Source organism: Vibrio sp. S17_S38 (genome assembly GCF_014694375.1).
Classification (GTDB): Bacteria; Pseudomonadota; Gammaproteobacteria; order Enterobacterales; family Vibrionaceae; genus Vibrio.
Map to the genome: position 1 here is coordinate 1 of NZ_JAAUWW010000019.1, position 57,671 is coordinate 57,671.

Below are 57,671 nucleotides of genomic sequence, written 5' to 3' on the forward strand. Positions count from 1 at the left end.
CACGAGCTGTTTGGGAACTCCAACAACATGTTGAAATTCAAACTAGCAGTAGGTGCTCCTGAGCTGCATTCTTCGTCACTTTTCAGGATGACGGGAATTTAACGCTGTCATCCCAAAATCGAGGCTCGAGCTGTTTGGGAACTCCAACAACATGTTGAAATCTTACTTGATGGTAGAAGATCCTGAACTACGTTCGTACCTCACTATTCAGGATGAAGGGGATTTAGCTCTGTCATCCCAAAAGTGAGGTACGAGCTGTTTTGGGAACTCCAACAACATGTTTAAATTCAAACTAGCAGTAGGTGCTCCTGAGCTGCATCCTTCGTCACTTTTCAGGATGACGGGAATTTAACTCCGTCATCCCAAAATCGAGGCACGAGCTGTTTGGGAACCCCAACAACATGTTGAAATCTTACTTGATGGTAGAAGATCCTGAACTACGTTCGTACCTCACTATTCAGGATGACGGGGATTTAGCTCTGTCATCCCAAAAGTGAGGTACGAGCTGTTTGGGAACTCCAACAACATGTTGAAATTCAAACTAGCAGTAGGTGATCTTGAGCTGCATCCTTCGTCACTTTTCAGGATGACGGGAATTTAACTCCGTCATCCAAAAAGTAGGGTACGAGCTGTTTAGGAACTCCAACAACATGTTGAAATTCAAACTAGCAGTAGGTGCTCCTGAACTGCATCCTTCGTCACTTTTCAGGATGACGGGAATTTAACTCCGTCATCCCAAAATCGAGGCACGAGCTGTTTGGGAACTCCAACAACATGTTGAAATTCAAACTAGCAGTAGGTGATCCTGAGCTGCATCCTTCGTCACTTTTCAGGATGACGGGAATTTAACTCCGTCATCCAAAAAGTAGGGTACGAGCTGTTTAGGATCGCCAAAAAATACTGATATTTTATGTGATGGTAGAAGATCCTGAACTACATTCGTGCCTCACTATTCAGGATGACGGGGATTTAGCTCTGTCATCCCAAAAGTGAGGTACGAGCTGTTTGGGATCTCCAACAACATGTTGAAATCTTACTTGATGGTAGAAGATCCTGAACTACGTTCGTACCTCACTATTCAGGATGACGAAAGTTAGTTCTGTCATCCCAAATCTAGGGTACGATCAATTTGGGATGACAATATTTTCATATCTCGCTTTTTAATAACGAGTCAGATCTACTTCTTCGCTTTGGCAAATGCCGCTGCAAACGCACCGCCCATCGCCGCATTTTCAGCGGGTGCTGATGAGCGATTATTACGTTGTGCTGTATTTTTAGATGGTTGATGACGAGTGGTTGAACTACGGTTATCCGCTTTCGCACCACGTTGACTATTCTGCTCACCCGGTTCATCAGTTAAACGCATCGTTAGTGCTATACGTTTGCGTTGGATATCCACTTCCATCACTTTCACTTTTACGATATCGCCGGCTTTCACCACTTCACGCGGATCTGCTACATAACGATCGGTTAAAGCTGAAATATGAACCAAACCATCTTGATGCACACCAATATCCACAAATGCACCGAAGTTCGCCACATTCGACACAACACCTTCTAATATCATCCCTATTTCGAGATCTTTTACTTCCGTAACACCGTCAGCAAAGGTAGCAGTTTTAAACTCAGGGCGTGGATCTCGTCCGGGTTTATCTAACTCTTTAATGATGTCAGTAACGGTTGGTAGTCCAAAGGTATCATCGGTGTAATCCGTGGCGTGTAAGTTACGCAAGAAATCACTGTCGCCCATAATATTTTTCGCGGTTTTGCCATTTTTTTCTGCTATCGCTTTAACCAAAGGATAAGCCTCTGGGTGAACCGACGAAGCATCCAATGGATTTTTACCATTCATGATCCGAAGGAAACCAGCACATTGTTCAAATGCTTTTGGCCCTAAACGTGGGACTTTTTTAAGTGCTGTTCGCGCTTCAAATCGCCCTTGCTCATCACGATAATCAACAATGTTTTGCGCCATCGCGGTTGAAAGTCCAGCCACGCGAGTCAGTAATGCTGCTGAGGCCATATTCACATCCACACCAACCGCATTTACACAGTCTTCCACCACTGCGTCCAAACGCTTAGCCAGCATACTTTGGCTAACATCATGTTGATATTGACCGACACCAATCGCTTTGGGATCTATTTTCACAAGCTCAGCCAATGGATCTTGCAGACGACGTGCAATCGAGACTGCGCCACGAATCGACACGTCCATATTAGGAAATTCTTTGGCTGCCAATTCAGATGCAGAATACACCGAGGCCCCCGCTTCACTGACAATAATTTTTTGTACTTTTAAATTGCCGCGCTTAATAATATCCGCTACAAAAGTGTCAGTTTCACGCGAAGCGGTGCCATTACCAATTGCAATCAAATCAACGTTATGTTGCTTCACTAATTGCTCAATCACACGAGCAGATTGCTCAATTTTATTGTGCGGTTGATGAGGGTAAATCGTATCGGTCGCCAGCACTTTACCTGTTGCATCGACTACCGCAATTTTTGAACCGGTGCGTAAACCAGGATCTAAACCTAGCGTGGCACGAGGGCCAGCAGGAGCAGCCATCAATAAATCTTTCAAGTTAGTGGCAAAGACTTCAATCGCATCAATCTCGCCACGTTCTTTCATTGCGCCCATTAATTCGGTTTCAAGGTGCATGGAAATTTTGATCCGCCATGCCCAACTGATCACTTGCTTGCGCCACATGTCTGCGGGGGATTGATTGAAGTGAACTCGATAATGATCCGCGATAATGGTTTCACAATACGATCCACGAACGCTATCTTCTTGCGCAGGATCAGCATTAAGATTTAACTGTAAAAAGCCTTCATTACGACCACGCAACATTGCCAACGCACGATGAGATGGCACTCGGCTAATTAGCTCATTATGCTCAAAATAATCTTTAAACTTCTCACCTTCACGTTCCTTACCGGTGATCACGCGCGACTGTAGCTCAGCATTTTTTTGCAAGTAAGTACGCACTTTGTCTAACAAGTTGGCATCTTCTGCCATGCGTTCCATGATGATCGCACGCGCACCATCGAGTGCGGTTTTGGTATCGGCAATGGAATCTTTAATATATTTAGCCGCTTCAATTTCAGGATCAAGCTGTGGGTTCGACCAAAGTGCATCTGCTAAAGGTTCAAGCCCTGCTTCAATCGCAATTTGGCCTTTCGTTCGACGCTTTGGCTTATACGGCAAATAAAGATCTTCAAGGCGAGTTTTACTGTCAGTAGCTAGGATTTCTTTTTCAAGCTCAGGAGTCAGCTTTTCTTGCTCGCGAATCGATTTAAGAATGGTTTGACGACGGTCGTCTAATTCACGCAGGTAACTTAAGCGGCTATCCAGATTACGCAGTTGGGTATCATCTAACCCACCCGTCACTTCTTTACGGTAACGCGCAATAAATGGCACAGTATTTCCATCGTCAATCAAGGTTACGGTAGCCAGTACTTGTTCAAGTCGAACGTTAAGTTCTTGGGCGATAATCTTACAAATTTGATTCTGTTGGCTCATGGGCATCTCTTCTTACATTCATATTTCATGGGCATTGCCACCGATTCTGCAAGCTAATCCACACAGGGGCAAGTGATTAATCCCAATAGGCTTAGGAATTAACTGAATAATGACGCTTTTAGTAACAGAGCATTGATTGTGATGCCAAAAAGCTTTAATTTCTAAACTTTGGCTTCTAAATTTTTAGTTTCTAAGCTTTAATTTATATACTCAAAGTAATTGAAGTTGCAGTAAGGCGGCAAGTAAACGAAGCCCCATGAGCTTAGCTAGTCTAAGTGATTGGGATGAGTGAACGTAGCCAACAAAACTGCAGCTTCAAGTAAGATGGGTATAAGCAAAGCAAACCATTTGGATACTTGCGTGAAAACCAAACTGATCACCCGCGAGGGTTACAATAAGCTAAAAGCTGAACATGACCATTTATGGCATGAAGAGCGACCGAAAATCACTAAGATCGTCACTTGGGCGGCAAGCTTAGGCGATCGTAGCGAAAATGCAGATTACCAATACAACAAGCGTTTACTGCGCCAGATCGATCGTCGGGTGCGGTTTTTACGCAAGTTTTTACCCGAAGTCACGATTGTTGATTATTCCCCTCAACAAGATGGAAAAGTCTTTTTTGGTGCTTGGGTGGAGATTGAAAATGAAGTAGGAGAAGTAAAAAAATTTAGGATAGTTGGCCCTGAAGAAATTTATGGTGATGCGAAAGAATACATATCAATAGATTCACCAATGGCACGCGCTTTATTAAAGAAAGAAGTGGACGATGAAGTGGTCGTAAAAACACCAGAAGGTGACAAAGAATGGTTTGTGAACAACATTCGCTATCAATAAAAAAACCGAGCATACACTCTGCTCGGTTACATCAACCTAATCACTACAAACGGCTATTTTATTTTGCAAAGTTAATGATAGGGAAACACGGTAAGAAACCATTCTCCGCACAATTGATTAGACCAATCTGAACACCATCAATTTTTTTAGTCATATTAAAAAGACCAACTTGTACTGTTGAGTTATCAGAAATACTCGCCGCACCGACATCAACCATGGTTTTACCTTCAGAATAGTTAACCAGCGATACGTTCGCACCTTTAACATTATTGGTGACGTTCACCCAACCAAGGTTAGCACCAACATCATCACCTTCATGCCAGTTGAAGAAACCAAAAGATGCACCGGTCATGCTTGATTTGACACGGTTAGCGCCTAGCAAACCAATGTTCACACCAACGGTATCGCTGGTTTCAGACATACCGACTAATGATAAATCTAAGCCAGTGACTTTATCCACTTGGCCGTGCAGTGCACTGACCCTTACACCTTTCACTTCATTTTTTGCAGGAGCATTGAAATGATTCACACTAGAAAACATAACCGGTGTAGTCTCCGCTTGAGCGCCTGTAACTGCAAATGCACCCGCTAAAATTGTCGCTAAGATTAACTTTTTCATCAAATACCCTTACTATTAATACGCTCAGAATCATGTGACAAAGAGCACGAAAAATCCATTCGCACCAATAATACTCCCAGCAAAAATAATTCACTTGTTCAATATCAACTAAGGTTATCTATATTGTCTTTATTTTGGACAGTGTTTAAATAAAAGTATTGTAGGCAACTTTTTTAATATTAGACTATTTTCAATGTATAAAACGATGATAAAAAGAAGATGTTCCGTTACATTTGCTTTATATTAAAACTCAGATTCTATTTTATTCTTTACCTATGTTTTGCCATGATGGAAAACTCATTCGGTAAGCCTTTAAACTTCGGTAAGCCTTTAAAAAATGCGAGACAGATAAAATGCAAGAGAACTATAAAATATTAGTGGTCGATGACGATGCTCGCCTGCGCTCATTACTAGAGCGTTATTTAACAGAACAAGGCTTTCAAGTTCGCAGTGTTGCCAACGCTGAGCAAATGGATCGTTTGCTAACCCGCGAAAACTTCCATTTAATGGTACTTGATCTCATGTTGCCGGGTGAAGACGGATTATCGATTTGCCGTCGTCTACGTCACGATAATAATCAACTACCTATCGTAATGCTAACCGCAAAAGGCGATGAAATTGATCGTATTGTGGGGCTTGAAGTTGGGGCTGATGATTATCTCCCTAAGCCATTCAACCCTCGGGAATTACTGGCTCGTTTACGCGCGGTTTTACGCCGTCAATCGACCGAAGCACCTGGTGCACCAAGCTCTGATGAAGAAATTGTTGAGTTTGGTGAGTTCACGCTAAATCTTGGTACACGAGAAATGTTCCGTGGTGAAGAACCGATGCCACTTACTTCAGGTGAATTTGCAGTACTAAAGATCCTTGTGAATCATGCACGAACGCCAATGTCGCGCGATAAACTAATGAACATGGCGCGTGGCCGTGAATATTCAGCGATGGAACGTTCTATCGATGTTCAAATCTCACGCTTACGTCGTATGTTAGAAGAAGATCCAAGTCACCCTCGTTACATTCAAACCGTCTGGGGCTTAGGGTATGTATTTGTGCCTGACGGTAAAAAAGAATAACGACAAGTCTACCTTTACTAGCCCTAGAAATTAGGTGCTAGTAAAATATACATTAGTAAATATGAACTAAAATTTTGGCGCTAAGGATGGCTCCAGAAATCGAGAATACCCCCTTCTTCACCGAATCGGCCATTCACACTTTATCAACCTTGGATATTTGTCATGCTTCGTCTTCGTAGCTCTCGTACTCAAACCGTTTTCTTTTTAATCGTCCTGTTGATTGCTAGCCAAGTATTATCTTACTTAATCATGTTTAACTACGCCTTATTACCTAGTTTAAAACAGTTCAACCGCATCCTATCCCATGAAGTTAAACTCATGCTTGATGAAGATAAGATGCAACAAGATAACAACGAGAGTGACCGCCCTTTTCGCCGAGAGTTATTATCCGAATTAGGGGTCTCCATTTATGCAAATAATTCCCCTGAAGCTGCCGAATTTAACCACGCGGCACCGATTGATTTTTTAAGTGAAGACATGACGCAACAAGTAAACTCCCCAACTGAAGCAAGACTCGTTCTGGGTGGTAAAAATTATGTTCTATGGCTTAAAATTGATGCCCTGCCTAATAAACTCGTTCGGATTCCCCTAACTGAATTACAAGAAAAAGATTTCGCCCCTCTTTTCCGTAATAGTTTACTGATCGCTTTACTATTAATTGCTGGGATGTGGTTCTTTATTCGATTGCAAAATAGACCATTGGTGGCATTAGAAAAAGCCGCCATCACAGTTGGGCATGGTGATATTCCACCTCTACTGCCTGAACGTGGATCATCGGAAATATTAGCGGTAACCAAAGCTTTTAATCAGATGTCAAAAGGGATTAAGGCATTAGAAGAAGACCGAGCCTTATTGATGTCTGGCATTAGCCACGATCTGAGAACGCCGCTTACCCGAATTCGACTTGCGACCGAAATGATGTCACAACAAGATGATTATTTAGCCGAGAGCATGATCAAAGATACCGAAGAGTGTAACGATATTATTAGTCAATTTATGGCTTATTTAAAACCCGCTCAAATTGATGACCATAATGATGTCGATATCAATCAGATCGTGACAGAAGTGGTTAATGCTGAGCGTGATAAACATGGGGTTGATTTTGAATTGGTAACAGGCAATTCACTGCGTCATGCATTAGGTGAGGCAATTGCACTCAAGCGCGTGGTGTCTAATTTAATCGTCAACGCTATCCGCTACGGTAATGGTTGGATAAAAGTATCCACCGGAATAACCGCCGACAGTAAATTAGTGTGGGTTTGCGTTGAAGATAATGGGCCGGGAATAGATAAACAACAGCTTGAATCCCTATTCGAACCGTTTACACGAGGTGATGCAGCACGTGGCAGCAGTGAAGGTGCGGGACTGGGACTGGCAATTATTAAACGTATTGTTAGCCAGCATCAAGGAGCGATTTTAGTAACGAATAGAACCGAAGGTGGGTTAAAAGTTCAGATTAATATTCCGGTGTACAGGAAGAAAAGATAACTGTTAATACTACTTAAAAGTGAACCTAGATGCGCTGACGGTAAATCTCAATCTGCCACTCTTCACTTGTTAGGGCAGATTGAGATACAAAACCATATTCGTCTCTCAGTTTAAGTAAGTGTAGATGCGCCTACAGAACTTAACGATTTACGAACGCAACGGCTTTATCTGGGAAATCTGTAAACACGCCATCGACCTTAGCCTTGTTGTAGAAGATATCCAACATGTCATTGAAATCTTTGGCGTAGCTTGGAATGCGACCTTCATCGGCGCGGAAAGTATAAGGATGGATTTTCAACCCAGCTTTTTTGGCCTGTGCCACCAGCGGCATTACCATAATATTAGAAGGCGTTGATTTTTCATCTATCACCATTGGTTTCCATGGCCCAATACCATCGGCATATTGCGCGACTTTTTGCATACCATCGTCTTCAAACATCCAATCATAATTATAAGGCGTTGATTTGTCGTCTTGATACACCATGGTTTCATTCCAATCGGTATAAGCCATCAACTGCACCAGTTTGAGATCCATGCCCATTTCTGGCATCAACTCTTTATCAATGCGTTTAAGTTCAATGGGATCAAAAGACTGTAAATAAACCTTATCGTTTTTACTGATGTATCCATAGTGTTTCAGCATGGTTAGCACCGCTTTGCTGATGTCTTTTCCTTCATGGCGGTGAAAAGCAGGCGCTTTGATTTCAGGATACAGCCCCACGTTATAGCCTAAGGTTTTATTTAAACCTTGAATCATTTCAATTTCTTCAGCAAAGGTAGGAACAGAAAAATTAGATTGCCAAATAGGAAAACGATCTTGGAATGCGGCTTTTGGCTTGCCGGAATCATCCAACACAAACCCTTCGGTTACTTTTAACTGTTTAATTTCCGCCAAGGTGAAATCAATGGCGTAATAACGCCCGTCTTTTCGAGTGCGATTTGGAAAGACTTCTGCCACATTGGTAACACGATCCAAATAATGATCATGTAACACCACTAACTGATCATCTTTAGTCATGACAACATCTTGTTCGATGTAATCGGGTTTCATCCCATAGGCTAACGCTTTTGCAGGCAAGGTGTGTTCTGGTAAATACCCAGAAGCACCACGATGTGCAATCACGATTTGAGCGGGATCGCTGGCCCAACTAACACCCAGCACACAAACATTTGATACCATGGCTAAACCCAATAAACAGGCTCTTTTTTGTATTTTTTTCAGTAAAGGTTGAGTAGAAAACATATAGATTCCTTAAAAACTGATTTCATAAAAACAGGTTATTTAAAGAAAAACACTATGCATATTCAAAGTGATACATTAAATAATACACAGTGAATTTTTCATGACAAATTGACTAAATTTATAAAAAAGGAAGCTTATAAAAAAGGAAGCTTATAAAAATAAGCTTCCTTTTATGAACGGTCTTTAATTAGTTCAATTTAGATTTAGGAGTATTTTCACCACGGTATTTACTTTCACCAAAATGCGCCACGATAAAGCAAATAATCGAAATCACACAGGCTGCTGTAAGTACCATGAAACCACCATCCCAGCCGAAACTATCAACGGTGTAACCTAAAATTGCGTTTGCCGCGACAGCACCACCCAAGTAGCCAAATAAACCGGTTAAGCCTGCCGCAGTACCAGCTGCTTTCTTAGGCACAAGCTCTAGTGCATACAAACCTATCAGCATGACGGGGCCATAGATTAAGAAACCAATGGTGATCAAGGCCAGCATATCGATGGTAGGTTGTCCCGGTGGGTTAAACCAGTACACAAGCACGGCAATGGTGACAAGTACCATAAATAAAATACCAGCAGGAGCACGTTTTCCTTTAAATAGTTTATCGGAAATCCAACCACACAATAATGTCCCTGGAATACCAGCCCACTCATAAAGGAAATAAGCCCACGAAGATTTATCAACCGTAAAATGTTTTACCTCACCAAGATAAACCGGTGCCCAATCAAGTACGCCATAACGGATCAGATACACAAAGGCATTAGCCACCGCAATGATCCATAGCACTGGATTGTTAAACACAAACTTGAAGAAAATCTCTTTGGCTGACAGCTCTTTTTCATGATCTTTACTGTAATCTTCAGGGTAATCTTCTTTGTACTCTTCAATTGGTGGCAAACCACAAGATTGAGGCGTATCACGCACCGTCATCCAAATATAAAAGGCAACCAATAGCGCCGCAAAGGCAGGAACATAGAAAGCCGAACGCCAGTCATCATTAAATGCCCACAAACCAAGCAAGAACAATGGGCCAATTAAGCCACCACCCACGTTATGCGCGACGTTCCAAACTGAAACAATCTCACCACGCTCTTTTTTCGACCACCAATGCACCATGGTTCTACCGCAACCTGGCCAACCCATTCCTTGAAACCAACCGTTCAAGAAAAGCAGAATGAACATAGCGGTCACACTGCCTGTTGCCCATGGCATAAAACCAAAGCACAACATGATTAATGACGACATAACCAGCCCGACAGTTAAGAAATATCTGGGATTAGAACGGTCTGATACACTACCCATTAAAAATTTAGATAAGCCATAAGCGATAGATACTGCAGAAAGCGCTACACCTAATTGCCCACGAGTAAAGCCCTCCTCAATCAGATATGGCATCGCCAAACTGAAGTTTTTACGTACTAAATAATAACCCGCATAGCCAAAAAATATGCCTAAAAAAAGTTGCCAGCGTAAACGGGTGTAAGTAGTACTTATTTTATCATCAGCCAAACGCTCTATATGCGCTTTAGGCTTAAAAATATGGATCATAATGACCTCGATTATTAAGGTGAAAATGAACATAGAAACAAGGCTATTATCTTCTATGCTCGTCGTTTATATTTCTGTTTTAAGGATTTTTAACTGTTATTCCTCTCTATTCAACTGCCCAACCTTTCGCACACTCAACTGCACGCTTCCAGCCACTATGACGGCGTTCACGCTTGCCATCATCGGCGCACGGTTGGAACGAACGATCCAATACTGATTTGTGTTTTAACTCATCAATACTTCCCCAGAACCCAACGGCTAGACCTGCCAAGTAAGCCGCGCCTAAAGCGGTTACTTCGGTTACAACAGGACGTTGCACCTCGGTATTTAAAACATCTGACTGGAATTGCATTAAGAAGTTATTGGCTACCGCGCCGCCATCTACTTTTAAGAAATCAAGTTTGATACCTGAATCTGCCTGCATGGCTGAAATCACATCCAAAGATTGATAGGCAATACTTTCAAGCGTTGCACGGATGATGTGGTTACGGTTTACACCACGTGTTAATCCAACAATCGCGCCGCGTGCATACGGGTCCCAGTGTGGCGCACCTAAGCCTGTAAATGCTGGTACAACGTAAGCACCATTTGAGGTCTCTACTTTAGTGGCAAAATATTCAGTGTCCGCCGCGTCACTGATCAGTTGCAACTCATCACGCAACCATTGCACCGAAGCACCACCAATAAAGACGGCACCTTCCAATGCATAACTCACCTCACCTTTAGGACCACAAGCCAAAGTAGTTAATAAGCCATTTTTTGAAGTGACTTTTTTGTCGCCAGTGTTCATCAATAAGAAACAACCAGTGCCATAAGTGTTTTTCGCTTGCCCTGCTTCAACACACATTTGACCAAATAATGCCGCTTGCTGATCCCCTGCAATACCGGCAATAGGAATACGAGTACCGCCTTTACCACCGATGTTGGTTTGTGCGTATACTTCTGATGACGACTTCACTTCTGGCATCATGGATTTTGGAATGCCCATCGCATCAAGTAACTTTTCATCCCATTCAAGAGTATTGATGTTAAATAACATGGTGCGGCTGGCGTTAGTTGGATCGGTAACATGAGTACGACCTTGGGTCATATTCCAAATCAACCATGAATCCACCGTCCCAAACGCAAGTTCACCTTTTTCAGCTTGCTCACGAGCGCCTTCAACGTTATCTAAAATCCACTTAACCTTAGTTCCCGAAAAGTAAGGGTCGACAACTAAGCCTGTATTTTCAAGGATATATTCCTCAAGACCTGCTTTTTTCAATTCTTCACAAATACTGGCGGTACGACGACATTGCCACACAATCGCGTTATAAACGGGTTTGCCAGTATTACGGTTCCACACAATAGTAGTTTCACGTTGATTGGTGATCCCAATGCCTGCGATTTCATCAGAATGCAAACCACCTTTTGCTAACGCTTCCACTAACGTTGAGCTTTGAGACGCCCAGATTTCAAGTGGATCATGTTCCACCCAACCCGCTTGAGGATAAATTTGCGTAAATTCACGTTGCGCACTACAAACAATGTTGGCATCACGATCCAGTACGACAGCGCGAGAGCTAGTTGTACCTTGGTCTAAAGCGACGATATATTTCTTTTCCATGATGATTCCTTATCTCTTAATTTTTATTTAATCGTGATGTTTATACGTTCGTTGACACTTGAGGTGCATTCTCTGCTGGCTCATTCGGCTGCTCATTTTTAGCGGCTAAATAAGGAGCGATCACTTTCGGATATAACCACCCACCAAAAGAGGCCCCCATAATTGGAGCTAAAATTGGTACGATGAAGTAAGGAATATCCTTGCCTCCGGTTAATGCCATGTCACCCCACCCAGCTAAGTAAGCAAAGAATTTAGGTCCAAAATCACGCGCAGGATTCATAGCAAAGCCAGTCAATGGCCCCAATGAACCACCAATAATCGCGATCAATAAACCAATTAATAAAGGCGTCATTGCTTTATTAGGCGCGCCGTTACGATCATCACCTAACGCTAAGATAGCGAACATCAATACTGCGGTGATCACGAACTCTACCGCAAATGCCCCGCCAAAGCTGAGGAGTGAATTAGGGTAAGTGGAAAAAATTCCAGCCAACGCTAAACTGTCTTGAGAGCCACGTACCATGTCATGTGTGAGTTCATAATTGGTAAATAAATTACTGTATAAGCCATATACCAACGCTGCAGAACAAAATGCGCCCAATACTTGCGACACAATATAAGGCAGCACTTTACCTTTATCAAAGCCGTGGAATAACGTTAATGCAATTGTCACTGCTGGGTTTAAGTGCGCGCCAGACACTCCTCCAGTGCAATAAATGGCAATCGCAACACCAAGTCCCCAAATGATACTAATTTCCCATTGACCGAAGCTCGCTCCAGTCAATACCAAAGCAGCAACACACCCGACACCGAAAAAGATTAGCAAACCTGTGCCAATAAATTCCGAAATACATTCTCCGAGTAATTGATTTTTTTTATTTGTTTGTAGAGAAGCCATAGTTAACGTCCATTCTTTTGTTATTGGAAGAATTCGAACGTAAAACTACAAGATGTTTATAATATGTAAACAAACAAACACCATAAATGTGCGTACGCTCATACTTTTAATCACTCGAGCAAAAAATAAACATATTTACATTTGTACCTTTAGTAATGAAGGACTAATAAAAGCAAGATCAAAAAATAAAAAACCACATCCAAATACAGTTAACAACTTATAAATCATAAGGATAAATAAAAACATAGCACTTAACATGAAAATTTAACTGGACAGTTATTTTATTTTAGGTAAATTAAACCAAAATGCTCGAACGAACATTTATTTTATAAATTCGACCAGAGGTTAAAGATGAACAAGCAAGAAAATGTAAATGAAGTGTTAGATCTCATCATCGTTGGTGGTGGAATCAATGGTGCAGGCATTGCAGCAGACGCCTCTGGAAGAAATTTGACAGTGGGTTTATATGAATCAAGCGATTTTGCTTCCGCTACTTCTTCTGCCAGTTCAAAATTAATCCATGGCGGCCTACGCTACCTGGAACATTATGAATTTCGTTTAGTCGCAGAATCGCTAGCTGAGCGAGAAGTGTTACTGAAAAAAGCCCCTCACATTGCAAAACCAATGCGTTTTCGTTTACCTCATCGACCATTTCTGCGTCCTGCATGGATGATCCGTGCCGGCCTTTTCCTTTATGACCATTTAGGTAAACCGTCTTTCTTTTCTAATCCTTTCATCACGAAAAGTGAAGGGTTATTGAAAGGCAGCCATGGCGTCGATTTTCGTCAAACTAAGGTATTAAAAGAAGACATCGTCAAAGGCTTTGAATATTCAGATTGCTGGGTTGATGACGCACGCTTAGTGCTACTAAATATATTACAAGCACAGCAACAAGGCGCAGAAATCAAAAACTATTGCCATGTAGAAAAAGCAGAGCGCATTGGCGACATTTGGAAAGTGACGTTATTGGATAAACGTACTAACACTCGTTTTGAACGTCACGCTCATGCATTAGTGAACGCTGCTGGTCCTTGGGTACGTAGTTTTATAACCGATAACATCGAAGCAGAATCGCCTTATGGGATCCGCTTGATTAAAGGCTCACACATCATTGTTCCTAAAGTTCACAACGAAGAACAAGCTTATATTCTACAAAATGATGATCACCGTATTGTGTTCGTAACGCCCTATTTAGATGATTATTCTTTGATTGGTACCACCGATGTTGAATACAAAGGCGATCCTCGCAATGTAGCGATTGAACAATCAGAAATTGATTATCTCATTGACGTGGTTAACAAACATTTCATTCATCAAATTAAAGCCGATGATGTGGTATCAAGCTATAGCGGTGTTCGACCATTATGTGATGATGAATCCGATTCACCACAAGCGATCACGCGAGATTACACCTTGTCACTCGAACAAGAAGGTGAACAAGCGCCCCTTCTGTCTATTTTTGGTGGCAAGTTAACAACCTATCGAAAATTAGCCGAATCGGCGATGAAGCAATTGGCTCCTTTTTTTCCTGAGATGGGAAGAAGCTGGACCGCCGACTCTATTTTACCTGGTGGAGAAGGATACGATGAAAACCTACAAAGTATGCAACTTCGCCAGCAATATCCTTGGCTAAATAATAAAACCATCCGACGCTACTGTCGCCAGTATGGAACTCAAGCAAAGGTGATGTTGAAAGAGGTGACTCAGGAATCTCAAATGGGACAGAATTTTGGCGAAGGCGTGTATCAATGTGAAATTGATTACTTAATCAGCCATGAATTTGCTTGCAGCGCACCAGATATTTTATGGCGTAGAACAAAACTTGGCATTATGTTATCACCTGAAATCCAAGCGCAAGTGAGCTTGTATATTGAAAACAAAGTGGCAAATAGCACAGTAACATCTGACGCCATGTTCGATTGCGCTCAAAAGGTGGGATAAATATAACGGTTTGAGCATTATTTGATGGTATTGAATGATGCTAAATTGCCTTTCATTACGCTTATCACGTACACTGCTTTCGCAATCAGAGCACGTCGTAAAAGGAACATTATGTGAAAGCGAGTGAAAGGCACCAACAAATTATTGAGTTAGTAAAATCTCAAGGCTATGTCAGTACCGATGATTTAGTCTCTATGTTTGAAGTTAGCCCTCAAACCATTCGTCGAGATCTTAATGAGCTAGCCGATGCTAATAAAATTCGTCGGAATCATGGTGGCGCGATCCTCACTAACAGCTCAGAAAACTCCCCTTATAATGATCGAAAGGTTATGAATCAGAATGAAAAAAACCGCATTGCAGAAGCTCTGGTAAAACACATTCCCGATGGTTCTACTTTATTTATCGACATTGGAACTACACCTGAAGCCGTTGCTAGAGCGTTATTAAAAGATCACCACCAATTACGCATCGTCACCAACAATATCAATGCCGCCATCATTTTGATGAGTAAGCCTGATTTCAAAGTGATTTTAGCCGGTGGAGAAGTGCGCAATAAAGATGGTGGCGTAACCGGTGAAGCGACCTTAGATTTCATTTCTCAATTTCGTCTAGATTTTGGCGTATTAGGTATAAGTGGTGTCGATTTTGATGGTTCATTATTGGATTTCGATTACCACGAGGTTCGAGTGAAACGCGCGATTATCGAAAATAGTCGCGCCGTATTTTTACCGATCGATCACTCCAAATTTGGTCGCAATGCAATGGTCAACTTAGGAACCATTAAAGATATTGACCTAATTGTGACCAATCAAGCCCCACCCAAAGAAATTAATAATTTAATCAAAGAGCTAGGAATTACATTGCAAATTCAAGATTAGTATTCGCTCATTTTATTGCACGAGAAAGGTTTCAATTTTTTCACAAAATAATTCATGCTCAGTCATAAACGGTGCATGAGATGAAGAATGAAAAGTATAACACTCACTGGTGGGTGCTAACTCTGACACCATAGCAGCAATTTTATTTGGCACTAAACCATCTAAGCGACCGTATAAACGCAGCATAGGGACGGTGATATCCGATAATGCAGGGCGAAGATCGGTGTCAGATAAAATTTTCAAGCCAATCTTTAGGGCTTCAGGATCCGGCATAGGACGAGAGAACACTTGTTTTTTGATTGCCTTCACATCATGGCGAGCCGAAGGGCTTCCGAGTGCTTGCAACATCATAAAACCTTCAATCGTCAGCTTAAAATTGCTGGTTAATTGGCTGGTAAAATCGGTTAACACTTTAGGCAAAATGCCGCGCCAACCTTTTTCCGCTGCAAACTTAGGTGAGCTCGCCACGGTAATGAGTTTATGGACGCGATCAGGATGGTGCAAAGCAATATGAGTGGCGACTAATCCGCCTAATGACCAACCTAAATACACCGATTTTTCCGGCGCTTGAGCTAACACTTGCTGGCAAATATCCTCTAAATCCAGAGCGGTTTGAGAGTGGCTTAACCCATAACCCGGCAAATCGATACTATGAACCCTAAACTTAACCGACAACGCATCAACCGTAGGTTGCCAAACTGCGCCGTTCATTCCCCATCCATGGATCAGTACAATATCCAGACCTTCACCTTGACTCTGCCAGTGCAATCCACTCATCCCTACTCCTACTACTAAATTCATACATTAATCAAACATGATTCTGGCACGATTATACCCCTTAATGTTCAGATCAAAAACGACTCTCAATGATTACTCTTTTTCGTGCATGGTTTTCCGTAATTACGCGCCATCTACCCCATTTATTTCCGAGACAATGTGCACTATGCCACTTAACGATACCGGCAGATAAAGACACTCATGCACTTTCTCATTTATGGTGCTCCACTTGCATCAAAGCCTTCATTAATACAGAACCTCGCTGCCAACGTTGTGGGTTAACAACACTGCATACCGTACAACAATGCGGACGATGTCTTTCCGATCCTCCATCATGGGATCGCCTTTATTGCATTAATAGTTACCAGTATCCAATCAGTAAAGTCGCACAAGATTTTAAATATCATGGACAATATTGGCTGGCTTATGATCTGGCAGCTTTACTTAAAAGCCAAATCCCCAATCCAGCTCCCGAGTGCATTCCAGTCCCGATGCATTGGAAGCGATTACTGTTTCGAGGTTTTAATCAAAGTCATTCATTGGCTTTCCAGTTGGTAAAACAATATCAATCTCAGAACAAAAAAATCACGTTAAATAATCATGTCTTTCGTCGTAAGCACGCCACCATTCAACAAAAAGGGTTAGATAAAAAACAACGCCAACGAAATTTACGTGGTGTATTTTTTTTAATGCAGGCTCCCAAAAATAAACACGTTGCCCTAATTGATGATGTCGTGACAACAGGCAGTACACTTGAACCACTTTGTCGAACATTACGTAAAGCAGGGGTCGAAAAAATTGATGTGTATTGTTTATGCCGAACGCCTGAACCTAAATAATTAAAACGCCTAAAATCACCGACTCCAATTAATTGAAATCAAATTTCTAACAAATAGTAAGAAAAGAGGCTGGATCATCACAATAAGAAGAGTAAAATAACCACAAAATCCCACTAAAATAGTCAGGTATTAGCCGTGTCAGATACAAACACTATTACAATTACAGATACTGCCCAATCTCATTTTGGTAAATTACTTGAGCAGCAGCCGAATGAAACTCATATTCGTGTGTTCGTAGTCAACCCTGGAACACCTAATGCAGAATGTGGCGTTTCTTATTGTCCACCAGAAGCCGTTGAGTCTTCTGATTTAGTACTTAACTTCAGTAGCTTTAATGCTTATGTTGATGAAATTAGCCTACCTTTCTTAGAAGATGCAGAGATTGACTTTGTAACCGATAAGATGGGATCTCAACTCACGCTAAAAGCGCCTAATGCGAAAATGCGTAAACTCGATGACGATGCACCATTAATGGCTCGTGTTGAATACGCAATTCAAACTCAAGTGAATCCACAACTGGCAAGCCATGGTGGCCATGTTAGCCTGATCAGCATTTCAGATTCTGGTGTTGCTTTAGTGCAGTTTGGCGGTGGTTGTAACGGTTGTTCAATGGTTGATGTGACCCTAAAAGAAGGCATTGAAAAACAACTTATTGAGCAATTCCCAGGTGAATTAACCGCGGTTCGAGATTCAACAGACCATGAATCGGGTGAGCACTCTTATATGTAACGACATGTTCTTGTTTTAAGACAAAGCATTTACGGTCCAAAAACAAAGCCGAGTTTAATTACTCGGCTTTGTTGTTTCCATAGGTATTAAAAGCATCACACATCCCAAAATAAATATAACGAGATCAACGTAAACTTGCGTAAAAATAACACTATCCCCACATTATATAGTCCATAATCCACACACTAAAATAGGGATATGACCTCATGCGTTACTCTAAACCTCAGATCGTACTACACTGGTTAATATTATTATTAGTCACCATTACTTATTCCGCAATTGAGCTGAAAGGCTTTATTCCGAAACCTAACCCTTGGCATGATTACGTCAAAATCATCCACTTCAATACGGGCATATGGGTATTGATATTAATGCTAGTACGGGTTTATCTAAAAAAGAAACACACCTCCCCTGCTATTTCACCGACACCACCCGCATGGCAAACTGGACTATCACACCTAGCGCATAGCTTGTTATATCTCGGGTTTATTGCTTTACCTATTTTGGGGATAAGTTTGTTGTTCATTGCAGGCAAGTCTTGGCCATTGCTAGGGATGTCAATGCCGACAATTGCAATACCCGATAAAGATATGGCAGGCTCGATTAAAAACATTCATGAGTTGATTGCCAATACTGGCTACTTTGTGATTGGTATTCACGCTATCGCGGCTTTGTATCATCATTATGTGGTGAAAGATGACACCTTAATACGGATGATGCCAAAGAAATAACAACACTCATTTTATTTTATATATTATAAATTTAAGCATGCCGTAAACCACGCGCCATATGAAGGTGCTTTACACTATTTTCGATGCTCAATATTGATAGCCTCAAAATATACTTCGAACTAGTATCAATATCATTGATGTTTATCGATAAAACCGAAAGCCCACTTCAAAATGAAGTGGGCTTTTTATTGAATACGAGAAAGAAAGTTTAAGTCACATGTTCAAGATTTCTTGCCAATCCATGCTTTCATCGCCTAGTACGATAAAGTTTGGATTTTCTAATGTTTCGCGCTCGTTATAGGACAAAGGTTCAAGCTCGGTACTCAAAATACGACCACCAGCTTCTTCAACTATGCATTGCGTCGCAGCAGTATCCCACTCGCCAGTTGGCCCTAAACGAATATAACAATCCACCGAACCTTCTGCGACTAAGCACGCTTTAAGCGCTGCCGATCCTAATGGAACAAGCTCATAATTTCGGGCAGGAGACAATTTTTTGGTAATGTTGTTGATATTCTGACGACGGCTAATCGCAATTGAAATCGATTGATCTACCGTTTCATGTTTATGGGTATGGATCCGAATATGCTCATCCATTTCAGGAATTTTCCATGAGCCTTTTCCGTCATAAGCAAAATACGTCACGCCAGAAACAGGGGCATATACGACTCCCATGATAGGACGGTTATTTTCAATTAATGCAATCACAGTGGCAAAGTCGCCACTACGAGCAATAAATTCTTGAGTGCCATCTAATGGATCCACCAACCAGTATCGATCCCATTGTGCCCGATCTTTTAAACTGATATCAGCGGCTTCTTCTGATAAAACAGGGATGTCGGGTGTCAGTTCAGGCAACCTCTGAGTAATGATCTTATGGGCCGCGAAATCAGCGCTGGTAACCGGCGTATCATCTTCTTTTACAAAGGATTGATAATCTTTACTGTGATAAATTTCTAAAATTCGTTGGCCTGCTTCACGCGCGATTTGAATAACATCAGGAAGCAAATGTGATAAATCTTTTGGCGATATTGTCTGAGACATATCAAGCCTCCTTAGCTAAGACGCGGAGCGCTAACATTAATGCAGTAATACATCTCGCTTCGCTAAAATCCAAATGAGTCAGTAGTTCTTCTGCTTGCTGCAACGGCCAGCGCACAACTTCTAATTCCTCGGGCTCATCACCAGCGAGGCGTTCAGCATACAAATCTTGCGCTAAAAATAGTGTCATGGTGCTTGAAAAATAGGAAGGTGCTAACACGACTTGTTTGAGCGGTGTCCAGTGATTTGCCCCCATACCAATTTCTTCTTTTAACTCACGATTTCCCGCTTGTTGTGGATTTTCGCCCGGATCAATTAAACCTTTAGGAAAGCCTAACTCATAACGTTCAGTGCCCGCGCAATATTCACGGATCAATAATAGATCCCCTTGAGTCGTTACCGGGACAATCATCACGCCGCCGCGGTTACTCGGCTTCATGCGCTCATAGATTCGTTCCTCACCATTAGAAAAACGCAAATCCAATGATTCAATGGTAAATAGGCGAGATTTTGCCACCACTGATGTTGCTAAAATTTCAGGGGGTTGTTGTTTTGCCATCTCACTACTCCTTTACTTAACCATTTCAGCCAATGATTTCAAATAATCGATATACACAGCACTCAGCTCATTAGCGTTACGTGGATGAATGAAGCATACACGCTAAAATAATAACTATAGTTTGCCTGAGAAGGTAAACGGATATTGCCCTTCAGCATTAGGATTGCCTAACCAGCGCAATTGTTTCCCCATTGATTCTGGAAACTCTACGCCCGGTTTAAACCACGCTGTTAACTTATATTGAGCTTGTTTGTTTAAGTTGATATTAAACTGGCTGCTGACTTGATTGCTATTTTGTGTGCCATTCACATCAATCGTTTGTTTGGCACATTTTAAACTTGCAATCACCGGCCCTGGCGCAATCGACCCTATAGGGGAATCTATCATGCCTTGATTCCAAACAAGATCACCATCAGCGAAATCACACCATGGTTGAGCATAGCTAAAGTGACGTAAAGACAACTCTAGCTGACCAGAAAGATCAACCGGCACTTGCTGCTTAAATTTGCTCACGAGATCAAGTTGGCTTACAAGCTTATCAATAGGAACCGAAGCCACAAAATTTTTCGCATAAGCACCAGAAAAGCTAATGCCAACCTCACCTTTTCCGGCTAATTTTAACTCACTATTTTGACCGAAACGAACTTTGAATTGTGCCTTCCCTGTCAATAATTGGCTTGGTTGAAAATCCCAATACAACGAACCTAATTGCTGACGTTCAACGTTTAACTGTTGTACCGAACCTTTCCAAATTGTTCCGCTAATACCTTGTAGTTCCACATTCGTTTGCGATGAAGCTTGTGAGACATGAGCGTACAACCAACTCGCAGGAAGGTGGGCAATCACGCTCCAGGTAAAAACAAGAATGAAAACGATAAAATACCACTTCTTTTGTTTCACACTATCATCCTCGGCTAAATTGCAGGCGATTGACTTCTACGACGCCAGATTTATCTGCACGGTTAATATCAAGGAACTGCACTTTCAGACCATATTTATCGCGTAACTCGGCTATCCAGTTAATTAGGTTATTAAATGCTAAAGGTTGAACCCAAACTTGCAACATATCGTCACGAGGTTGCATACGAATAAGTTCGACTTTAAAGCGCGGAGCAGTACTTGCAATCACTTGATTGAGCGGCTGCCCCCTATCAAAAGATTGAGTTCCAGTTTTCGATCTCAGTTCAACGATGCTATCTGCAGAATGAGTTACCCAAGACAATAATTGTTTCTCACTGCTTAAACGTAATTGAGCGTCTTCGCTGCGTTGTGATAACGGCTGAAATATTCCCCAATATAAAAACCCAAGCACCAATAATCCCGCGCATGCTAAGACTAATCGGCGCTCACGTAAGGAAATACTGTTCCACCAAGTCGACAGAGGCGTAATATAAGCCACTATTTTTTCATTCATGAGTACGCCTTTTTATGATTTAGCTCTTATAACAAAACTACCTTGTACAACCGAACCATTCTTATTTAACTGACCTTGTTCAACCGAAAAATCTTTTGCTAGTTCAGTCCGTAGAATCTCGAAAGGTTGAAAATCATTACTCTGTGCTTGCAGACGAATCTCTTGTCTGGTGCCATCAAATTGGACACTTTGCACGGAAATAGATTTTGCTTGTTGCAGCGCCCTTGGAAGCTTTGCCATCCAACCCAGCGCCGATGCTCCGCCGCCGCCGCCAGATAACGCTTGTTCTTCATCTTGCATAGAGCGCTTTAAATAACTCACGGTTGGTATACGCTGCTTATCAGGAAATACAGCTCGAAAAATACGTTCACTTTCAATTCGATAAGCTTGTGTTTGAGCTTCTAATTGCTGTACTTGCCAACTTTTATTCACGAGTAAAACAACGATAAGAACGCAAGCCGCAACAGCCAATTTCTGCCATACTTTCCAATGTTTTAGCCATGAAGATTGAGATTTGAACTCCCCAGTCAACAAGTTCACTTTATTTGAAATCGCGCCTTGTGCCAAAACTGACATGATTAATTCATCAGGTAAGGCTTGCCATTGTCCGGGTAAACTTTCGTGTCCAATTGGTAACGGGCTATAGCTGTAAATAGTGGTATTGTCTTCTGCCTTTGGTACAGAAGGTGGTTTTGACACAGAAGATCCTAATTTGTCTTTATTTCCAACAGGGGTTTGATCTGTAACTAGCGTGTCATTTGATGCATTTGCCAGCTCTTCTACCGACTCTTGAATCGACTGGATCTCACTAAGATCGGAATCTTCACCCTGTTCAGAGTTTTCACCTGGATCCACAAGATCTGGCTCTTCAGCATCTTGTAACAGATCTTCAAAATGTAATGCATCGCCTTCAGGATCAAGCCAGCCTGAATGTAAGAATATATCTAACCAAGAGTCATCAACGGCAGCGCCTTTTACCTCACCTTGATAAAATAACCATTGCCCATCAAGATGCACAGCGCTAATGCCCGTGTCTCGTTTTGGTAGTGCTAAACAATCTGGTAAAACTCGCTTGAGCAATATCCCCGCTTGCTTAAAGTCGAGCACCCATTGTGCCAATAAATCGCGATCAACCGTCGCAACCGTCGCTTGATCGCTTTCTTTATGCAATACGCTAAAATGCATGGTTTCAATATCTTGTGTCAGCGTATCTTCCATTAAGAATGGCAACATATTATTGAGTTGACGCGCAGCACCAGAAGGCACAGTGATTGGAGTCAATAACACATGACTGCTCGGTAATAATGCAATCGTAGTACGTTGCTGGCTGTATTCAAACAGCTGCGCCAAATGTTGACGATCTGCAATTTCGCCCGAGGCTATCACATCATTTAACTGGGTCGACCACACTAACCATGCGATAGTATCGCTAGGGTTATTGCTCAGCCTGATTGTCAGAAACTCGTTCACTGATCCCTCCGAAACGACGACGTATGATTTGGGTGGTTTTATTATCGGCACTATACAACAGGCTTCTTAACCGCACTCTCGACTCATCCACTTTAATTTGCGCATCTAATTCAAAATATTTGCTCGTCACCACTAAGTATGGTTTGGCTTGCGATTGAATATTAGGTGACACTCGACTAATTTCAGGCTCGGCCAAAAAATCTTGTACGCTTGACCAACCGTCATAAGGTCGACCATCGATGATTTTTTTTGCATCATCGAGGCTCAAGCTCGGCTGAAATAAACCGGCTAATAGCAAGGCCTGTTCGGATTTAATAGTATTCACATTAACCGCCAAAGTAGAGGTTGGAATGGCACAAATAATGCCCTCAACAGCATTCATCGCCTGAGCGCTCACTTGATTCATCGCTCTAAATTCAGTGCCATCTGCAATCATTCCATTGGGCGCACTGTACGCCGGCTTAAAACCTTCATAAGTACTGTTCTCAACACCTGATGGCGTATTAACCGTATCATCACTATCGACAAATTCTTTGGCTGAGTCAGCAATCACTTCGGCTTGATAGCTTTCTATTCCAGCATCTTCTAACATATACGCCAGCACTTTAACTAAATAAGGTCGCTCACTTGGATTACTCGAAACAGGTAATCCTGAAAGCGCATTAAGATTAAAACACGCCTGCATATCACGGATACTGCCAATCGCTTCACCATTATCAAGTGGGTAATGTGCATCCTTCATTGCCCACGCTTGGCTCAAATTGACCACATCGCTGTTTTCTTTATAGGTTTCTTCAATCGCCACTTGCGCGAGCGCTTCTACGCCCATGCTGTACCAATAGGCTTGTTGGTGATTCAATAAGTTACTAGCACGATAAAATTGAGTCGACATACGTTCGGTCATGGTTGCCGCTAATGCCACTAATACTGCGACAATCAACAATACAAAAATGAGCGCCACACCTTGCTGCTTTTGCTTGGTTTTATATTTGTGACGATGCTTCATTGTCATTTTATAAGCAGTCTTTTGTTTATGAAGCGGCATTATTATCCCCTTCAGCAACGTTTGTTGATTCACTTTGTGGGATCACATAAACCCGACGAATATCACCATAATCTTTTAAATGTAATGTTACTTCAATCGCTTGAGGTAACTGAATGTCTTTTGTCCATGCTTGTTGCCAAGTGGTTCCATCATAAAAACGAAATTCTAGCTTTTCGACTTGAGATAACACAACTTTATGTAACGGCTCTTGGTCAATTGGAGTATCAGGATAGCGCCACCAGACTCGTTCTAATTTATCTTGCACCACTCGGTAGCCAACCTTGACGATTTCACCACGCGGAAAAGCCTGTTGTGGATTCAGCCAACCTAAACGCGTAAAAACGATGCCATTACTGTCAGAATCAAGAATATATTCTCCGGCATAGAGCACCTTGGCTTTATCATTTCCACCATTATCGTTACCAAAGCGAAATTGCCGCTGAGCCATTTGCCGGAAATCGTTATCCATCACGATCATTGCTCGTTGCAACTCTTGCAGCCGCTCGGTTTTGTCCAGTGAGACTTGATTGCTACGCTGTACTTGATTCACGACTTGATACGCACCAAGGCTTAAACTCGCAAACACCATAATCGCTACTAAGACTTCAATTAAAGTAAAGCCTCGGTCCTGCTTGAACGATATTTTTTTCCTGCAATAACGGCTGAAACTATGGTTTAACATAAGTGCGCACCGTTAAAATACTATTCTTTTGATCGCTATCGGTTGAAACACTGACATCGATGGCTTTAATTAAATCCATACCAGTTTTTACTGGCTTAGCCGTCCAATACCACGTTTTGTCGGCAAACTCTTCTTTGCCTTTTTTAGCTGACGTTAATGGTTTATCTAAATGCAGTAATGCCAATTGATTGTCGACCACCATACTGGCAAAGGTTTTCTCTTCTAAATACGTCAACGTATTAATATGCTGGGTGACTGCGCGGATCACACTAATCGCTGCAGTAGCAAAAATAGCCAGTGCGATCAAAACTTCAAGTAACGTCATGCCGGCCTGATTTTTTCGGCCCGATGTCGGTGAACTCGAACATATTGATGATTTAATGTGCTTTAGCATCATCATTTTCATCCGATTCCCCTGGAGACAATAGCGTAACCTCGCCCGTTTCTAACACTTTAACTCGCCAATTTTGTTCATTTTCTTTATTCTGCTCAGAGTTAAACGTTATTTCAAATGGCGTATTTTCACCACTTGAGAGTACAAATACTTGCGGAGGTTTGGGCTTCTTATCATCCTCATCAAAATGATCTTCATAAAAGTCTTCCGCTTTAAATAGACGATCGTCATCGGCCCAAGCGCCAGAACCTAAATGAAATTGAAACTGAGTGCCTTCCGGTAATTGTGTTGCGGTGAAGTGCTTATCATCTTTTACTTCTTGCCAGCCATCTTCAGTTAAGATCATGTATTTATAACTGAATTTTTTATCATCAATATAAATACCATAATCTTGTCCATTCAAAATGGCATCATCACTGAGTAATTGCAGACGCTGAAAAAAACGTAAGGCTTGATCTTTTAGCTGATCATCTTGTCTCTCCGGCATGGTTTGCACCACGGCTAATGCCGATAGTGACATCAATACCACAACCAATAAGATCTCAAGTAAAGTAAAGCCAGCCTTACGCTGCATATATTTCCTTAAAACAACAAACGACTTCTATCTCGAATAATGACCAACAACAGAACTCAGAACCAACTCAGACTTAAAATCTCGAGCGAAAGGTCCTCGAATTTCGGTTCTAATCTTTATTGGAAGTCTTGAATATTCCAATTACCAATATCTTTTTTAGCGCCATCATCGCCACCTTCTTGGCCGTCTGAACCTAAACTAAATACATCGATATTGCCTTTATCACCAGGGCTTAAGTATTGGTAATCACCACCCCAAGGGTCTTTTGGTAAGCGACGAATATAACCATCATTACGGTAATTACGAGGCTCAGGACTGCCCGTTGGTTTACTCACCAATGCTTCCAATCCTTGATCTGTAGTCGGATAAACACTGTTATCTAATTTATACATATCCAATGCGTTTTCTAACGCCACAATATCCGTGACCGTTTTTTGTTGGTCGGCCTTTTCTTTGTTACCTAAAAGATTAGGTACAACAAAACTGGCTAAGATACCCAAAATAACCACCACCACCATAACTTCAAGCAAGGTAAAACCTTTTTGCTTGCGAGTTAGTGGGTTCTTTGTTGATTTGAATCTCATTTTTTCTCTCCTATAATAAATCTTTCTTTTGCCCGCTTATTTTTGTGTGACCAAGTTATTTAATTCTAATATCGGCATTAAGGTCGCGGTAACAATAAACAACACAATCCCTGCCATAAACACGATCAACAGTGGCTCAAAAACGCCCAGCGCCATATTGACCAAAGATTCAAAATCACGATCTTGGTTATCGGCAGAGCGTATCAACATCGGTTCTAGCTCACCACTTTGCTCACCACTGGCAATCATATGCAGCATCATAGGTGGAAATAGTTGTGTTTGTTCTAATGATTTGCGCAAACTGGTTCCTTCACGAACGCGTTCTGATGCTTCCATGACTTGTGATTTAAAGTATTGGTTACTCATGACGTCGGCCGCCACTTTCATCCCATCTAATAATGGAATAGCGCTAGATGAACAAATAGCTAAAGTGCGAGCAAAGCGCGAAGTATTTAATCCTTTCGCCACCTTGCCAATTACGGGTAATTTGAGAACTTTTCTATCCCAAGCCATACGAAAATTCGGCTTTTTCAGCGCCACTTTCAAACCAAAAATTCCCACAATAATGAGGACTAATAACTCTAGCCCCCAGTTCTGAACAAAATTACTGGCATTCAATAGTATTTGTGTAGAAGTAGGCAGCCCTTGTCCCATTTGCACAAATTGGTCGACAATTTTAGGCACCACTGCGGCTAATAAAAAAGCCACCACACTTAACGCAATCAAGGTCAGCATGATCGGATAAATCATTGCCTGTTGCAGTTTAGAACGCATCTTTTGACGATTTTCCGCGTAGTCGGCTAAACGATCCAAAATAGCATCAAGATGACCAGATTTTTCACCTGCCGCCACCATGGCGCAAAACAGATCATCAAATACTGCAGGGAAGTCTGCCATGCTGTCAGATAAGGTATAGCCTTCCACCACACGTGAGCGAATACTTACTAATATATTACGAATATGGGGTTTTTCAGATTGTTCCGCTACTGCGCGTAAGCATTCTTCAAGCGGCATTCCTGATTGCACTAAGGTAGATAATTGACGTGTTACCAAGGCCAATTCATTGGTGCTAATACCACGCTGAAAGCTAAAACCATTCGATTTAGCTCGCTGGCTTTTAGCTTTAGTTTCAATCACCTCAGTTGGCATTAAGCCTTTTTCTTTTAAGCGTTGACGAACTTGGCGGGCATTATCACCTTCCAGTATGCCTTTTTTCTGTTTACCTTTTGCGTCGAGCGCTTTGTACTCAAAGGCTGCCATGATTAGACTTCCTTCGTCACACGAAGAACTTCTTCTAACGTCGTGATCCCTTGCCTTACCTTAGCTAGGCCATCATCACGAATACTTGGGGTTTTAGCTCGAATCGCTTTTTCGATCACTTGCTCACCTGCTTCAGCATGGATCAATTCTTGTGTTGTATCATCAATCACCAGCATTTCGTGAATACCCGTTCGACCACGGTAACCTTTATTGTTGCAATGCTCACAGCCTACCGCTTTATAAAGTATGAGTTCTTCTGGTGATTGAAGATTAAACAGTTTTTTTTGTTCATTATCGGCTTGATAAGGCGTTTTGCAGCTTTTGCATAATGTTCTGACCAAGCGCTGCGCTAATACGCCCAATAAAGAAGACGAAATTAAGAATGGTTCAATTCCCATATCCCGCAAACGAGTGATCGCACCAATAGCGGTATTGGTATGCAGAGTAGACATGACCAAGTGACCGGTTAACGAGGCTTGCACACCAATTTGCGCGGTTTCAAGATCGCGAATTTCCCCTACCATCACCACATCAGGATCTTGACGTAAAATAGCGCGCAGGCCACGAGCAAAGGTCATATCCACTTTGGTATTGACTTGAGTTTGACCAATACCATCGATATCAAATTCAATTGGGTCTTCGACGGTGAGAATATTACGTTCGGTGCTATTAAGCTCTTGCAAACCGGCATACAAGGTAGTGGATTTACCTGAGCCAGTTGGCCCTGTCACCAAGATAATGCCATGTGGGCGAGCAATTAAACGACGGAAAGTGGCATGGTTTTCAGCGGTCATACCAAGGCTATGCAAATCCAAACGAGTGGCATTTTTATCCAACAAACGCATTACAATTCGCTCGCCATGAGAAGATGGCATGGTAGAAACCCGTACATCCACCGCTCGTCCACCAATACGCAGAGATATTCGCCCATCTTGTGGTACTCGTTTTTCGGCAATATCCAATTTGGACATAACCTTAACGCGTGACACTAAAATAGGGGCAAGCTTGCGACTTGGCGTTAAAACCTCTCGTAGTACGCCATCGACACGAAAACGAATCGATAGCACTTTCTCAAAGGTTTCGATGTGTATATCCGACGCACCTTCTTTGATTGCTTCGCCCAACATGGCGTTAATCAATTTAATGATTGGTGCATCATCTTCTGATTCTAATAAATCTTCATTCTCTGGCAGTTCTTCAGCCAACGAAAAGAAATCATCATCAGCGCCAATGTCTTCCATTAATTGACGCGCCTCCGAAGAATCTCGTTGATAGGATTCCGTCAGTTTATTTTCAAACTCTTGCTTGGTTAATTGCTTTGGAATAAAGCTATTACCAAGCGCTCGACGAATTTCCAACAATACTTGCGGTGATGGTTGATCAACAAAATACAAAGTCGTTTGTAAGTTTTCACATTCCAACACCACTTGATGCCGCCGAGCAAAAGCAAACGGCAAACGCAATACGGTGTGCTGAGTGTCTTCACTTGGCAACTCAACCATTATTGCTCACCTTGCGCTTTGAGTTCAGCTTGCTTAGGCTCTGCATTTTTTAGCTGATCAAGAAACGCTTGAATCTCGGCTGGCTGACGAGCTTCTTTACCTAATTTAGCTACCACAGGAACCTCTGCATTTGGCATCAAGCGAATACCTTTTTGGGCACGATATAATTGCTCGGCGCGAATATAATTATATTTACGACTAGAAAGACCATCGGCGGCCATACCATTACGAATAATGGTTGGTTTAATGAATACCATCAAATTACGTTTTTGTTTGGTGCTGTTGGTATAAGAAAACAACACTCCTAAATAAGGAATGTCACCCAACCATGGAATTTTAGATTTACTCTCTTGGGCTTCTTCAGAAATCAAACCACCTAAAACGATCATTTGGCCATCTTCAACCATAACAGTGGTACTAATTTGGCGCTTAGCAAAACGCACATCGACTGCACCATTGGCTCCCAATACGTTCGATACTTCTTGCTCGATCTTCATTTGAATCGAGTCGCCTTCGTTAATTTGCGGCGTAACTTTAAGTTTAATCCCGACTTCTTTTCGATCAACCGTTTGGAATGGATTATCATTATCCGCCCCAGCTGTTGAACCAGTAATCACAGGTACTTCCTCACCCACAATAAAAGAAGCTTCGGTATTATCCATCACCGTAATGCTTGGAGAAGATAGAATATTGGAATTCGAGTCCGTGGCCACCGCGCTTACTAACGCTGCCCAATCCCCTTTTACAATACTTAATGCCGCACCATTTACGCCGGATAAAGCGGATGCTAACGAGGAATAATCACCTGATTCCGTTGTTGTTTCATTACGTAAAAAATTCCCATTATCATCATATACAGCTGTTGTTGTATTTGTATCTTCAGCTTCTTTTTGCCCTAACGCGACCGCGCCAATTTTGGCATTAGCATTACCGTATTGCACCATGCTGCCAGTTTCAGTATTGGCATATTGCACACCAAGATCGATGCCTTCACCTTCAGCTAATTCAACAATCAAGGCTTCAACTTGAACTTGGGCACGGCGAATATCCAACTGAGAAATCACATCTTCTAACGCTCTCATAATATCGGGCGGCGCCGTTAATACCAGTGAGTTGGTTCCCGGATCGGCGGTGATCATTACGCTACTCTTTGACGACGATTGACCCGTAGGAGATTTGGTTTGCTTTTCCGCTTGCAGATTTTCAGAGACGCCATCAAGCACTTTAACCAAGTCTTCAGCTTTGGCATAACGTAGGTAAACCACTCGGTTATTGCCTTTTGTCGCCATCTCAACATCAAGCTGCTTAATCAGTTTTTTCAAACGCTCTCGAACTTTTGGCTCACCAGAGAGAAGAATAGAATTAGTGCGCTCATCGGCCACTAATTTAGGCTGCAGTAATTCGGGAGTATTTTTGGCATCACCGCTTTTATTTAAGGCATCAACAATGCGCACCATTTCAGTGGCTGATGCATTATTTAATTCAATTACTTCGACTTCTTTATCACCCGCCTGATCGACACGTTTAATGATATCTGCTAAGCGATTTACGACTGATGCTCGGCCTGTTAGCAAAATAATATTAGCGGGATCATAATGCACCACGTTGCCTGCTCCGGCATTATCATTAAGCTGACGCAAAATAGGCGAAAGGTCACGTACCGAAACATTCTTGACCGCCACTACGCGAGTAATAACCGCATCACCTGTAATCTTAGAATTATCACCTACGACTGGAATTGCCGATGTTTTTGCATCTTTCGCTTTAATCACTTTTAAGATGTTATTGTCCATCTCAACCACAGCAAAACCATACACTTCGAGCACATTTAAGAAGAATTTATAATATTGCTCTTCAGTCAAAACATCGTAGCTGCGCACATCAATTTTCCCTCGAATAGAAGGATCTACAATAATGGTCTTATTTAGATTCCGACCCACGATATTGATAAACTCTTGAATATCAGTGCCCTTAAAGCTGGCACTAAACTCTTCTGCCGAAGCCGAACACCAAACTAGACTGGCGACTAAAACAAGCGCGGCTTTTTTTATCGATTTTTTTATTCCGTTCACGTTCTTCACGCAATGCTCCTGCCCACCAAAACGGTGACTATAATTATCCTGAAACGATCGTCATCGCTTAAAATTTTCTATCTACTTAAAACTTACTGTCTTTTTAAAACCACGACCCATTAAAAAAACACAGTTTATTTAACAGTCATAGCCTCTTTAAAATTAGTAACTTATCAAAACTCAATGTATATATCGTGCAATTGCCCATCACGTTCAACAGTTAAATTCCATTGTTGCGCACTTAAAGCATCTTTCCATAGCGCTGTTATTTGTGATGGATCAGTTAAATCACGTCCATTCAATACGGTAGCAATATCGCCATCTTGTAGCCCAACCGAGTCAAATAATTCACGTTGTTGCCCGGGGCGAACTCGATAACCTTTTAATTTTCCTTCATCCATCACTTGTGACAAACGAATGTATTGGAATATTTTTTGCGGATCTTGTGAAATTTCTTCACGTATTTTAACCAAATCAGCACTTGATGATTTAGGGGGATCTGCTGTTTTAGGCACTGAGTTTTGATTGAGTTTGCTGTAATCAATTCCCTCTAACATCAACGTTTCATCACGCCCCTGATTATCAATAATCGCTCGATCAGCCAACACGGACTTTAACGTCACTCGAGTACCATCAATCGTCTCACCTAAACCATAAGTGGACTGTTTTCCTTGATTAGCGATAACCGCCAAACTTAATTTCGGGTTATTACTGGCAACGGCCCCCACTAAGGTGAGATTTAATCGTGTTTGTGGCGCATCTTTAATCACAGGCTCACTTGTTACCGATTCCTGACTATAGCTACCGAACAAATCACTATTTGTCAGTTCTGAGATACGATCACCATTGTTACGAACAATATGAGTTGAAGCCACACTTGGTGCAACCCAATGGCTAACACTAGGAGCTGGTGTCAGAATTGACCAAAATAAGATCCCAACAAACCATGCAATTAAGGCTAACAGCACCAATGTACAAGCGTAAGAAATCGATGCCTGATACGACATAAATCGTGCTGTAATTTGAGATATTTGACCTCTGTAATCCATTTTTGAAGTCATCGAGGGTGGCATGTGAATTAAGACTCCATTCTTATTGTGCGCATGAGCTAATATTTATTGTTATATTAATCTGTAACCTTACCGTTTAAATGGCATCCAACCAAATAAAAACACCTTAAAACTTAACTAAAGCAGGTAAATCTGACATCATTTTAGCTTAGGTTATATAAATTCTTATATAAACACATCGTTATCGCGACATTGACAACAAAATAAATAACTCTATGCCTATTTTTGTGATTCAGAAACCTTGAAATATTAATCTCGCACCACCATTCTTTATCTACTTTTGACTGTAAACCCTTTAAGGCAATATCTCAGAATGAGTTCACAAACTTTATCGGTACGTTTAGACAAATGGCTTTGGGCTGCGCGATTTTATAAAACTCGCTCAATCGCACGTAGCATGGTTGATGGTGGTAAAGTTCACTATAATGACCAACGTAGTAAACCTAGTAAAATGGTTGAACTTGGCGCTAAACTGCGCGTACGCCAAGGTAATGAAGAAAAAACCATCATTATCGAAAAAATATCCGAACACCGACGTGGTGCACCAGAAGCACAAACCTTGTATAGCGAAACACCAGAAAGCATGACTAAGCGTGAAGAAGATGCAAAGAAACATAAACTTAACGCGCTGCACAGTCCAAGCCCTGATAAACGTCCAGATAAAAAACAGCGTCGAAGTATCATTCGCTTTAAACAGCAGTAATTCGATACTCGGCTTGAACCGCAATATCTATTATTGATCTATATCTACTCTTTATCTTTTAGTCGAACACGACTATTAAACATCAATAACCTCAGGGAGTTCCCTAACTGATGGCAAATAATCTTTTACATCGCTATTTATTTGAAAATTTATCGGTACGCGGCGAGTTGGTTCAACTTGATAGCGCTTACCAACTCATTCTTGCCAGTAAGGATTACCCGCAACCTATCCGTGATTTATTAGGTGAACTGCAAGTTGCCACCAGCCTACTGACTGCGACGTTAAAATTTGAAGGTTCAATCACTCTGCAACTGCAAGGTGATGGACCTGTTTCTCTTGCTGTTATCAACGGTGACCATGAACAAAAACTTCGAGGTGTTGCGCGTTGGGAAGGTCACATTGACTCGAATGCAACTTTACATCAACTTATCGGAAAAGGTCATCTTGTGATCACGATTTCACCAAAGCAAGGTGAGCGCTATCAAGGTGTTGTGGGATTAGAAGGTGATACGTTAGCCGAAATACTCGAAGGTTATTTTGAGCGTTCTGAACAATTAAAAACTCGCTTATGGTTACGTACAGGTACTCATGAAGGTCAAGCTCACGCAGCTGGAATGTTGTTGCAAATCATGCCCGACGGAACAGGCTCCGCTGATGATTTTGAGCATTTAGAGAAGCTAACTGAAACCATTAAAGATGAAGAACTTTTCTCTTTAGATGCGCATGATTTGTTATATCGTTTATATAACCAAGAAGAAGTTAAGGTATTTGATCCTCAAGCAATTGAGTTTTTTTGCGGTTGTTCTCGTGAGCGCAGCGCAGGTGCGATTGCCACTTTAGCGAAAGATGAGCTGGACGATATTTTACTCACTGAAGGTGAAGTTGCGCTGCATTGTGATTATTGCGGCACCAGTTATTCTTTTGATTCTGCGCAAGTTGAACATATCCTCGCGGAAGCAAAAAAAACGTTGCATTAAAAATACCGTTAATTCACTGGTTACTGTAAGTTATCATTCCCCCTTTAAAAGCCGACATTATGTTGGCTTTTTTTCATTTCATACTCGTTTATTCTGTATTTTATCGATAAATATCATCACTTATTTTTATTTAAATAATAATCATAGTGGTTTCAGATCGCGGTTTTTACTTATCATTATTTGATAGAGTCATTTTGTGACGATAACGATAAAACCATACATATAAAGTGGTTAAAATAACGTCATTGCTTATGAACGACTAGGCACAACATGAGCCCCAAACTTAAATTCCCTACAATTTGAAACTAAGGATCATCTATGACGGCTATGGAACATAACGCGGCGCAACAAATAGATCTCACCCAATATGGCATTAATCAGGTAACTGACGTACTCCATAACCCGAGCTATGACTTGTTGTTTACAGAAGAAACTCAAACTAATTTATCCGGTTATGAAAAAGGTATCGTAACGGAATTAGGCGCAATCTCTGTTGATACTGGTATTTTTACTGGTCGTTCACCAAAAGATAAATACATCGTCAAAGATGATACGACTCGAGATACTTTATGGTGGTCCGATCAAGGTAAAAACGACAACAAACCGATCACTCAAGCAGTATGGCAAGATTTAAAATCTTTAGTCACCAAACAACTCTCTGGTAAACGTCTATTTGTGGTGGATTGCTTTTGCGGCGCAAACCCAGAATCCCGCTTACAAGTTCGAGTTATTACCGAAGTCGCATGGCAAGCTCACTTTGTAAAAAATATGTTTATTCGTCCAACGGATGAAGAATTAAAAACCTTCAAACCTGATTTTATCGTCATGAATGGCGCAAAAACCAATAATCCAAACTGGCAAGAGCAAGGTCTGAACTCTGAAAACTTTGTGGCTTTTAACCTAACCGAGCGTATTCAAATTATTGGTGGGACTTGGTATGGCGGCGAGATGAAGAAAGGCATGTTTGCGATGATGAACTACCTTCTTCCTCTCAAATGCATGGCCTCAATGCATTGCTCTGCCAACGTTGGAGAGCAGGGTGATGTCGCTATTTTCTTTGGCTTATCTGGAACCGGAAAAACCACACTATCAACCGATCCAAAGCGTCAATTAATTGGTGATGACGAACATGGCTGGGACGACGATGGTGTATTCAACTTTGAAGGTGGTTGTTATGCCAAAACCATTCGCCTATCCAAAGAAGCTGAGCCGGATATCTACAACGCGATTCGCCGCGATGCTTTATTAGAAAACGTGACGGTAACTGAGCAAGGCATCATTGATTTTGACGATGGTTCCAAAACCGAAAACACCCGCGTGTCTTACCCTATCTACCACATTGATAATATTGTAAAACCAGTATCAAAAGCAGGTCATGCACAAAAAGTTATTTTCTTAACCGCTGATGCCTTCGGAGTACTTCCGCCAGTTTCTAAGCTGACTCCAGAACAAACTAAATACCATTTCTTATCTGGATTCACCGCTAAACTAGCCGGTACAGAACGCGGAATTACCGAACCAACCCCGACTTTTTCAGCTGCATTTGGAGCCGCATTTTTAACATTACACCCTACTCAATACGCAGAAGTGTTAGTAAAACGCATGGAAGCCGCCGGAGCAGAGGCTTACCTCGTAAATACAGGTTGGAACGGCACAGGTAAGCGTATTTCGATTCAAGATACGCGCGGTATTATTGATGCAATTTTAGACGGCTCAATTGATCAGTCTGAAACTAAAATCATCCCAATTTTCAACTTGGAAGTGCCAACCTCGCTACCAAAAGTCGATCCTACGATCTTAGATCCCCGTGACACTTATGAATCAAGCGAGCAATGGCAAACAAAAGCAGAGGAATTGGCTAGCTTATTTATTAAGAACTTTGCTCAATATACTGATAACGATGAAGGAAAATCGTTAATCGCTGCAGGGCCACAGAAGAATTAACTGTCATCTCGGGTCTCGGGTCTCGGGTCTCGGGTCTCGGGTCTCGGGTCTCGGGTCTCGGGTCTCGGGTTAAGCTAGAAACCTAGCTAAAGCATTGTCAACGTGTTTATCCACATAATCCCCGCCTTTATATTCAGTTTTCGACAAACAACACTTCACTCAAGCACTAATCTTCTATAAATTGAATCTTCTACAATGAATCTCGACTGACAGGATGCACCATGAGAAAGTTGCTTACCATTATTGCTAGTTTAATTGCGTTACTAATGGTGATTTTAGCCGCTTCTTACGCCACATTGCATACTCGATACGCTCCAAATTTAGTCAACTTTGCTTTCAAGCATATTTTAAACAAGCCAGTTGAAGTCAGAGAGGTTAACTATTCTTACCGACAACCTGATCATTTCACTTTTGAAGGGGTATTAATAAAAAGCCCTAACACTGAACAATCAATGTTACTCCGTCATGTTGAAATCTGGCTAGATAACCCAATCTGGAAAAACGGTAAATTACAGATTGATAATGTGTTACTTGAAGGTATGGCATTACAAAACGGTTGGCCGGGTCTAAATGTATACCCATATATCCACATCAATCAGTTATCGATCTCTAGCATTGATTTCGCCGATCACGGTTGGGTAGCGCGAGACATGAGCATCCAGATTAAACAACCGAAATATCATCAATCGAAAATCTTACCTTTTTATGGCCAAGTACAAATCTCTGCGGATCAAATTTACTGGCAAGGTGAAGCACTTGACCATGTTTTTCTTGATGCTGATATCACTCCAGAAAGTACCACTTTTTATGATATTCAATTTGATTGGCGTAAAGGAAAGTTCAAGGCTCAAGCAACTAAAATAGCATCCTCCAAGGTTTGGCAACTACCTCAAGTGTCTATTTCAGGGCTCAGACTGCAACAACAAAACCTCGATGAAATTAAGCCAGATGCATTAGGCTGGTTTACTCACATACCGATGGACATTGATCAGCTTGATGTGAACAATTCTAGCTTGGATACTCCTTTGTTCACGGCAAATAATTTCACAGTGAATGCTCAGAACATCAAGCTTCCTTTTAAGCTTTGGGATCAACAAAATGCAGCTATTATTGCTTCCGCGCAATCAATGAGCATAATGGGAGAAGCAATTGCATCTCCTCACTTAGATCTTAATCTTCAACCCCAATTAGCTGTGATAAAAAGCTTGTCACTGGAGGCGCTGCAAGGCGATGTCAACTTACAGGCACAGTTAACGCCAACCAGTCTGCAATTTAATCAGCTAAATATAAATAATATAAAATGGATCCCATCGGCTGATTCAAAAGCATTAACATTACAATATCTAAAACAACTCGACACAATTAGCGCTAAAACATTAACCATAAGCAATGTTCAAGTCATCGACCTCACCCAAGAACCTGCAATGCAGACCTCAGGAATGAGTATTGATGGCGATGAACTTGAACTAAAACGCGCTGGTCAATGGGGGCTTTGGAATGGCAGGCTTAGTATCAGCGCCAGTAGCACTACCTACGATAAAGTAACTAGCCGTAATTTATTGCTGAACATGCACTCTAAAGATGGACACTTTTGGCTAGAAAACCTATTCGTACCATTGGAGGATGGGTTAATTAAAGGCAAAGCAGATATGGCTTATGCGCAAACTAGCCAGCCTTGGAGCTTAAATCTTGACGCTTCTGGCATTCCGTTGAGATTTATTACCCGTGGCTTTAATTTGCCGCTGCATTTAGATGGGATTACTGACTTAACGGTGAATGCTGAAGGCCTGTATGGCGATCTGCTTATTTTTAATCACAGCGTGACAGGTAAACTGGATGCGACCATCAGCCAAGCCACCAGCAGTGATAATTTTGAAACCCTGTGGCTAAGAAATCAACAAGCAGAAGTCGCACCTATCGATAAGCGAAGTCAAGATAACCCAGAGTCTGCTAAAGCCATGAGTGCAGATATCACCAAAGAAACCAGTATAAAAGATGAAGCGCTCCGTAAGCCTGTAATAATCGGAGACATTCATTTGAATGCTGATCGTGGTCGAGTGTCATTAAAACCTTTTAGCATTAAAGGCGATGATTTTTCAGCTCATTTAGGCGGCGAGTATGATTTTCTCTTCCCCAAAAAAGGCAATGTACAATATCGGCTGGAAGGAGAATGCAAAGCGCTGACTTTTAACTTATTAGGTGAGCGTAATGGAGTTAACGTCGAAGACAGTTGTCAATCGCCGAAATAATATTGTTCACTCAAAAAACAAGCCCTTAAGACGTAAGACAGAAGTGATTAAAGATAACGCTAACGACACCGTTCATACACGTTGCAAGATTCTAATCCACAATTAGGTTAGAGCGGTGGTTAGTGAAAAGACAGACCAATTAAATAAAGATAGAGTCCGCTAACGAACGACTGGAGCCTCACCTAAAAAGTCCGTCATTAACATATAAGTTCCTGTAAATTCGACGGCTGGTATGTCACCGCTGTATACCGTCACCTTGACAATAATACGCGCGCGACGTCCATTTTCTAAGCGGTCCAAATCACCACTAATTCCATCAAGCGAGGTCACGGCAATCGGGCTTTCTGTTACAGGAGCTCTAAAACGCACTTGGCTATCCGCCAAAATAATATCCGCTTCCAATCCTTTTTCACGCATTAATAGCCATGCCATACCCCAGCCCGTTAAGGTGGTTAAGGTAAAAATAGAGCCTGCAAACATGGTTTCATGTGGGTTAATATTAGGATTAAGCGGTGCTGAGCACTCAAAGCGATAACCCGTATATTGACTAATTCTTATACCCATCGCTCCACAAATTGGAATTTCTTGCCGCCATCGCTTTTGTAGTTCATCACACCAATCTGGTCGATGAGTCACTTGGGATAATGTATTCAACTTTTTGATCATTTGTTGATGTCGAATTGGTCCGATTTCATCACTCAACTCACCTTGGCTTTCGAATCCATTGTGATTATAAAAAGCAATTGCATCTTGGCGAGCGTTACATACTAAGCGTTTTGCCCCTTCTTGTACCGCATAAGCTTCCAGAGCGACCAGAATCAACGAACCTAGCCCTTTCCCTCTATGATTAGGATTCACCGCCATGTAGCGCACTTGCCCTTCACTATTAGGAGTAAGATAAATCCGCCCAACCGCCATGATCCGATTACGACCATCCACAATCATGCGATGCGAACTCATTTCATCATATTCATCTCGCTCCGAGCCAAGTGGTTGATGAAAAGGCTCACGCAACATTTGCCAACGAAAATGATAATAGCGTTGTAAATCCGCATCCGTTTTTGGCGTCACTAACTTAAACATCTCAATCCCTTATTTATACATTAATTGGCGTACCGCTAACTCGAGTTAAACTTGTAGCCAAAACGTCACCGGTCCATCATTAACCAATGCCACTTTCATATCTTCAGCAAAACGACCATTTTGCGTATTTACCCCCGACTCTTGGCAACATAAAGAAAAATAATCATACAAACGCTGCGCCTCGGCTGGATCCGCTCCTTTCGAAAAACTTGGCCGCATGCCTTTTTGAGTATCCGCTGGCAAGGTAAATTGTGAGACAACCAAAACACTGCCACCAATTTGTTGAACGTTTAAGTTCATTTTCCCCGCGTCATCTTCAAAAATGCGATAACCTAATACTCGCTCAGTTAAACGTCTTGCTTTTACTTCATCATCGTTTTTTTCAACTCCTAGCAACACTAATAGGCCTTGCTGTATTTCACCGACAATTTCCCCATTAACACGAACATTGGCTTCACTCACTCGCTGAATAAGTGCAATCACAATACATCATCCTTCTTATCAGCTTTTCTAATCAGCTTTTCCAATAACTGTTCCAAACGATGAAAAGGTTCATTTTCATTCCAATGCTCACGCTCGCCTAAGCTAGCCGTGACTTCAGCGCCAATTAAAACAATAAACCAACACAAATATATCCAAACAAATAAGATCGGAATGGCTGCAATTGCACCATAAATTAGTTGATATGATGGGAAAGCCGTAATGTAAAGAGCAAAACCTTTTTTACTGAGTTCAAATAATATCCCAGCGACAAGCGCCCCACTTAAAGCATGGAAAATCTTCACTTTAATATTGGGTACCAATAAATAGAGACCAAAAAAAGCAAAGGAAGAAAAAAGCATAGGAAGCAGTCGATACACTAAATTGAGTGTCTCACTACTTAAAATTTGAGTTGAAGTAATGTAAGACGTTAAGGCCAAGCTTAAACCAATAAAAAGTGGACCTAATGTTAATACCATCCAATACATAGAAAAAGAGTATACTAAGCGGCGTTTACGCTTCACTCGCCAGATATAATTCAAGTTTTTATCAATAGTTGAAATCAATAGCATCGCTGTAATAAAGACAAAAATACCACCAATGGCGGTCATTTTTGCTGTGTTATCAATAAAAGAATTGATCGCATCTTTTACTGCATAACCCGCGGCAGGAACAAAATTACTAAAAATAAACTCTTGAAGCTGATTACTAATCCCTTCAAATACGGGAAATTTAGATAAGCCTGTGACCAATACCGTTGTAAGTGGCACCAATGAGAGCAACGTAATATAGGCCATATACCCTGCATTAACCGCTAACCGATCATGCACAACTCTTTCCTTTAGATACACAAAGTAGTGAAGATACAGACCTAACCGTGTTTCGACTGTCCGTAATGTATTCATATACCGTCCCTAAGATAATTGCTGAATAATATAAGTGGCACGTTGCTCGATACTCGCCCAAGGCACATCTACCACTTTATAACCTAATTCAGTATAGATATCGATAATCAAATCATGCACTTCACACGCTTGTTCAAAACTATGTGGACGCACCTCGTCTTGAACATAAATAGCAGAATAAGGCCGACAAACAAAAACCTGTGAATGATAATCTAAGCCGGCATTACGAATATAATCAGGCACAGATTGATGACCAAGCTTCAAGTAAGCCACAATATCAGGGATCGCTCGGTCCATAAAACTCACCCCACCGACTTGCGAAGCTTGTTCTTTTTGTCGCTGCATATGATCTAAACATAGCTCAGCAAACTGAGCTAAATTATCCCAAGGTAAAATACCATGTTCTAATTGAGATTGTTGCTCGATCAAATAACGAGAAGACTCAGGAAAAGTGGTAAAACCGTGAAGGTTCAAAGCATTTATAATAGAGGTTTTCCCTGCTCCTGGACCGCCCGTAATGATGATTGGTTTCATTATCTATCCATATACATATTGACCGCAATTAAGATCCCTGAGAGAACCGAAAAATAATAATCTCATTTTAAACATTCGTTAATAAAAAAAGCCGATGCAATCAATTGCATCGGCTTTTCACTATATCACAACTGGTGTGATTTTATTTTGGTCCACGACCTGCACGTTTACGTTCATTTTCAGTCAAATGACGTTTACGAATACGGATGCTTTCTGGTGTTACTTCTACTAGCTCATCATCATCGATGAATTCTAGCGCTTGCTCTAGCGTAAATTTAATCGCTGGAGAAAGTGTTTGTGCTTCATCAGTACCAGATGCACGAACGTTAGTTAATTGCTTACCACGAAGACAGTTGATAGTTAAATCGTTATCACGGTTATGAATACCGATGATTTGACCTTCATAAACTTCATCACCGTGCTCTGCAAATAAACGACCACGATCTTGTAAGTTAAATAGTGAGTAAGTTACCGCTTTACCCATACCATTTGAAACTAATACGCCGTTAGCACGTTGGCCAATTACGCCACCTTTATGCGGGCCGTAATGATCAAATGAGTGATAGATCAAGCCAGAACCAGAAGTCATAGTTAGGAATTCAGTTTGGAAACCAATAAGACCACGAGAAGGCATCATAAAGTCCATACGTACACGGCCTTTACCGTCTAACGCCATGTTAGTTAGCTCGCCTTTACGTAGGCCGATGCTTTCCATGATAGCGCCTTGATGCTCTTCAATAACATCAATCGTTACAGTTTCAAACGGTTCCATTTTTTGGCCGTCTTCTTCTTTGATGATAACTTCAGGACGTGATACTGCTAGCTCGTAGCCTTCACGACGCATGTTTTCGATCAAGATAGAAAGGTGAAGTTCACCACGGCCAGAAACGCGGAAACGATCTGGGCTATCGGTTTCTTCAACGCGTAATGCTACGTTGTGTACTAATTCTTTTTCTAGACGCTCAAGGATATTACGTGAAGTAACAAATTTACCTTCTTTACCAGCAAACGGAGAATTGTTTACTTGGAAAGTCATGGTTACTGTTGGTTCGTCAACAGAAAGTGGCTTCATTGCTTCAACTGTATTTACATCACAGATAGTGTCAGAAATTTTCAACTCACCTAAACCGGTGATTGCAATGATGTCACCAGCAAAAGCTTGGTCAACTTCGGTACGGCTAAGACCCATGTAACCAAGGACTGTACCTACTTTACCGTTACGTTTCTTACCGTCAGCGCCAACAATAGTCACTTGTTGATTTGGTTTAACGCTACCACGAGTAACACGACAAACACCGATAACACCCACATAAGAGTTGTAATCTAGTTGAGACACTTGCATTTGCAGTGCGCCATCAACGTCAACATTTGGGCAATCAACGTTATCAACAACGGCTTGGAAAAGTGGCTCCATGTTTTCGCCAACTTCGCCTTCATCCATAGATGCCCAGCCATTTAATGCTGATGCATAAACAACTTTAAAGTCTAGTTGTTCATCAGTTGCGCCTAAGTTATCAAACAAATCAAAAATTTGATCCATAACCCAATCAGGACGAGCGCCAGGACGGTCAACTTTGTTGATAACAACAATTGGCTTTAGACCATGTGAGAATGCTTTTTGAGTAACGAAACGAGTTTGAGGCATAGGACCGTCAACCGCATCAACGATTAGTAGAACAGAGTCAACCATCGACATGATACGTTCTACTTCACCGCCGAAATCGGCGTGTCCTGGGGTATCAACGATATTGATACGGTAGTCATTCCAGTTAATTGCAGTATTTTTTGCAAGGATGGTAATACCACGTTCTTTTTCGATATCGTTTGAGTCCATGACGCGCTCTTCAGCTTCACCACGAGATTCAAGTGTACCCGATTGCTGTAGAAGCTTATCAACCAAGGTCGTTTTACCGTGGTCAACGTGCGCGATAATCGCGATATTTCTTAACTTATCAATCTGTGGAGTAGTCATGGAATTCAATTCACTTATAAAAGACACCCAAGCGTTGGGCGAACTTGATTAAAAAAACGGTCGTAAATGTACCAGATTTTCGAAAAAATCCTAGAAATATGTGATCAAAGTGGCGATTATTTACGCTTTTCCTTCGATTTAAACGCTCTATTGCCATTCAGACATAAAAAAATGAAATATATTGTGTCTTATCTAGCCATTTTATTCCATTCATCTCAATTTACAAAAACGCGGCCTTGTTACTATAAACGTCATTGACAAACGATCAAATACTCGGCTGAATAGAGGGGTTATTCAATCGATTGCATCAAAACAGCGCCACACGCACCATGTTAGTGCAACTGCGCACCAAATTAGATCATCGACTTGCACCTTATTGGGCTTTATAACTTTAGTTCTTTGAATTTAAAGGATTTATTTTCTTGGCACGATTTTAGCTTAGTACTAAGCATCATTGATAATTTTAAACAATCAAGATCGCTTAATGCAGAAACTCACTAAAAAACATAGTTACTAAAAGACATGTTCACTAGTAAGAATAGCTTTAATCGTTCAAACAGTATTAATAACACCGGAGGTTATCCAAGATGTCAGTTGAAAACGTACTCTCTCTGATCGCTGAAAACGAAGTTAAGTTTGTTGATTTACGCTTTACCGACACTATCGGTAAAGAACAACATATTTCTATTCCTGCACACCAAGTAGATGCAGACTTCTTTGAAGATGGCAAAATGTTCGACGGTTCTTCTGTCGCTGGCTGGAAAGGCATTAACGAATCTGACATGGTCATGATGCCAGATCCATCAAGCGCAGTATTAGACCCATTCACAGAAGACTCAACGCTAAATATCCGTTGTGACATTCTTGAGCCTGCAACCATGCAAGGCTACGACCGCGACCCACGCTCTATCGCAAAACGTGCTGAAGACTTCATGCGCTCAGCGGGCTTTGCTGACACTGTGCTTGTTGGCCCAGAACCAGAATTCTTCCTATTTGATGACGTTAAATTCGGTAACGAAATGTCAGGCGCATTCTTCAAAATTGACGACGTAGAAGCGGCTTGGAATAGCGGTACAGAATACGAAGGTGGTAACAAAGGTCACCGTCCTGGCGTTAAAGGTGGTTACTTCCCAGTAGCACCTGTTGATTCATCTCAAGACATCCGTTCTGCTATGTGTTTAATCATGGAAGAAATGGGTCTTGTCGTTGAAGCACATCACCACGAAGTAGCAACAGCAGGTCAAAACGAAATCGCAACTCGTTTTAATACCTTGACTGAAAAAGCAGATGAAATTCAAATTTATAAGTATGTTGTTCATAACGTTGCTCATGCATACGGTAAAACAGCGACTTTTATGCCTAAACCACTCGTTGGCGACAACGGTTCTGGCATGCACGTTCACATGTCTCTTAATAAAGATGGTGTAAACCTGTTTGCTGGCGATAAGTACGGCGGCTTATCTGAAATGGCACTGTTCTACATCGGTGGCATCATCAAGCACGCGCGTGCAATTAACGCTTTTGCTAACCCATCGACTAACTCATACAAACGTCTTGTACCTGGATATGAAGCGCCGGTTATGCTTGCATACTCTGCTCGTAACCGTTCTGCATCAATTCGTATTCCAGTAGTACCAAGCCCTAAAGCTCGTCGTATTGAAGCTCGTTTCCCAGATCCAGCGGCTAACCCATATTTGTCATTTGCTGCTCTATTAATGGCAGGCCTTGACGGTATTAAGAACAAGATTCACCCTGGCGATGCTATGGATAAAGACTTGTACGACTTACCAGCAGAAGAAGCTGCAGAGATCCCGAAAGTAGCGGAATCTCTAGAAGTCGCTTTGAAAGCACTAGATGATGATCGTGATTTCTTAACTTCTGGCGGTGTATTCTCGGACGATTTCATTGATTCTTATATCAAGTTGAAATCTAAAGATGTTGAGCGCGTTAATATGGCCGTTCACCCACTTGAGTTTGAATTGTACTACTCAGTTTAATACTCGTTGGTTTACGCCTTCAGGTTTATTTCTGTAACAGTGTAAATAATACGAAAATTTTAGGCTCGCCTCTCAGGTGAGCCTTTTTTTTGTTGTGAGGAAAAAGGCAAACGATAAGCTGAGTAAAAACTAAGGAGTCCGCACAATGATACGGTATTCATTTATATTTATATTACTTGTGACTGCACTTTCCAATGCTAATGAAGTTTATAAGTGGACAGACAATAACGGCGTTTTACATCTCAGTGATACCCCTCCTACAAAAACCATCAACGCTAGCAACAGAGAAACTCTAATACTCCCCGATGTAAGAAGCTCAGCGCCAATACACCAATACGGCGATACCCACGATATGAATAAACCTTCCGAAACAGTGTCTCAAGCACCATTGTTCGAAAAAAATAGTATACCATCGGAGAATGTGTCACCAAAAAATGAAAAACCAATTAAGAAAGAAATCATCGTCAGTATTGAAACGCCAAGCAACGATCAAACATTAAGAAGTAGCCGTGGTTCAATCACTGTCCAAGCAAACTTAAGTCGTAAATTAACCATTGGTGAGCGCGCGCAATTAATTTTCGACAATCAACCTTTTGGTGCACCAAAAACTACTACGTCTTGGGAGTTAAGCAATATTGATCGTGGTGAACATACAATAACTGTCCATATTGTAGAAAGCGGCAAGGTTATTGCATCATCTTCTACCATTACGGTATATCTGCATAAAACAACCGTAAATTAGACGTATGATGAGATCATTGGCCTTTTTATTTGTACTGATTTTTATCATGCCCCATACTGAAACTTATTTACGCACCAATTTAGTGCAAATAATACAAAGGCAAGATAATGATGCAATCAGACCACAATGGAGCACTAGCTGCCGCGATTCTCGGTAATCTCGTGACTGCCACTTTTCTATTAGATGAAAAACTGATCATTCATTACGCCAACCCTTCGGCTGAACAATTATTTTCTCAAAGCGTAAAACGATTACAGGGCACACCGCTCTCTCAGCTTATCCAACACGCCTCAATGGACTTAGCGCTTTTTACCCAGCCATTACAAAGTGGTCAAAGCATTACCGACAGCGATGTCACCTTTGTCATTAACGCCAAGCCTATGATGCTTGAAGTTACGGTTAGCCCTTTATCACTCCAAGGTACACAATTTGATAAAAATCTAATGCTATTGGTTGAAGTTAGGAAAATAGATTCTCAACGCAGACTTAGCCAAGAACTCAATCAACACGCTCAACAGCAAGCGGCAAAACTATTGGTTCGAGGACTTGCTCATGAAATTAAGAATCCTCTCGGGGGGTTACGCGGCGCGGCACAATTACTTGGCCGTATGTTGCCAGATCCCAATTTAAACGAATACACCCAAATTATTATTGAGCAAGCCGATCGTCTACGAGCTCTAGTTGACCGCTTACTAGGCCCTCAAAAACCAGGAAAGAAATCCTCTGAAAACTTACATCTAGTCATAGAGAAAGCCCGTCAGTTGGTGGAATTAGAATTTGGTAGCCAAGTTGTCATTGAGCGAGATTATGATCCTAGCATGCCACCTATCCTGATGGATGCAGATCAAGTCGAGCAAGCTTTCCTTAACATCACCAGTAATGCCGCTCAGATTTTAGCTCAGCAACCAGATGGCAAGATCACGATTCGTACTCGCACCGTCTATCAAGCCAATATTCATGGTCAACGACATAAACTGGTGGCTCGAATTGAAATTATGGACAACGGACCGGGGATCCCAACCGAACTACAAGATACCTTGTTTTATCCAATGGTCAGTGGTCGAGAAGGTGGTACAGGCTTAGGGCTATCTATTTCACAAAATATAATCGACCAGCACCAAGGTAAAATCGACGTTGAGAGCTGGCCCGGACACACCATTTTTAGTATTTATTTACCGATTCAAAGTGCGTAATTACTACGCGTTTATCCCATTTAAATGGATATATTATCGGAACTTGCAAAGGGAATTAGGACATGAGTAAAGGATTCGTATGGGTCGTCGATGACGATAGTTCTATCCGCTGGGTATTAGAGAAAACATTATCTTCTGCCAACATCCAATGTGAAACATTCGCAGATGCAGAAAGTGTCATTTCCTCCCTAGAAAGAGAAACGCCAGATGTGCTTATCTCTGATATTCGCATGCCAGGCATGGATGGATTGACATTACTCAAACAGCTCCAGAATAGCTACCCAAATTTACCCGTAATTATTATGACGGCACACTCAGATCTAGATGCTGCCGTAAATGCGTATCAAAAAGGCGCTTTTGAATACATTCCGAAACCTTTTGATATTGATGAAACCTTAACTCTGGTTGAACGTGCAATTGCGCATAGCCATGAACAGCGTACCGATAATATCCAGGAAAATCGTATCCAAGATGTAACACCGGAGATATTAGGTGAAGCACCCGCGATGCAAGAGGTATTTAGAGCTATTGGACGTTTATCTCGCTCCTCGATTTCTGTTCTTATTAATGGTGAATCAGGTACGGGGAAAGAGCTTGTTGCTCATGCACTCCATCGCCATAGCCCCCGTTCAAAACAACCTTTTATCGCCCTTAATATGGCCGCAATTCCAAAAGATTTAATTGAATCTGAACTATTTGGCCATGAAAAAGGCGCGTTTACTGGTGCGAATGCGGTGAGGCAAGGTCGATTTGAACAAGCGAATGGCGGCACTCTTTTCTTAGATGAAATTGGAGATATGCCTTTAGATATTCAAACTCGATTATTGCGAGTATTAGCGGATGGGCAATTTTATCGTGTCGGGGGGCACGCGCCTGTCAGTGTTGATGTTCGCATTATTGCTGCCACCCATCAAAATCTAGAAAAACTGGTCAATCAAGGCGGATTTAGAGAAGATTTATTCCATCGGTTAAATGTTATCCGAGTCCATATACCAGCATTAAGAGAGCGCCGCCAAGATATAGAAAAACTCGCTGCACATTTTTTGTCTCGCGCAGCAAAAGAGCTCGCGGTTGATGCTAAGTCTTTGCACTCAACAACAGTAGAAGCCCTAAACCGACTACCTTGGCCTGGTAATGTGCGTCAATTAGAAAATATTTGTCGCTGGTTAACGGTGATGGCAAGCGGTAGTGAGGTTTTACCCGCAGATTTACCCAATGAACTGGTGAGCGAAAAAAATAAAAACCTCACGGCAAACACTCAACAAGGATCGTGGCAAGAACAGTTAGAATCTTGGGCGCAACAAGCTTTAGCTTCTGGCGAATCAGACCTCCTGGCCATGGCTCAACCAGAGTTTGAACGCATTTTATTACAAACGGCGTTAACCCATACTAACGGGCATAAACAAGATGCTGCTAAGTTATTAGGCTGGGGACGAAATACTCTCACAAGAAAATTAAAAGAACTTCCTCTTTAATACCCTTACGATCTGATGACTCATCTTGTGTGATCAGGTCGTACTGATACGATGCTTTTAACTGCACGACTAAATTTAAAAGATTGAATTAAAAATGAAGAAGGCCTTCGACTTACTTATTCTGCTATTTAATAACTAAAAATTTATTACACAGATTAAATTAAGATGCCTGCAGATTAAAAGATAATTGAGAGATCATAAAGTGAAGTGAATACATATGAGAAATGGTAGATTCAGACATTGAAGACCAATAAATAAAATCATTATAAAACAATAGACTACATTTACTTTAGGGCAAAAAAAACGCCTCAATCAAAAACTGACTGAGGCGGCTTAAACAGCCTAATCCAATAACGTGAAACAAAAGGTCTAAAAGATAGAACATCTTACCTTTGTACCCTACCCATTTAATTTACCGTAATTATGATTATTTTCAAAGTTATTTTTGTTCTTTTTTTTCACCCTCGTTATTAAAACAACAAGAAAATAAATACATCATTACTTTATTTTAAGTTCAAAAAAGCCATCTCGAAAGATGGCTATAAATTTCATACCACAATTAATATACCGTACAATAGGCTATCTATATAGGTTAATGAGCCTGATCCCAATTATCTCCGTGATCAAACTCCGCCACTAATGGCACTTTAAGCTCAACCGCTGACTCCATTAATTGTTGTATTTTTATTTCAATCCTTGCTAATTCACTTTCTTTAATTTCGAATACCAATTCATCGTGAACTTGCATCAACAGCTTAACATCACCGTTACCTTCATCATCAATCCATTTTGCAACTATTAACATCGCCTTTTTAATGATGTCTGCTGCTGTTCCTTGCATTGGTGCATTGATTGCCGCTCGTTCAGCGCCTTTACGGCGCATGCCATTGCTCGATTTGATTTCAGGTAAGTGTAAGCGGCGTCCTAAGATCGTTTCAACATAGCCTTGTTGCATTGCTTGTGAGCGAGTGTCTTCCATATATTGCATTACACCTGGATAACGCTCGAAATACACATCCATATATTGCTGAGCTTCACCGCGAGAAATGCCTAATTGTTTCGCAAGGCCAAAAGCACTCATACCATAAATAAGGCCGAAGTTAACGGCTTTAGCACGGCGACGTTGCTCTGAAGTCACTTGTTCAATATCAACGCCCATCACTTCAGCGGCAGTAGCAGAGTGAATATCTTTTCCTTGAGCAAACGCTTCAAGTAATGCTTTATCACCAGAAAGATGAGCCATGATACGCAATTCAATTTGGGAGTAATCGACAGCCAAAATTTTCCAACCATGTGGTGCAATAAAGGCTTGGCGAATACGACGTCCTTCTTCATTACGAATAGGAATATTTTGTAGATTTGGATCTGTCGAAGATAAACGACCTGTCGCCGTCACCGCTTGATGATATGAAGTATGCACTCGACCCGTCTGTGGATTGATCATTTTCGGCAATTTATCGGTATAAGTTGTTTTTAGTTTCGCAAGGCCACGATGTTCTAAAATCAACTTAGGTAGCGGGTAATCAAAGGCTAATTCTTGCAACACCTCTTCATTAGTTGAAGGGGCCCCAGATGGCGTTTTCTTCACCACAGGCAAGCCCATTTTTTCAAATAAGATCGCTTGTAATTGCTTTGGTGAGCTTAGGTTAAACTCTTGCTCTGCTACTTCAAATACTTTTAATTGCAGCTCGTCTAATCGAGCAGCGATTTCTTGTGATTGAGCATTAAGCAGCATGTCATCAATCATTACACCAGTGCGTTCAATTTTAGAAATCACAGGGATTAATGGCACTTCAATATCTTTATAAATAGAAAGCAGCTTTTCATCTTGCTCTAATGCGGCTTGTAGTCGATTGTGCAAACGCAGTGTTACATCAGCATCTTCAGCCGCATAAGGGCCACATTCTTCAATCGATAATTGATTAAACGTGAGTTGTTTTTTGCCTTTTCCGGCCAATGACTCAAACGAAATACAGCTGTGTTGTAGAAAGCGTAATGCCAAACTATCCATATCATGTTTGCCACCAACGCTATTAAACACGTAAGAGGCCAACATGGTATCAAACTCAATACCTTGCATTTCAATATTGTAACGCGCTAATACGCTCGCATCGTATTTTAAGTTCTGCCCTACTTTGGCTTGCTTTGGATCTTCGAGGATCGGTTTAAGTTGATCTAACACCCAATCTCGATCAAGTTGCTCTGGTGCATCTAAATAATCATGAGCAACGGGTACATAAGCCGCCACGCCTTCTTCTACCGCAAAAGATAAACCAACTAAATTTGCCACCATGTAATCAAGGCTGTCTGTTTCAGTATCAAAAGCAAACACCTTTGAGGCTTTAAGCTTATCTAACCACTCTAGAAAAATATCTTTGTCGAAAATAGTCTCATAAGCACTGCGATCAATATTGGCAGGACTCATATCCACTTCTAATTCATCCGCCGTAGTAGTCGCATTCATTTTAGTATTTTCTTTTGCTACGGCTTTAGCACCATCGATGGCTGCAATTTTTCCATCACCACCTTCAAGTAATTCATTGAGCCAAGATTTGAAGGTCATTTCACCGAACAGTTGGATCAATTCATCTTTATTTGGTTCAGATTTGCATAAACTTTCAGGCGTACAGTCCAACTCTACATCGAGTTTAATCGTGGCAAGCAGATAAGACATATCGGCATTGGCTTTATTTTCTTCTAATTTTTTCGCCATGGTTTTTGAACCACGAAATGATAAATCAGCGATTTTATCTAAGTTTTGATAAATACTTTCCAGATTGCCTAACCCTTGCAACAACGCAACAGCTGTCTTATTCCCTACGCCAGGTACGCCAGGAATGTTATCCACTTTATCGCCCATCAAAGCTAAATAATCGATAATCAGCTCTGGTGGTAATTCAAATTTCTCGATCACCCCTTCTCGATCCATCACCACATTGGTCATGGTATTAATCAAGGTCACGTTATCATCAACCAATTGCGCCATATCTTTATCACCGGTGCTGATCAATACCGGCATTCCCATTTTAGAGGCTTGCGTGGCTAAAGTGCCAATCACGTCATCGGCTTCAACGCCTGGTACGCAAATCAATGGTAGGCCCATCGCTCGGATAATATTATGCAAAGGTTCAATTTGATCGCGCAGTTCATGCGGCATTGATGGACGATTCGCTTTATATTCCGAATACATATCATCACGGAACGTTTTTCCTTTCGCATCAAAAATGACAACAAAACGATCCGAAGAAAACTGGCGCATCATGCTACGAAGCATATTTACAACACCGTACACAGCATTAGTTTGGATCTTGCCGTTGGTCATACTTTCAGGGTAAGCATGAAAAGCACGATAAAGATAAGAAGAACCGTCGATTAAAATTAGAGAGTTGTCAGCAATTGTTGCCATAGTGTTTGATATCCAAGCAAGATGATAAACAGAGAATAGCTATAGGATGCCACGTCTGTGTGTTGGGATCTATCTGAGGAGACGCTTTATCTGAGTTCTCTCTATACTCAAAATATTTATGGTTACTCGTATCGAAACAACCTTCTGTGGATAACTTTGTTGTTAACTTTTTTACCATCGGTTTGTCAATGTCAAGATCTTTACATTATTTATTATAAAATGATTTAATTACAAATACTTAAAGTAAATCGGATCATGACAACCCAAAACATAACCTCTGGATCCTTTGTGGAAAACCTTTGATCTAAAATGAATATATATAAATTTAAAGATAAGTAAGAGCTACCCCCCTGTAATTCTCAAGCAAAAAAAAGGCTAACTCTGATGAGTTAGCCACGAGAATCAATACCTTGGTATTTTCTCTAAATACACTGGAAGCAATGTGAGCAATGTCGTGTCAAAAGATTAAAAGCTGGCCTCGTTTGGGTGAGAACCAAATTCCTATTCCCTTCGACACGGTTAATAATAATGATTCTCATTACATAGTCAACATCTAAATGAGAAAAAGTCTCATTTAATTTTAAGGTGTTTTATATTTACTTATAAAACATAAGCTTGATGGTAATCATACAATCGGTGTCATACCATATAGGTTCGATTGAAGCATAACGATGCTCATTAAAATCAAAAGTACACCAGCCAATAATCGTAAACCTAATATACCCAACTCGAATATTGGCGCATTATATTGTAAATAACGTTGAGCCAATTTTTTCCCAGAGACCGCCATTAAAGCAATCACCGAGGTCGTTAATGCCGTTCCAGCCGCCATAACAAATGCACTCACCATTCCCAACCAATACAAACCAATCACCTGAGAAAAGAGCAGCATCATGATCGCGCCGCTACATGGGCGAATACCAATGCTGAAAATAATATTGAAATAGTCTTTAGCACTCGACGCTTGGTTCATTTCATCGGCATTGGCGAAGTGCTTATGTCCACATCCACAATGATCATCGTGCACATGATCTAATTTAGTCTTGTTTAATGCCAACGATCGAATTGATCCCATCTGGTGAGTAGCAGTTAATGGCTGTATATTAATCACTTCAAACTGAGGTGTTTGTGCTGCTGATCTACGTTTTTTCCAGAGCAGTTTTAACGTAGAGAAGATAATTAACCCTCCCAGTAGCGCCACTGTCCAATAACTCACTTGGATCAGCGTTTCCACTTTAGCGTTAACTTGACGCATAGACGATTCAAAGATAAACAACATGGCAGACACCAAAATTATTGCTACCACCGCCTGCATTGCCGCTGAAACAATCGTTAACCACAAACTGGTTTTGACTTTGGTTGGATAAATAGACACATAAGTCGTCACAATCACTTTGCCATGCCCTGGCCCTAATGAGTGCAATGCTCCATAAATAAAGCTCAGTCCCACCAAATAAAGCATTGCGCCTTGATTGTGATCTTTCGCTTCATAAAGAAGATCGGTTAATTGACTATTAATATCACGCTGCCACTGAGCACTATAGATAATAATACTTGGCCATAAAGACCATAATCCCCATCCCAAAAGGCTGGCGCAGAGCATGACCAAAACAAGTTTGATTCGGTAATGGTTCGTAATATTGATGTTTTGAGTAACAGAAGTCATGAACTCGATCTCAGGCTAATATTTATTGGCAATTTAAGGTGGCTTTTTGAGTAAACAATTGCCCTAATTCATAGTCAGGATCCGCATCGGCGGGTAATGACATAGCATAAGTGACTTGCTTTGAACTTGGTTTCGGCTGGATCAAATCCACTTTACAATAAGATTTGAGAGATTCCGAAAGCTCAATATCTTTCTTATCCTTCCAATACATATCAATATAATAGGTGTGATCATAAATCGATAAACTCAGATCTTTAGTATTCAATGGTAGAGGTTGATCAAGCTCTAAATCAAAACTGAAAATCAGTTTACCTTTAACTAAAGCCAAGGTTGAATCGGTTACCTCTTTATATCGAATCGGAGTATCACCTTGATAGAAATAGGTAAAGTAATGCTCGTTTAGCATATTTTTGATAATCGAATCCGATACCTTTTGCAGCGTTTCTTCTTTGTACTGTGGTGACATATCTTCACCATCAAGAGTATAAGTCGATGTCATAGCATCAAACGTCCACTCCATTTTCAAACCCGTAATCGCATTTTTATCACCTTCAATCATGGTTTTAGTTACAATCCAAGAATGAGGATGGGCGGTGGCGGATTGAGAAAAAAGGCCAATCAAAACAGCCAATATCACAGTAATATTGAGTCGTTTAAAGAAAAAATAGCGTGGTTTATTGATAGCGATAACAGATAACATGAGCGGTTTTCTCTTTAGGTTAAAAAGCTAGGCTAGATTAAAGGAAAATAAGCATAAAAAAAACCAAGATCGAAATCTTGGCTTCTTAGCTTTGTTACTAATCATGATATACCCGTCTTGCTTAAGGTATAAAGGCAAATCACCATCTTGATTAGCTTAGTACTATATTTACTAATTTTATTCGTAACTTACCAAGATTATTATTTATTTACTGCTGTGAGCTTTTTCATTAAGTAATTAAGTAATACGCCATACATTGGTACAAATAAACCCAAACTAATGACCAATTTAACGCTGTAATCCACTAAAGCGATTTCTGTCCAGTGTTGCGCCATAAATACATCAGTACTCATATAAAACGCTATCGAGAAGAAAGCTAAAGTATCTAATGCATTGCCAAACAAGGTTGAGCTGGTTGGTGCTACCCACCATTGCTTCATTTGGCGCAAGTGATTAAACACATGAATATCCATAATTTGGCCGAGTAAATACGCCATAAAACTCGCAATCGCAATACGGGCAACAAACAGATTAAACACGGCTAATTGCGCCACACCTTGAAAACTGCCTTGGAAAAATAAGACTGACAAAACATATGAAATGGCTAAGGCCGGTAACATCACCCAAAAGATGATCCGTCTTGCCATACCAGCACCAAAAATACGCACCGTTAAATCAGTGGCCAAGAAAATAAATGGGAAGGTAAATGCACCCCAAGTGGTGTGTAAACCAAATAAGGTAAACGGGATCTGCACCAAATAGTTACTCGATGCGATGATAATAAGGTGGAAAATCACCAACCAAAATAAGGCTTTATTATTCTCTTTGAGAGAACTTTGGGTTGCCGTATGTTGTGATGAAAATTGTTGCACAGGCGAAAGTGCCGCCTGTTGAGCAGAATTATTGTTCGTCATATTGTGACCTTTTTTTAATGTATGGGGGCGAGGGAACCCATAATTCAGTTATTATAAATACAGTTGATAACCTGACTTTTCAGTCAAGCCGTCTTAAAAGCCGTGCGATTATACCGAAATCAAATGACGCTGCAAGTGTTCGCTTTTCACACAAACACTTGTTTATTGAAACCATGATGGGCATTTCTTATCCAATGCCGATCGCAAACAACTTAGTCAAATATTGTAATTCTTCATGACCTTGTTGCGGTGATAAAGCTTCAATCCACATGGTTTCTGAGTAATGCTCCGCGCGTAAAAATAGCTGACAGCCTTCAAAATCAATCAGCCAAGAGTGCAAATCCGCATCACTTTGTTGATCAACAATCGAAGCCGATAATATTGATATCAATCTTTGACCTAAAGGCGGATAAGAATCAAAATCAAAACTCGGATTCACTAAAATAATACGCCCTGCTTCGGCGTCAAATTCGCGCAAACTAAACATCGCCATGCTTATCTTTCACCTAAAGTTAGGTGCTCCTGAATCACATCCAAAAAGGCATCGGCATATTTTTCAAGCTTACGCTGACCAACACCGTTCACCGCTAACATTTCGCCATAAGAGGTTGGCAGAATATCCGCCATGTCCACCAACGTCGCATCACTAAACACCACATACGGCGGTAAGCCATCTTCATCTGCAATGGATTTACGTAACTTACGCAACTTAGCGAACAGTTTTTTATCGTAATTTTTAGTGACTAATTTGTCATTTTTCGCCGATCGAACTGCGGTATCTAAACGCGGCACCGCTAACTGCAGTTCCATATCACCACGTAATAATGGGCGAGCTTCTTCGGTCAGTTGTAGCGTCGAATTTCGGGTAATATTTTGCGACAACAAACCTTTATGGATCAGCTGGCGCATAATGCTAACCCAATAATCATGGCTGTGTTCTTTACCAATGCCATAAGTAGTGATTTTATCGTGCCCATTATCGCGTACTCGAATATTTTGCATGCCGCGCAGCACTTCCACGACATAGCCCACACCGAAGCTTTGATTAACCCGATACACACACGACAGCGCTTTTCTGGCCGCTTCCGTACCATCAAAATGCTTAGGCGGATCAAGGCAAATATCGCAGTTACCGCACGGTTTATGACTGTATTCACCGAAGTAATTCAACAGAACTTGGCGACGACAGGTCTGCGCTTCAGCAAACGCACTCATGGCATTAAGCTTATGGCTTTCGACTTGCTTTTGCGGCCCTTCATCTTTTTCATCCAACATGCGACGCAGCCAGCTCATATCAGCAGGATCGTATAACATCACCGCTTCAGCTGGCAGACCATCTCGCCCTGCTCGACCAGTTTCTTGATAGTAAGATTCAATGTTACGCGGAATATCGAAGTGCAATACAAAACGCACGTTAGGCTTATTAATCCCCATGCCAAAGGCCACCGTGGCAACCACAATTTGAATATCATCTTTTTGAAACGCTTCTTGCACATACGCGCGCTCATCATTGTCCATACCGGCATGGTAACCCGCAGCTCGAATATGGTTATTGCACAGCTTTTCGGTCACCATTTCGACTTTTTTGCGGCTGCCACAATAAATAATCCCACACTGACCTTTTTGGGTGGCGAGATAACGGATCACTTGCGAAACGGGCTTGTGCTTTTCAAGCAAGGTATAGCGAATATTAGGGCGATCAAAGCTACCCAAATATTCTAAAGGGTTGTTCAATTCCAAGCGTGAGATGATGTCTTTACGAGTTGCTTCATCCGCTGTTGCGGTTAACGCCATAACAGGGATATGTGGAAAACGCTGCTTAAGTTGCCCGAGCAAAGCATATTCGCGGCGGAAATCATGCCCCCATTGGGAAATACAATGCGCCTCATCCACCGCAATCATACTCAGCGGCAAATGCTCCAAACGTTCACTAAAATCACGGCTTAAGATCCGTTCTGGTGAGATATACACCATTTTTAGCTGACCATTATTCATGCGGTTATACACACGAATCAAATCTTCACGATCCATGGAGGAGTTGATGCATTCGGCTGCCACGCCATTGGCTTTAAGTTGATCGACTTGATCTTTCATCAAGGAAATCAGCGGCGAAATAACAATCGTTAAACCGGAAAATAACAATGCTGGTACTTGGTAGCATAACGACTTCCCGCCACCAGTTGGCATAATAACTAAACTATCTTGCCCAGCTAATACACTGTCGATAACTTGCTGTTGACCCACACGATAACTCTGATAACCAAACACATCCTGCAAAATTTGAGCAGCATTGTTTGCCGATGTTCGAATCGAGTCAGCTTGAGAAGGCTCTGGTGAGG

Annotated in this window: 48 protein-coding genes and 1 pseudogene (1 of these 49 running past the window's edge); 17 read left to right on the top strand and 32 right to left on the bottom strand. The window is 41.3% G+C overall.

Features of this window, described 5'->3' with window-relative positions; genetic code table 11:
• Positions 1-1,177: 1,177 nt before the first annotated feature.
• A complete protein-coding gene (locus tag HC725_RS13730) occupies positions 1,178-3,520 on the bottom strand; it encodes a Tex family protein (protein ID WP_190332389.1) in 2,343 nt (780 codons plus the stop codon).
• A 360-nt stretch (positions 3,521-3,880) separates the two neighbouring features.
• On the opposite strand from HC725_RS13730, the gene greB reads away from it, so the two are divergent.
• The gene (gene greB / locus HC725_RS13735; RefSeq protein WP_190332390.1) at positions 3,881-4,354 is read left to right on the top strand and encodes a transcription elongation factor GreB; all 474 of its coding nucleotides are present in this window, start codon (positions 3,881-3,883) and stop codon (positions 4,352-4,354) included.
• A gap of 58 nt (positions 4,355-4,412) precedes the next feature.
• On the opposite strand, the gene HC725_RS13740 is transcribed toward greB, so the two are convergent.
• A complete protein-coding gene (locus tag HC725_RS13740; RefSeq protein ID WP_190332391.1) occupies positions 4,413-4,973 on the bottom strand; it encodes a VC2662 family protein in 561 nt (186 codons plus the stop codon).
• A gap of 353 nt (positions 4,974-5,326) precedes the next feature.
• On the opposite strand from HC725_RS13740, the gene ompR reads away from it, so the two are divergent.
• Both ompR and envZ read left to right on the top strand, forming a co-directional pair.
• A complete protein-coding gene (ompR, locus tag HC725_RS13745) occupies positions 5,327-6,046 on the top strand; it encodes an osmolarity response regulator transcription factor OmpR (RefSeq protein WP_190332393.1) in 720 nt (239 codons plus the stop codon).
• A gap of 162 nt (positions 6,047-6,208) precedes the next feature.
• On the top strand, positions 6,209-7,534 hold the full coding sequence (envZ, locus tag HC725_RS13750; protein ID WP_190332400.1) for a two-component system sensor histidine kinase EnvZ: 1,326 nt from the start codon (positions 6,209-6,211) through the stop codon (positions 7,532-7,534).
• A 139-nt stretch (positions 7,535-7,673) separates the two neighbouring features.
• Here envZ and glpQ read toward each other — a convergent pair whose 3' ends face one another.
• The 4 genes from glpQ to HC725_RS13770 all read right to left on the bottom strand — a co-directional run bounded on the left by glpQ (position 7,674) and on the right by HC725_RS13770 (position 12,830).
• The gene (glpQ, locus tag HC725_RS13755) at positions 7,674-8,777 is read right to left on the bottom strand and encodes a glycerophosphodiester phosphodiesterase (RefSeq protein ID WP_190332402.1); all 1,104 of its coding nucleotides are present in this window, start codon (positions 8,775-8,777) and stop codon (positions 7,674-7,676) included.
• 187 nt (positions 8,778-8,964) lie between these two features.
• Positions 8,965-10,326, bottom strand: a complete 1,362-nt coding sequence (glpT, locus tag HC725_RS13760; protein WP_190332404.1) for a glycerol-3-phosphate transporter — start codon at positions 10,324-10,326, stop codon at positions 8,965-8,967.
• A 106-nt stretch (positions 10,327-10,432) separates the two neighbouring features.
• A complete protein-coding gene (gene glpK, locus HC725_RS13765; RefSeq protein WP_194687967.1) occupies positions 10,433-11,932 on the bottom strand; it encodes a glycerol kinase GlpK in 1,500 nt (499 codons plus the stop codon).
• Positions 11,933-11,972: 40 nt separating this feature from the next.
• Positions 11,973-12,830 carry an MIP/aquaporin family protein gene (locus HC725_RS13770; RefSeq protein WP_190332406.1) on the bottom strand — a complete coding sequence of 286 codons (858 nt, stop codon included), beginning with the start codon at positions 12,828-12,830 and terminating at the stop codon, positions 11,973-11,975.
• Between the two features lie 351 nt (positions 12,831-13,181).
• Here HC725_RS13770 and glpD point away from each other — a divergent pair, with 351 nt between their 5' ends.
• Positions 13,182-14,771, top strand: coding sequence for a glycerol-3-phosphate dehydrogenase (gene glpD, locus HC725_RS13775; RefSeq protein WP_190332408.1), 1,590 nt, complete (start codon positions 13,182-13,184; stop codon positions 14,769-14,771).
• 113 nt (positions 14,772-14,884) lie between these two features.
• The gene (locus tag HC725_RS13780; RefSeq protein ID WP_190332410.1) at positions 14,885-15,649 is read left to right on the top strand and encodes a DeoR/GlpR family transcriptional regulator; all 765 of its coding nucleotides are present in this window, start codon (positions 14,885-14,887) and stop codon (positions 15,647-15,649) included.
• A gap of 12 nt (positions 15,650-15,661) precedes the next feature.
• On the opposite strand, the gene bioH is transcribed toward HC725_RS13780, so the two are convergent.
• Positions 15,662-16,426 carry a pimeloyl-ACP methyl ester esterase BioH gene (gene bioH, locus HC725_RS13785; protein ID WP_190332412.1) on the bottom strand — a complete coding sequence of 255 codons (765 nt, stop codon included), beginning with the start codon at positions 16,424-16,426 and terminating at the stop codon, positions 15,662-15,664.
• An 89-nt stretch (positions 16,427-16,515) separates the two neighbouring features.
• Here bioH and HC725_RS13790 point away from each other — a divergent pair, with 89 nt between their 5' ends.
• From HC725_RS13790 to cybB, 3 genes are all read left to right on the top strand, one after another.
• A complete protein-coding gene (locus tag HC725_RS13790) occupies positions 16,516-17,265 on the top strand; it encodes a ComF family protein (RefSeq protein ID WP_190332414.1) in 750 nt (249 codons plus the stop codon).
• Positions 17,266-17,400: 135 nt separating this feature from the next.
• Complete coding sequence (gene nfuA, locus HC725_RS13795) at positions 17,401-17,994, top strand: Fe-S biogenesis protein NfuA (RefSeq protein ID WP_190332416.1); 594 nt, start codon at positions 17,401-17,403, stop codon at positions 17,992-17,994.
• 206 nt (positions 17,995-18,200) lie between these two features.
• The gene (gene cybB / locus HC725_RS13800) at positions 18,201-18,725 is read left to right on the top strand and encodes a cytochrome b561 (protein ID WP_190332417.1); all 525 of its coding nucleotides are present in this window, start codon (positions 18,201-18,203) and stop codon (positions 18,723-18,725) included.
• Positions 18,726-18,938: 213 nt separating this feature from the next.
• Here the strand turns inward: cybB and cysQ are convergent, their stop codons facing one another.
• From cysQ to gspC, 14 genes are all read right to left on the bottom strand, one after another.
• Positions 18,939-19,769, bottom strand: coding sequence for a 3'(2'),5'-bisphosphate nucleotidase CysQ (cysQ, locus tag HC725_RS13805; RefSeq protein ID WP_190332419.1), 831 nt, complete (start codon positions 19,767-19,769; stop codon positions 18,939-18,941).
• A 1-nt stretch (position 19,770) separates the two neighbouring features.
• Positions 19,771-20,325 carry an ADP compounds hydrolase NudE gene (gene nudE, locus HC725_RS13810; RefSeq protein ID WP_190332421.1) on the bottom strand — a complete coding sequence of 185 codons (555 nt, stop codon included), beginning with the start codon at positions 20,323-20,325 and terminating at the stop codon, positions 19,771-19,773.
• 114 nt (positions 20,326-20,439) lie between these two features.
• Entirely contained in the window at positions 20,440-21,225 is a 786-nt protein-coding gene (locus HC725_RS13815) for a type II secretion system protein N (RefSeq protein ID WP_190332422.1), read from the bottom strand.
• A gap of 4 nt (positions 21,226-21,229) precedes the next feature.
• Positions 21,230-21,739 (bottom strand): type II secretion system protein M, encoded by a 510-nt coding sequence (locus HC725_RS13820; RefSeq protein ID WP_194687968.1) that lies wholly within the window; start codon positions 21,737-21,739, stop codon positions 21,230-21,232.
• A 12-nt stretch (positions 21,740-21,751) separates the two neighbouring features.
• Positions 21,752-23,209 carry a type II secretion system protein GspL gene (gene gspL / locus HC725_RS13825; protein WP_190332423.1) on the bottom strand — a complete coding sequence of 486 codons (1,458 nt, stop codon included), beginning with the start codon at positions 23,207-23,209 and terminating at the stop codon, positions 21,752-21,754.
• On the bottom strand, positions 23,175-24,215 hold the full coding sequence (gene gspK, locus HC725_RS13830) for a type II secretion system minor pseudopilin GspK (protein ID WP_190332499.1): 1,041 nt from the start codon (positions 24,213-24,215) through the stop codon (positions 23,175-23,177). Before gspK ends, gspL begins: the two co-directional genes overlap by 35 nt.
• Before the next feature lie 25 nt (positions 24,216-24,240).
• Positions 24,241-24,936 carry a type II secretion system minor pseudopilin GspJ gene (gspJ, locus tag HC725_RS13835; protein WP_190332424.1) on the bottom strand — a complete coding sequence of 232 codons (696 nt, stop codon included), beginning with the start codon at positions 24,934-24,936 and terminating at the stop codon, positions 24,241-24,243.
• Positions 24,923-25,333: a type II secretion system minor pseudopilin GspI gene (gspI, locus tag HC725_RS13840; protein WP_190332501.1), complete on the bottom strand. Its 411-nt coding sequence runs from the start codon at positions 25,331-25,333 to the stop codon at positions 24,923-24,925. Before gspI ends, gspJ begins: the two co-directional genes overlap by 14 nt.
• Positions 25,314-25,904, bottom strand: a complete 591-nt coding sequence (gene gspH / locus HC725_RS13845) for a type II secretion system minor pseudopilin GspH (protein ID WP_190332425.1) — start codon at positions 25,902-25,904, stop codon at positions 25,314-25,316. Before gspH ends, gspI begins: the two co-directional genes overlap by 20 nt.
• 116 nt (positions 25,905-26,020) lie before the next feature.
• Positions 26,021-26,488, bottom strand: coding sequence for a type II secretion system major pseudopilin GspG (gene gspG, locus HC725_RS13850; RefSeq protein WP_190332426.1), 468 nt, complete (start codon positions 26,486-26,488; stop codon positions 26,021-26,023).
• A 36-nt stretch (positions 26,489-26,524) separates the two neighbouring features.
• Positions 26,525-27,748 (bottom strand): type II secretion system inner membrane protein GspF, encoded by a 1,224-nt coding sequence (gspF, locus tag HC725_RS13855; protein ID WP_190332428.1) that lies wholly within the window; start codon positions 27,746-27,748, stop codon positions 26,525-26,527.
• Between the two features lie 2 nt (positions 27,749-27,750).
• On the bottom strand, positions 27,751-29,250 hold the full coding sequence (gene gspE, locus HC725_RS13860) for a type II secretion system ATPase GspE (protein ID WP_190332430.1): 1,500 nt from the start codon (positions 29,248-29,250) through the stop codon (positions 27,751-27,753).
• Complete coding sequence (gene gspD, locus HC725_RS13865; RefSeq protein WP_190332502.1) at positions 29,250-31,313, bottom strand: type II secretion system secretin GspD; 2,064 nt, start codon at positions 31,311-31,313, stop codon at positions 29,250-29,252. The genes gspE and gspD overlap by 1 nt, the downstream gene beginning before the upstream one ends.
• 182 nt (positions 31,314-31,495) lie before the next feature.
• Positions 31,496-32,395: a type II secretion system protein GspC gene (gspC, locus tag HC725_RS13870; RefSeq protein WP_190332431.1), complete on the bottom strand. Its 900-nt coding sequence runs from the start codon at positions 32,393-32,395 to the stop codon at positions 31,496-31,498.
• 310 nt (positions 32,396-32,705) lie between these two features.
• On the opposite strand from gspC, the gene hslR reads away from it, so the two are divergent.
• The 4 genes from hslR (at position 32,706) to HC725_RS13890 (ending at position 38,265) form a co-directional block, all read left to right on the top strand.
• On the top strand, positions 32,706-33,095 hold the full coding sequence (gene hslR / locus HC725_RS13875; protein WP_190332432.1) for a ribosome-associated heat shock protein Hsp15: 390 nt from the start codon (positions 32,706-32,708) through the stop codon (positions 33,093-33,095).
• Between the two features lie 110 nt (positions 33,096-33,205).
• A complete protein-coding gene (gene hslO / locus HC725_RS13880; protein ID WP_190332433.1) occupies positions 33,206-34,072 on the top strand; it encodes an Hsp33 family molecular chaperone HslO in 867 nt (288 codons plus the stop codon).
• A gap of 318 nt (positions 34,073-34,390) precedes the next feature.
• A complete protein-coding gene (gene pckA, locus HC725_RS13885) occupies positions 34,391-36,016 on the top strand; it encodes a phosphoenolpyruvate carboxykinase (ATP) (RefSeq protein WP_190332435.1) in 1,626 nt (541 codons plus the stop codon).
• Between the two features lie 221 nt (positions 36,017-36,237).
• A complete protein-coding gene (locus tag HC725_RS13890; RefSeq protein ID WP_190332437.1) occupies positions 36,238-38,265 on the top strand; it encodes an AsmA family protein in 2,028 nt (675 codons plus the stop codon).
• A 159-nt stretch (positions 38,266-38,424) separates the two neighbouring features.
• Here HC725_RS13890 and HC725_RS13895 read toward each other — a convergent pair whose 3' ends face one another.
• The 5 genes from HC725_RS13895 to typA all read right to left on the bottom strand — a co-directional run bounded on the left by HC725_RS13895 (position 38,425) and on the right by typA (position 43,239).
• Entirely contained in the window at positions 38,425-39,348 is a 924-nt protein-coding gene (locus tag HC725_RS13895) for a bifunctional GNAT family N-acetyltransferase/hotdog fold thioesterase (RefSeq protein ID WP_190332439.1), read from the bottom strand.
• A gap of 45 nt (positions 39,349-39,393) precedes the next feature.
• On the bottom strand, positions 39,394-39,831 hold the full coding sequence (dtd, locus tag HC725_RS13900; RefSeq protein WP_190332441.1) for a D-aminoacyl-tRNA deacylase: 438 nt from the start codon (positions 39,829-39,831) through the stop codon (positions 39,394-39,396).
• Positions 39,828-40,733 carry a virulence factor BrkB family protein gene (locus HC725_RS13905; protein WP_190332443.1) on the bottom strand — a complete coding sequence of 302 codons (906 nt, stop codon included), beginning with the start codon at positions 40,731-40,733 and terminating at the stop codon, positions 39,828-39,830. The genes dtd and HC725_RS13905 overlap by 4 nt, the downstream gene beginning before the upstream one ends.
• A 9-nt stretch (positions 40,734-40,742) precedes the next feature.
• Positions 40,743-41,267, bottom strand: a complete 525-nt coding sequence (locus tag HC725_RS13910) for an AAA family ATPase (protein WP_190332445.1) — start codon at positions 41,265-41,267, stop codon at positions 40,743-40,745.
• A gap of 142 nt (positions 41,268-41,409) precedes the next feature.
• Positions 41,410-43,239: a translational GTPase TypA gene (gene typA, locus HC725_RS13915; protein WP_190332447.1), complete on the bottom strand. Its 1,830-nt coding sequence runs from the start codon at positions 43,237-43,239 to the stop codon at positions 41,410-41,412.
• 587 nt (positions 43,240-43,826) lie between these two features.
• Between typA and glnA the strand changes: the two genes are divergently transcribed.
• The 5 genes and pseudogenes from glnA to glnG all read left to right on the top strand — a co-directional run bounded on the left by glnA (position 43,827) and on the right by glnG (position 48,646).
• A complete protein-coding gene (gene glnA, locus HC725_RS13920; protein WP_190332448.1) occupies positions 43,827-45,236 on the top strand; it encodes a glutamate--ammonia ligase in 1,410 nt (469 codons plus the stop codon).
• Positions 45,237-45,381: 145 nt separating this feature from the next.
• A pseudogene (locus HC725_RS16930) lies at positions 45,382-45,507 on the top strand (DUF4124 domain-containing protein); the annotation flags it as partial.
• A gap of 81 nt (positions 45,508-45,588) precedes the next feature.
• Positions 45,589-45,978 carry an Ig-like domain-containing protein gene (locus HC725_RS13925; RefSeq protein ID WP_238928513.1) on the top strand — a complete coding sequence of 130 codons (390 nt, stop codon included), beginning with the start codon at positions 45,589-45,591 and terminating at the stop codon, positions 45,976-45,978.
• Between the two features lie 107 nt (positions 45,979-46,085).
• Positions 46,086-47,171: a nitrogen regulation protein NR(II) gene (glnL, locus tag HC725_RS13930; RefSeq protein WP_190332452.1), complete on the top strand. Its 1,086-nt coding sequence runs from the start codon at positions 46,086-46,088 to the stop codon at positions 47,169-47,171.
• A gap of 62 nt (positions 47,172-47,233) precedes the next feature.
• Complete coding sequence (glnG, locus tag HC725_RS13935; protein WP_190332454.1) at positions 47,234-48,646, top strand: nitrogen regulation protein NR(I); 1,413 nt, start codon at positions 47,234-47,236, stop codon at positions 48,644-48,646.
• A gap of 592 nt (positions 48,647-49,238) precedes the next feature.
• On the opposite strand, the gene polA is transcribed toward glnG, so the two are convergent.
• The 6 genes from polA to recQ all read right to left on the bottom strand — a co-directional run.
• A complete protein-coding gene (gene polA / locus HC725_RS13940; protein WP_190332456.1) occupies positions 49,239-52,052 on the bottom strand; it encodes a DNA polymerase I in 2,814 nt (937 codons plus the stop codon).
• A gap of 625 nt (positions 52,053-52,677) precedes the next feature.
• On the bottom strand, positions 52,678-53,718 hold the full coding sequence (locus tag HC725_RS13945) for a nickel/cobalt transporter (protein ID WP_190332458.1): 1,041 nt from the start codon (positions 53,716-53,718) through the stop codon (positions 52,678-52,680).
• A 22-nt stretch (positions 53,719-53,740) separates the two neighbouring features.
• Positions 53,741-54,418: a DUF1007 family protein gene (locus HC725_RS13950; RefSeq protein ID WP_190332459.1), complete on the bottom strand. Its 678-nt coding sequence runs from the start codon at positions 54,416-54,418 to the stop codon at positions 53,741-53,743.
• 200 nt (positions 54,419-54,618) lie between these two features.
• Positions 54,619-55,332 carry a 7-cyano-7-deazaguanine/7-aminomethyl-7-deazaguanine transporter gene (locus HC725_RS13955; protein ID WP_190332461.1) on the bottom strand — a complete coding sequence of 238 codons (714 nt, stop codon included), beginning with the start codon at positions 55,330-55,332 and terminating at the stop codon, positions 54,619-54,621.
• A 187-nt stretch (positions 55,333-55,519) separates the two neighbouring features.
• Positions 55,520-55,825, bottom strand: a complete 306-nt coding sequence (locus HC725_RS13960; RefSeq protein WP_190332463.1) for a DUF3630 family protein — start codon at positions 55,823-55,825, stop codon at positions 55,520-55,522.
• A 2-nt stretch (positions 55,826-55,827) separates the two neighbouring features.
• A protein-coding gene (gene recQ / locus HC725_RS13965) for an ATP-dependent DNA helicase RecQ (RefSeq protein WP_194687969.1) crosses the window boundary here: on the bottom strand, positions 55,828-57,671 show its 3' portion. The gene runs 28 nt beyond the window's last position; only the last 1,844 of its 1,872 coding nucleotides appear in the window; its start codon lies off the right edge, out of view; the stop codon is at positions 55,828-55,830.

Coding starts and splice junctions, on each gene's coding strand:
- gspJ (WP_190332424.1), bottom strand. CDS start 24,936: ATGTTAAACCATAGTTTCAGCCGTTATTGCAGGAAAAAAATATCGTTC.
- HC725_RS13960 (WP_190332463.1), bottom strand. CDS start 55,825: ATGGCGATGTTTAGTTTGCGCGAATTTGACGCCGAAGCAGGGCGTATT.
- glnL (WP_190332452.1), top strand. CDS start 46,086: ATGATGCAATCAGACCACAATGGAGCACTAGCTGCCGCGATTCTCGGT.
- glnA (WP_190332448.1), top strand. CDS start 43,827: ATGTCAGTTGAAAACGTACTCTCTCTGATCGCTGAAAACGAAGTTAAG.
- HC725_RS13730 (WP_190332389.1), bottom strand. CDS start 3,520: ATGAGCCAACAGAATCAAATTTGTAAGATTATCGCCCAAGAACTTAAC.
- glpT (WP_190332404.1), bottom strand. CDS start 10,326: ATGATCCATATTTTTAAGCCTAAAGCGCATATAGAGCGTTTGGCTGAT.
- gspK (WP_190332499.1), bottom strand. CDS start 24,215: ATGAAGCATCGTCACAAATATAAAACCAAGCAAAAGCAGCAAGGTGTG.
- glnG (WP_190332454.1), top strand. CDS start 47,234: ATGAGTAAAGGATTCGTATGGGTCGTCGATGACGATAGTTCTATCCGC.
- HC725_RS13890 (WP_190332437.1), top strand. CDS start 36,238: ATGAGAAAGTTGCTTACCATTATTGCTAGTTTAATTGCGTTACTAATG.
- HC725_RS13770 (WP_190332406.1), bottom strand. CDS start 12,830: ATGGCTTCTCTACAAACAAATAAAAAAAATCAATTACTCGGAGAATGT.
- HC725_RS13790 (WP_190332414.1), top strand. CDS start 16,516: ATGATTACTCTTTTTCGTGCATGGTTTTCCGTAATTACGCGCCATCTA.
- HC725_RS13945 (WP_190332458.1), bottom strand. CDS start 53,718: ATGACTTCTGTTACTCAAAACATCAATATTACGAACCATTACCGAATC.
- typA (WP_190332447.1), bottom strand. CDS start 43,239: ATGACTACTCCACAGATTGATAAGTTAAGAAATATCGCGATTATCGCG.
- hslO (WP_190332433.1), top strand. CDS start 33,206: ATGGCAAATAATCTTTTACATCGCTATTTATTTGAAAATTTATCGGTA.
- HC725_RS13740 (WP_190332391.1), bottom strand. CDS start 4,973: ATGAAAAAGTTAATCTTAGCGACAATTTTAGCGGGTGCATTTGCAGTT.
- glpK (WP_194687967.1), bottom strand. CDS start 11,932: ATGGAAAAGAAATATATCGTCGCTTTAGACCAAGGTACAACTAGCTCT.
- gspF (WP_190332428.1), bottom strand. CDS start 27,748: ATGGCAGCCTTTGAGTACAAAGCGCTCGACGCAAAAGGTAAACAGAAA.
- gspG (WP_190332426.1), bottom strand. CDS start 26,488: ATGAGATTCAAATCAACAAAGAACCCACTAACTCGCAAGCAAAAAGGT.
- HC725_RS13910 (WP_190332445.1), bottom strand. CDS start 41,267: ATGAAACCAATCATCATTACGGGCGGTCCAGGAGCAGGGAAAACCTCT.
- pckA (WP_190332435.1), top strand. CDS start 34,391: ATGACGGCTATGGAACATAACGCGGCGCAACAAATAGATCTCACCCAA.
- glpD (WP_190332408.1), top strand. CDS start 13,182: ATGAACAAGCAAGAAAATGTAAATGAAGTGTTAGATCTCATCATCGTT.
- HC725_RS13955 (WP_190332461.1), bottom strand. CDS start 55,332: ATGACGAACAATAATTCTGCTCAACAGGCGGCACTTTCGCCTGTGCAA.
- bioH (WP_190332412.1), bottom strand. CDS start 16,426: ATGAGTGGATTGCACTGGCAGAGTCAAGGTGAAGGTCTGGATATTGTA.
- hslR (WP_190332432.1), top strand. CDS start 32,706: ATGAGTTCACAAACTTTATCGGTACGTTTAGACAAATGGCTTTGGGCT.
- HC725_RS13905 (WP_190332443.1), bottom strand. CDS start 40,733: ATGAATACATTACGGACAGTCGAAACACGGTTAGGTCTGTATCTTCAC.
- HC725_RS13950 (WP_190332459.1), bottom strand. CDS start 54,418: ATGTTATCTGTTATCGCTATCAATAAACCACGCTATTTTTTCTTTAAA.
- HC725_RS13925 (WP_238928513.1), top strand. CDS start 45,589: ATGAATAAACCTTCCGAAACAGTGTCTCAAGCACCATTGTTCGAAAAA.
- envZ (WP_190332400.1), top strand. CDS start 6,209: ATGCTTCGTCTTCGTAGCTCTCGTACTCAAACCGTTTTCTTTTTAATC.
- HC725_RS13895 (WP_190332439.1), bottom strand. CDS start 39,348: ATGTTTAAGTTAGTGACGCCAAAAACGGATGCGGATTTACAACGCTAT.
- ompR (WP_190332393.1), top strand. CDS start 5,327: ATGCAAGAGAACTATAAAATATTAGTGGTCGATGACGATGCTCGCCTG.
- gspH (WP_190332425.1), bottom strand. CDS start 25,904: ATGCAGCGTAAGGCTGGCTTTACTTTACTTGAGATCTTATTGGTTGTG.
- glpQ (WP_190332402.1), bottom strand. CDS start 8,777: ATGTTTTCTACTCAACCTTTACTGAAAAAAATACAAAAAAGAGCCTGT.
- gspI (WP_190332501.1), bottom strand. CDS start 25,333: ATGATGCTAAAGCACATTAAATCATCAATATGTTCGAGTTCACCGACA.
- cysQ (WP_190332419.1), bottom strand. CDS start 19,769: ATGTCTCAGACAATATCGCCAAAAGATTTATCACATTTGCTTCCTGAT.
- gspE (WP_190332430.1), bottom strand. CDS start 29,250: ATGGTTGAGTTGCCAAGTGAAGACACTCAGCACACCGTATTGCGTTTG.
- cybB (WP_190332417.1), top strand. CDS start 18,201: ATGCGTTACTCTAAACCTCAGATCGTACTACACTGGTTAATATTATTA.
- HC725_RS13820 (WP_194687968.1), bottom strand. CDS start 21,739: ATGAATGAAAAAATAGTGGCTTATATTACGCCTCTGTCGACTTGGTGG.
- polA (WP_190332456.1), bottom strand. CDS start 52,052: ATGGCAACAATTGCTGACAACTCTCTAATTTTAATCGACGGTTCTTCT.
- nudE (WP_190332421.1), bottom strand. CDS start 20,325: ATGGCAAAACAACAACCCCCTGAAATTTTAGCAACATCAGTGGTGGCA.
- gspC (WP_190332431.1), bottom strand. CDS start 32,395: ATGCCACCCTCGATGACTTCAAAAATGGATTACAGAGGTCAAATATCT.